Below are 57,671 nucleotides of genomic sequence, written 5' to 3' on the forward strand. Positions count from 1 at the left end.
CACATAAAAAATGAGTCTCGTAGTCGTTAGGATCTGATCGCTTAATTTGAAGAAACTGGACTTTTACCTTAATAAGCTATTGTTATTTTATATAAATGCGGCAATAAATTTACATAATTTGAGTGTATGCTCTATTGATGATTAATTTATTTCATCTAATTGAAATTTAAACGTGTATTAGTGAGGCTGTAAGTCTCATAAATAGCGTTTACTTTACTTAGTCTCACTATTTAAGAAAAATCACCCTAAAGACTGTGTCACATAATTGTTCGGTTTATGTAGAGCTATTGGGGCATAAAATAAACAATATAGGTGAATGCAGAGCGCCCTCCTGTTTAGTATTTTCAAAAGCTGTCTTGGTTCTCCTCGCGCCCCTCGAACGCTATTCCTTCACCTTTTATTCAACCTCTTTAATGCCACAATTGGTCACTATGTATCGTTAAGTATCAATAATGTCGGCTGTTTTACTCCCTAATATCGACCTTAATGGAACGTAGGCTAACACTACCAACAATAAAAAATGGAAATGAGGATTATGAAAATAGGTGCAGCAGTGGTGGTGGCAATAGGCATGGTGAGTGCGCTTGGCGTATTGGGTCAACAGGTGTCTTCGGCCTTAAACGACATGCAAACCTGGGATAGGATAGTTACCGTTAAAGGATTATCAGAACGTGAATACGTGGCTGATCGCGTGATTTGGCCTATTCAATTTGTAGATGCAGGCAATGATTTACCCGCCCTCTACAACCACATTGAAACTAACAGCATGAAAGTCTCTACCTTCTTACAGAATAACGGTATTGCCAAAGAGGGAATTACCATCGGTAAGCCAGACATTACCGATAAGCTAGCTCAGCAATATGGAGGAACAGAAAAGGCGCCATTTCGTTATAGCGCAGTGCAAACCATTACCGTGTTTTCAAACGATGTAGAAAATGTGCGCTTAGTCATGAGCCAGATAGGTCGCTTATTAAAGTCTGGTGTGGTGCTAACGAATCAACACTATCAAGCGCAGCCCGACTATGTATTTACGCGTTTAAATGAAGTAAAGCCGGCAATGATAGAGGAAGCCACAGTCAACGCCAGAGAGGTTGCTGAGAAATTCGCGCAAGACTCAAACAGTACCTTAGGGAAAATAAAACGGGCTAATCAGGGACGGTTTTCTATCTCGAGTAGAGACCATCATCACCCACATATCAAGCAGGTGCGGGTAGTTTCGACTATTGACTATACACTGGTAGATTAATACTGGTGTATTATTACAGAGTTGCTATTTTGGTGAGTTTGCCCAAAATATAGTGGAGTAAAGTAAAAGTCATCTTAGTTTACGTGGCCAGTAATAAGGTGTTAGTGGCATTAAGAGAATGTTTTTAATTTAACGCAACGCGTTTTAGCAAACGCATACAGGTAAACATGACAGACCAAACGCCACCAGCACAGCAACTGGAGTTCTTTGAAATTCCAAGTCCCTGTATTGGTGTTTGTGAGTCTGGACCGCGAGGGTATTGCAAAGGATGTTACCGCAGCCGAGAAGAGCGATTGTATTGGCTCAAGATTGATGATGGAACTCGCCGAAAAGTCATAGTGGCATGTCAGCGCCGTAAAAAAGCGGCGTTAAGCAGAGCCCGCCGTCAAAACGAAGCAATAAAAGAAGTCCGAGAGCCTAGTCAAATTTCTATGTTTGATACGCCTCCCGAGAAAATTGATAAAGCATAAGTGGTGTAGTTTTTCTTTTATACACCGCTATGTAATAGTTAAAAGTGGAACCTTTGCATGTCCTTAGATAAATATGTGTCGTTTGCTACAAAGTCGTTTACCTTGCCAGATATATGTATACGTATCCGCTCGGTATTAGATAACCCCCGTTCAAGTGCAAGCGATCTTGGCGATTTGATCAGTTTAGATTCGTCATTAACAGCCAAGGTGTTGCGATTGGCAAACAGCTCACTGTTCCGGTTTCCATCTCAAGTAGAATCTGTTTCGAAAGCCATCAACATTATTGGTGGTGAAGCTTTGTATAATTTGGTAGTGGCAGAAACCGCTAACACTGCGTTTAAATATTTTGATACCCAGCTTATTAACCTTGATAAACATTGGTTCGACTCGGTTTATTGTGGAATGGTGGCGAAGCATCTGGCTAAGGCTAGCAATAAAAGAGGTAGTGAGCGCTTCTTCGTAATGGGCATTTTGCAAAACCTCAGTGAGTTGGTCATCGCTAAACGCTCGCCAGAGCTTTACAAAGGCTACATTGAGCAAGAAAGCGACATGCTGCTAGGGGCAAGACAAATTCAACATTTTGGTTTTACCTTTTCAAACTGTAGCGGTACCATATTAGAAAACTGGAAGCTTCCTCTTGTGCTTTATTATCCTGTTATGCATGCGAATGATATGTCTAGACAGGCTGCAGATAGCGATATTGCGCTACTGGCATTAGCATCAAAAGTCACTATTATGCAGCAAAATAAAAAAACTAACGGTGACGTTGAACTTTTTGCAGAAGACATAGCCAATAATATTGGCGTTAACCTAGATGATGTGGCAAATGCCATAGAGTTCGCCGATAGAGAAACAGCAAAAATTTCCATGCTTATACATTGATTTACTGGCAGTGAGGTAAAACAATGCTAGGCAGTTTTAAGCTTCATGTGGCGCAACGCAGCTTGATGGTTGTTGAATATGAATTCAGAGACCGTTCTACAAGCGCTCGATTGTAAAACTAAGCGGTAAAAAGACACATAGCTTACGTAATACCCACGGAAGGGCATAATAGGGTGTTAAATGGCTATGCCATAACAACACCGAACCTATAAAAATTTATTAAAAATTATGCTTAATCTAACAAAATTATTTTGTGCAGTATGCTGTCTACTCGGTATAAGTACTGCCGTCTTCGCAGCAGAACGTGATCTAATTCAAACGCTTTATCACGCCGATTTTACGCCAGACACCGACGACGAAGTACCTAGGTTTTCGCTGAACGGTGAGTTAGGTATTCTGTCAAATACTGGAAATACATCTGCAGCGAGTATTAAAGCGGGTATTAACGCCGATCATGAAACTGAAAGTTGGAGCAGTCTGTACTTTGCAGAAATGCTTTATCAAGAAAGTAACGCCGATGGCACTGGTCGCGAGGTATCGGCCAAACGCTTCTATGGCAGCGCTCAGTTCGATTATAAATTAAACCAGCCTGGTAGACGTTTATTCATGTACGGCGATTATGAAGATGACTCCTTTAGCGGGTATGACCATCGTGCTTCACTTGCAGCCGGTTGGTCACAGCGGGTGTGGCGAGACGAAGTCAGTGAGTTTCGTTACAGTGTTGGGCCGGGTTATGCCTTTGTCGAGCTTGAAGAGCCGTTAGATGAAGATATCAATGACGGTGTAATTGTAAGGGCATCTGCTGAATACAAATACCATTGGGCATCAGGTGCTAACCTTCGACAATTTGTTAGTACTGAAGCGGGTGATGAAAATACTAAATCTCGTTCTGAGACGTCTTTATCGGCCAATGTTTTCGGCTCTTTAGCCATGAAGCTGTCTTTTATTTTGAATCATGAAACCGACACTACCGAAGATGTAGATGGGTTAAGTACCGAGACGTCAGTTGCTTTGGTTTATCAATTCTTCTAATAAGTTCGCTTAAAGCTTATCAATAAGTGTAAATTTTACGTCTTATAGTCTAATTTCTATTCGACCCTCATTGACTCGCACTATTAGGTAGGTACTATTGGCGCAGATTTTTCAGGCTATGCTGGCTAGTGCTTACGCTAGGTATTCACAGCATGGCAAAGGATAAAACACTACTAGGATTGCTAATGAAAAAACAGCTTCTCGCTTCACTTTTGGCCTTGTCTTTCTCTTCTGTTACTTTTGCTCAAGACGACGTTAAACCTTTCACGATGGAAGGTGAACTCGGTATTATCGCAACAACAGGTAACACTGAAACGTCATCAATCAGTGCCGGTATTACTGCTCACCAAGAATTGCAGCAGTGGAGCAACGACTACATTCTTGAAGGTCTTTACAAGAAAGAAACGGTAGATAACGACGACGGTACCGAAGAAGAGTACACATCGGCACAAAAATTTTACGGTTCTGCGCAGGGTAACTACAAGTTAGAAAACCCGGATTACCGTTTGTTTGGTTTCGCATCATATGAAGATGACCGTTTAAGTAACTTCGACTATCAATCAACAGTTGCTGTAGGTTGGAACCAAAAAGTGCTGGAAAATAAACGTCACACTTTAGAGTACTCAATCGGTCCTGGTTACTCGTTTGCTGAAACGCAAGAAGGCGAAGAGCAGAACAGCATGATTGTTCGTGCTTCAAGTGCTTACTCTTGGAGAATTTCTGACACAGCTAAATTTACTCAAACAGTAAGTACGGAAGTGGGGTCTGACAACACAAAATCTCGTGCTGAGTCGGCGCTTACGGCTACCATTAGCGGTAACCTTTCTATGAAGGTGTCGTTCAAGTTAGACCATAACTCAAACGTATCTGACGACGTTGAAAAGCTTGATACTGAAACGGCAGTAACGCTAGTTTACAACTTCTTCTAAAATCGTATTAACGATTGTAGAAACAAAAAACGCTGCCATTGGCAGCGTTTTTTTATGTCTTCAACATTGATTAACGAATGACGGTAGCTCACTGCCGCCATTCATAGCATTAGTGAAGAATACGGGTCTTAATCGTACCGTCAATCTGCTGTAGCTGTGCAAGCGCGTCATAAGCTCTGTCTTGCTGAACATCTACCACTACATAACCAATTTCTGCGTTAGTTTGAAGGTACTGGGCTTCAATGTTGATGCCTTTCTCTGCAAACGCTTGGTTAATTTGAGTAAGAATACCCGGCTGGTTTTTGTGCACGTGAAGTAAACGAGAGCGGCTAATGTGCTCTGGCAATGATACTTCGGGGAAGTTAACTGCTGATAAGGTAGAACCATTATCACTGTACTTCGCCAATTTACCCGCCACTTCTATACCAATGTTTTCTTGCGCTTCTTGAGTGCTACCACCTACATGCGGCGTAAGAATAACGTTATCGAATTTACGTAGAGGCGATTGGAATTCTTCGTTATTCGATTTAGGCTCAACAGGGAATACATCAATAGCTGCGCCATTTAGCTGGCCGCTTTCAAGCGCATCGGCTAGAGCGTCAATATCTACAACCGTACCGCGAGAAGCATTAATAAAAATGCTGCCTTTCTTCATTTGCGCAAATTGCTCAGCTGCAAACATGTTTTGCGTTTGCTGAGTTTCAGGCACGTGAAGCGATACCACATCAGAGGTGTTTAATAGTTTCTCTAACGACTTAACTTGGGTTGAGTTACCTAATACCAACTTATCTTCAATATCGAAAAACTGCACGCGCATACCAAGGTGTTCAGCAAGAATGCTTAGTTGGGTACCTATATGCCCGTAACCAATAATACCCAGTGTTTTTCCACGGGCTTCATATGAACCATTTGCTGTTTTTTCCCACTCACCACGGTGCGCTTTAGCACTTTTGCTAGGCACTTGGCGAAGCAAAAGAATAAGCTGACCAAGCACAAGCTCTGCTACTGAACGAGTATTAGAAAATGGGGCATTAAATACCGGAATACCACGGCGCTGTGTTGCTTCTAAATTAACTTGGTTAGTACCAATACAGAAACAACCAATAGCCACCAATTTCTGAGCGGCGTCTACCACCTTCTCAGTAATTTGAGTGCGCGAACGAAGGCCAATAAAATGTGCATCTTTCACTTTCTCAACAAGCTCTTCTTCAGGAAGGGACGTTTTGAGATACTCAATATTGGTGTATCCATTATTCTTAAAGGTTTCTAGTGCACTTTGATGCACACCCTCTAACAACAATATCCGGATCTTATCCTTCTCTAGTGAAACTTTGCTCATGGATTTGCTATCTCTTAAAAAGTATTAGTATTTACAGAGCTCGAGGCTGGTGCAGGCGGGGTAGGTAAGACTGGAGCAAACCCTCCGCCGCATGGATGCGGCGGCGGAGCTCCCATGGATGGGTTCACAGCGTGTTTGCGGAAGTCTTACCTACCCCGACTAGTACTAGCCTCAAACTCTCGAAAGGCCATCTAGACGTCTAAACGGAAATCTAACAGAAATCAGTTTAACTTGAAAGCTATTATTTAAAGGTATCAACACCGGTTTCGGTGGCCGATAGTACGATGTCTGCGCCACGTAGGGCGAATATGCCGTTGGTGACCACACCAGGAATATTATTAATCGACTGTTCAAGCTCTCTTGGGTTTAAGATTTCAAGGTTATGTACGTCTAAAATAACGTTACCGTTATCGGTTACCACGCCTTGACGGTATTCAGGATCGCCGCCTAGTTTTACCAACTCGCGAGCCACAAACGATCGCGCCATTGGAATAACTTCAACAGGAAGAGGGAATTTGCCAAGCACGGGAACGCGCTTGCTATCGTCTACAATACACACGAATGTAGTTGATGCACCCGCCACAATTTTTTCCCGGGTAAGGGCTGCACCGCCGCCTTTAATCATGTGTTTGTGTTCGGTAACTTCATCAGCACCGTCGATATACACTGAAATATTGCTAACATCGTTTAGTGCGAATACTTCAATGCCTAGGGCTTCTAGCAACTTGGTAGAGGCATCAGAGCTTGATACTGCTCCTTCGATGTTGTTTTTAATTTTGCCGAGTTCTTCAATGAAAAAATTAACTGTGGAGCCAGTACCTACGCCAACAATACTGCCGTTTTCAACATATTCGATGGCTGCTTTAGCTACTGCTTGCTTCTTTGCATTCTGATCCATAGTGACTCTCCTAACTAAATTTTCATCAGTTTACCGGAAAACCGCTAGCTAACCCACCGTGATAGGGGAATTTACGGTGCGTTATGTACGATTAAAGCTCAATTGCTGTGTGGGGGTGACAATTGCGTTTACAGGAATATCCCAAGACTGAACCGGAAGTTTGTCTACTTGTTGGCAATCGTGGGCAATACCAATAAGTTTTGGCTCTATAGTTCGAGTTTGAATGCTGGCTAGCGTGCGGTCATAATAGCCTCCGCCCATGCCTAAGCGATTTCCATTGGCATCGAATCCCACCAACGGCATAAGTATTACCTGGTGCTGAAAGGTAGGGATAACATCAGGGCAGGCTAGTATTGGCTCTTCAATGTTGTATTTATTCACACGCATTGGCGTTTTATCTGTGTAACGAAGAAACAGCAGATGGCCCTTACAAACTGGATGCAATACGGGCAAAGAAGTATGACGTTCAGATGCTTGATTTAAGCCCCAGCATGCGTGCATAAAGGGGCGTAAGTCTACTTCTCCGTCGTTAGGCAGGTAACAGGCAACCGATGATGCATAGGTAATTTCGGGCAATGTTAAAAGGCTATCGCGTACTGCAAACGAGGCGTGCTGCTGCTGTGAATCAGATAATCCGTTGCGTAATGCTCTTAATGTCTTTCGTAGTGTCTTTCGAGATGTACTTTTTACCATACAGCGGGCTTCCAGTGGCTCCACGTTGTCTTACTTTCCTAAATAGCGATTAAGTACCCTAATAAGCTCTGCGTTTTCCACAGGCTTAGTGAGTAGGTCGTCTAAGCCATTTTTTAATAACAGGTCTCGTTGCGTGATAACATCTGCGGTTAAGGCAATAACAGGCAGTGTTGCACGCATGAGCTTAATTTGCCGAGTGGCTTCTGTTCCGTCAATACCCGGTAAGTTGATGTCCATCAGCACCAAATCTACAGGGTTCGATTTTACATGCTCTACGCCTTCTTCACCGCTACCTACAACCGATAATGGTAAACCAAATTTATCAAATATGGTTTTAATCACTATTTGATTAATATAATGATCTTCCACTACCAATACGTGAGAGTCAGCAGGAACATTTAGCTTTTGGGGCTGTAAAAGCGAGGGGGCGTGCTTAATGGTATCGGCGCTAACTTCTTCTGCCGGAATGGCTACGCTCACACGGGTGCCTTCGTTTAACTTACTGCTAAGCTTTATAACCCCCCCCATCAACTCTACTAGCTTCTTGGTAATATTTAAGCCTAAGCCTGTACCATCAAATTGATGCGCGTTCTCCATTCGCTCGAATGGTGCGAACAGCTTCTTTTGTTCCTCTTCACTAATGCCAATGCCTTCGTCTTTAATCGCCAGCAACAATTTCCCTTGCTTGTATTTTACCTGAATGGAAACGTGCTTGTTGGCATGAGTGTACTTAATGGCGTTCGATAATAAGTTTAAGGCTACTTGACCAAATTTAGTGTCGTCAAAATACAGAGAGTGGGGAACATTGTCATCAATCACAGAATTAAAAATAACATTCCCATCTTCAGCGCGAATTCGGGTTAGCGAGAATAAATGAGTGAAAAAGTCAGCTGTGCCTACCGGGCGCGGCATAACGCGCATTTTACCCGCTTCTATTTGCTTCATGTCTAACACAGAGTTCACTATTTCAAGTAAACGCTCACCGCTTTTGCTTATATGCCCGAGTGAGTCGGTAAAGTTAGCGGGAAGTGAATGTTGTCTCGCTTCTCCTTCAAGTAAATGACTGAACGTGTTTATCGCATTTAGCGGCGTTCTTATTTCGTGGCTAATGTAGGAAAGAAAGTCAGATTTAAACTGGCTGGTTCGCTCAAGCTCTCGGTTCTTGCGTTTTAATTCAAGATGCGCAACCACTGATTCACTCAGTGTTTTAAGTGCATGGCGTTGAAGACTGGTAAGGGTTTTTGGTTGATGGCCTATTGCGCATAGCGTGCCAATGGCATGCCCCGAGGGCGTAATTAAAGGCGCCCCTGCATAGAATCGAATATTCGGCTCGCCCGTTACAAGAGGATTGTCGTGAAAGCGAGGGTCTTCTTTTGCGTTGGGCACTTCAAATATTTCACGCTGTAAAATAGCATGAGAGCAAAAGGCGATATTGCGAGAAGTTTCTGTGGCTTCAATTCCCACGCGAGATTTGAACCACTGTCTGTTTGGGTCAACGAGGCTAATTAACGCAATGGGGGAATCGCAAATTTGCGAAGCAAGTTGAGTTAAATCGTCGAAGAGCTGCTCGGCGTCTGTATCAAGTACATCGTAGTTTAGTAGCTCTCTTAAACGCTGCTCTTCGTTTTCAGGAACTTTGGCAGGGATCATTCTTTCACATTACCTCAACTGAAATGTGAAAGTAGGAGGCCGACTACCGTAGAACGGCCTCCTTCCACATCTATAAAGCGTAGGTGTCTATGAACAATTGTTCCAATTTAGCGTGGTCTACTTTAGTAGCAACTTTAATGGTGTTCGCATCGTTCCACAGTGGGCTAGGGGTTGTCCCCTTAGGTGCCACTGCTGTTTGGCCACGATCTAGCTCGCCAGTACCAACACGCACATGACCTTCGGTGAGTTCAAATAACTCAGGGTGACGCAAGTGGGCAAGCGGGAATGCATCATGGAAGAAACAAACACGATCTTCACGATTGGCTGAATAGAAATCCATGTAGAACTGGGCAGTGTCTTTCACAAAACCACCAAGCTTCGCATTCTTTTCTTCTAATGTTTCAACAAAAGAAGGAGAAAACGGCGTGTCGTTAGTCACGTCTAAGCCGAACATAGTTAGGTCCCAATCTGCACCAAATACAATTTCGGCAGCGTAGGCATCGTTCCAAATGTTAGCTTCGGCAAGTGGTGTTACGTTACCACGTACAAATGCAGCACCACCCATAATGGTAACGCCTTTCACTAACTTAGGCAGTTCTGGCTCTAAACGTAGTGCTAGCGCTAAGTTACCTAAAGGGCCAATAGCCACAAGGGTAACTTCACCAGGGTATTTACGGGCCATATCCACAATAAACTGAGCAGAGCTACGAGGGTCTAACTCGGTTTTAGGGGCTTCAGGTTTAATGTGACCGAAACCATAGTCGCCATGTACAAAATGCGCGTAAGTTGATTCAGGGCCTACCCAAGGCATACCAACGCCTTTGGTGACCGGAATGTCTTTACCTGCCATTTCGCAAAGGGTAAGGGCATTTTGTGCCGCCATGGTTACCGGTACGTTACCGTAAACAGTGGTTAAACCAAGTACTTCGATATCTGGAGATTGAAACGCAAAAAATATTGCCATCGCATCATCGATGCCAGGATCCGTATCTAAAATTATCTTATGTGCCATTAATAATACTCTAGTGCGTTTTCTTATTTAGTGTGCTTTGCCAAAAAACGGTCAACTTCTTTCTGCGTAGGAATACTTTGCGCAGCGCCTTCACGTGTTACCGCAATAGCAGATGCTGCGCAGCCTCGAGTTAATGCGCGTTTGGCATCAGTGTGAGTACTGTAAGCAGACAAAAAGTAACCTATAAACGTATCGCCAGCGGCTGTGGTATCTACTGCATCAACAGAAAACGCTTCCACTTCAATGGTATCGTTTCCTCTTAACATCATCACACCCGCTTTACCGAGTGTAATAATAACTTCGCAATGAGACCATTGCTCTTTAAATACCGTAAGAATATCGTCTAATTCTTCTTTATCCGTTAATGCTGCTGCTTCCGTCTCGTTTACAATCAGTAAATCGATACAATCTAAAGGAAGGCCTTTAACCGACTCGCTCATAGGTGCAGGGTTAAACGCAACTTTAAGCTGACTTTCTTTTGCCAAGCGAAGTACGTCAGCAATACTGCTGGTTTCGTTTTGGGTTAAAACCCAATCGGAAGACGACGTATCTAACAACGCTTTGTTTACAGTATCGGCAGTAATGGTTTGGTTTGCGCCACCAAATAACACAATAGCATTTTCGCCACTGGGCGTTACTTGAATAATGGCATGACCTGAAGGGGTTTCAGAGCATCTAACGCCGCGACAATCTACGCCTTTTTTAATTAGCGTTTGTTTGAACGTTGCGTCATTTTCATGAATGCTGCCCACATGACGAACATCAGCACCCGCTTGCGCGAGGGCAATTGATTGGTTCGCACCTTTACCACCAAGCAGTTGTTGATAGTGAGTAGACGCAAGGGTTTCACCAGGTTGAACAAAGTGATCTACCTGATAAACATGATCGATATTTATAGAGCCAAAATTTATTATTGCCATTTCTTCTTCCGTCGAAAGAGGGCGTCTCCCGAAATGCCGCTGTTCATCGTTCGCCCGTGAACCGAAAGTTCAGGGCGGAAGCATCACTATGGCCGTAGGCTTCTCGATACGAGCCGAGCTTGCACAGTAGCCATGGTTTCAACTTCCTAGTTTAATAGCATCGGCCAGGGACAAGAGTGAACTGGCGAACATTCCAGGAAACATTGTTATTGTATAACGCAACAGGGTATATCAAACGCGGTGTGGGGTGAAGTAGATCACCAAAGCGCCAATGAATTATTTGCGTAGCTAATTTTACCATTACTGATGAGATTCGATAAATCTAATCTTGACCAGTTGGTCAGCAATTATACACGCTATTCACTTAAGCTCAAATTTGCTTCACTTAAGTGAGGTCGACCTTACTCATTTACCTTAATCTGCTGCAAAGGAAGTTCCTTATCCAATAACGACGATCATAGAGCAATTGATCCTAGGTTGCCAGTTAAAACCCATAAGACCAGTACTACTTGAATAACATCTGACCAAATCACCAATGGTGTGTTTTATAGCGCTATTTTGCTAATATTAAGTTTCAACGAAAAAGGAAACCTATTTGTGGAAAAACAGCTCGATTACGACAGCGTTAGCAACAAGTTATCGCAACACGGCATAGTAGTAGATGGTGCCGAAGTTCACGGTATTTTATGTGGCATGTTGTGTGGCGGTATGTCGCTAACCGATCAGAAGTGGCTTTCTGCATTAAGTGACACTATTCACCAAGGTGAAAACTTCAACGATGCGACCACTTATCTTTTAAACACATTGTTTAATCAAACGTGTCAGCAGTTACTTGAACCAGAGTTCGCCTTACAGTTAATGCTACCAGACGACCAAGCCCCTATAAATGATAGAGGCGAAGCGCTGATTAATTGGGTGCACGGCTTTATGTTAGGGTTTGGCTTACACCAGCAAGACCTAATGCAGTGCTCTGCCGATGTAAAAGAAGCATTAGAAGATTTTGCTGACATCGCTCGTATGGAAGAACCTATGGATGCTGATGAAGAGTCAGAACGCGCCTTATTTGAAGTGATGGAATATGTGAAGATTTCCGCTATTTTGTGCTTCAGCGAGTTAGGTCAGTCTTTACTTGATGATCAGCAAGATAAGCCATCTGTTCATTAAATAAATAATCTCAAGCTTGTCGGAACGCGTAAGCAATAAAACGTTGTTCTATAAGGCATGAGTGAAGTGACAAGCAATGGTAATGCTCAGAATAGCATGATCGTCATTAGATGCATGAGATTTAAAATATTGATGAAGAAAGGCGAATGAGATGATTAGTGCGCAAGAATTTATCGCTCGTCAAGATAGACTGTTAGCGCAATGTTTGCCTAATAGTGTCTGTGTTATCCCGGCAGCGGGTTTAGTGACCCGAAGCCGAGATACTGAATACCTGTTCAGACAAAACAGCGACTTTTGGTATTTAACCGGATTCGAAGAAGCCGACGCTTGGTTAATTTTATCGAATCATCCACGCTATGGTGAAAGCTATCGTGCCATGGTGTGTCTACCAAAAGATAAAGACGCTGAGATTTGGCAAGGCAGACGTTTAGGTGCAGAAGCGGCACTATCACGCTTCAGCCTAGATGAAGCGTTTGAACAGTCTGAGCTAGGCGATGCTTTGCTTGAGTCGCTTCAAGGCCAAGACCATCTTTATTTCGCCTTAGGTGAAAATGACGAAGCAGATGCACAGGTAAATAGCGCTCTTGCTACTTTGCGCAATGCACCTAAAGAAGCCTTAGCGCCTAAAACTATTACCGACGTTCGCCCCATTTTGCATGAAATGCGGGTGTTTAAGTCGGCCTGTGAAGTAGCCATGATGAAAGCCGCGGCTGAAATTACCGCCAGTGCGCACAAGCGGGCTATGCAATATGCCAAACCGGGCTGCTTTGAATATCAACTTGAAGCTGAGTTACATCACGAATTTGCTATGGCGGGTGCTCGCGCTCCGGCTTACAGCACGATTGTGGGTAGCGGTGAAAATGCCTGTATTTTGCACTACACCGAAAATTCATCGCAAACCCAAGACGGCGATTTAGTGCTAATAGACGCAGGCGCTGAATTTCAGGGTTATGCCGCTGACATTACCCGTACTTTCCCCGTAAATGGTAAATTTTCTAAGCCCCAGCGCGAAATATATGAGTTGGTGTTAAAAGCACAAGAAAGCGTATTGGCCATGCTTGGCCCAGGTATTACCTTAACCGACGCTATGACGCACAGCGCCGAAGTCATCACCGAAGGTTTGGTTGGCCTTGGCGTGTTAAAAGGTTCTGTAGCTGAAAATCTTGACGATAAAGCCTGGCAGCAATTTTACATGCACGGGTTAGGGCACTTTTTAGGCTTAGATGTGCACGATGTAGGAAATTATAAAATTAATGGTCAGGACCGCTTATTAAAACCTGGCATGGTACTTACCGTAGAGCCCGGTATTTATATTGCTACCGACAGCGATGTGCCAGAACAATATAAAGGCATTGGCGTGCGTATTGAAGATGATGTTGTCGTTACCGCAACAGGTGTAGATATTCTAACCGCGGATGTACCTAAAACCGTGAAAGACATCGAAGCCCTTATGCAGCCAGCGAATAAAGAAAGTACGAAAGAAGGTTCAATAACGTGAGCCAACAAGATGTCGTCATTGTAGGTGGTGGAATAGTTGGCTGCGTATTGGCTAAAGGCTTATCTGAACAAGCCGGCCTTTCGGTGACTTTGGTCGATGCCGCCAGTCCCTCGAATGCAGCTAGCTCCTCCAATGCAAGCCGCTCCTCCAAGCAAAGCAACACCTTTAACCCGTTAACCGATACTCGGGTAATCGCTCTTGCTAGGCGAACGGTAAATGAATTAAATACCATGGGCGTTGGGTTAGCCGAATTAGCAAAACAAAACCAAGGTAAAATTGAGCATATTGAAGTAAGCGATAAAGGCGGTATTGGCCTAACGAATTTATCATGCAGTGAGTTTGGTATTAATACCTTTGGGCAAGTGGTGTCGCTAAGTGCGCTTACCCATAATGTGATGTCGCAAAGCAAGCAGTATCAGCACATTGCGCCAGCCACCGTCACTCACTTAACTCGCGAAACTGATACTACTGCAGTCACCCTTAATAACGGCAGCACTATTACTGCAAAGCTGTTGGTGATTGCCGATGGCGGCCGCTCTTCACTTGCTCAGCAAGTAGGGCTTACCCGCCACACTGACGATTACCAGCAAGTGGCTATTATCTTCAATGCCCACACTAGCGAGCCGCATCACAACAAAGCCTACGAGCGTTTTACCGAAAATGGCCCCGTCGCGTTTTTGCCTTTCGACAGTGAAATAAGTGGGCATGTGGCGAAAGGGAAAGGGTTTTCCGTAGTGTGGACGGTTGCTCGCGAGCACGCGGAATCACTTATTCAACTTAGCCAAGAAGCCTTTATTCATCGGTTACAGCAAGAGTTTGGTTACCGGCAGGGGCATATAATGGCCATCAGTGAATTGGCTAGCTACCCACTAGAATTAAGTTACACCGATGCACTTACCAGTCATCGAGCGGTAGTGGTAGGTAATGCTGCCCAAGCATTGCACCCTATTGCGGGGCAAGGGTTTAACCTTGGTCTTCGCGATATTATTACTTTGGTAAACACGCTTAAAGGCGTGACCGATCCGGGGGAATTTAACGTACTCAACGAATACGCGGTTAAGCGCAGTAAAGACAGAGCCACCACTATTACGTTAACCGATACATTAGTACGTACGTTTTCAAATAGTCACTTTCCGTTGGTGGCAGCAAGAAACATGGCACTAACTGCATTAAATGTGATGCCAAGTGCGAAGCGCGCGTTTGTGCAACAAGCCACTGGATATGGGCGCAGCGTTTAATAGACAGCTTTAATATATGCGCTTTAGTGATAATTCAAAGTGATGTTCCTTAGTGATAGGTGAACCCGCTTTGGGCAGCGTGGATAGTTAGCATTATATTGCTAGTACGATGAATCTAGCCCGATAAAGCTAGCACCAAGAACAGAGAATAAGAGAGCCGATATGCAACATGCCGATATCGCCATTGTAGGCGGTGGAATAGTAGGGTTAACCCTGGCCGCAGTACTAAAAGGCGCGCCGTGCCGCATCGCCATTCTAAATAAAGGCTCTATAGACCAGCCCCTTGGCGACAAGCCAGGTGCACGAGTTAGCGCAATTAATCAGGCCAATATTAACGCATTAAAAAAAGCCGATGTTTGGCAGCATATCGATGAAAGTAGGGCAAACCCGTATAATGCAATGCATGTGTGGGATAAAGACAGCTTTGGTGATATTCACTTTGCTGGTAACGATACTCACTTTGTGGGTAACGATACTGGGGGTGACTTAGAAAGCGATACCTTGGGCGTTATTATTGAAAATCAGGCATTAGTTAATGGCTTGGCCCATTCGGTACTAAAGCAAGATAACGTTGTGGTGATAGATACCACCATAGAGCGCGTATTAAGTAGCCCACAGCAAAACATGCTAATGCTAGAAAATGGCGATGCGCTGTCGTGCCGATTATTAGTGGGTGCCGATGGTGCTAATTCCTTCGTACGCAAAAATGCGAACTTACCTATTACGTTTCGCGATTACGAACATACCGCCATTGTTGCCAACATTCGTACCCAGCAGCCTCATGAAAACGTGGCGCGCCAAGCATTTACGCCAACAGGGCCTTTAGCATTGTTACCCATGCGCGATCCTAATGTGTGTTCTATTGTGTGGTCGCAAACCCCAGACGCCGCTAAAACATTGCGAGGGTGTTCCGATAGCGCATTTTGTAATGCGCTAGTAGCGGCAAGCAACAACGCATTAGGGCCAGTCACGTTAGAGACCCCAAGAACCACATTTCCGCTGACTATGCGTTACGCCCGAGAATGGGCTAAAGAGGGCATAGTACTGGTGGGTGATGCTGCTCATACTATTCACCCGTTGGCGGGGCAAGGGGCCAACTTAGGCATGCAAGATGCGTTAGCTTTGGCTGCATTATTAGGCACCTTGCTAGAGGAACAAAAAGACATAGGCCAGCTTCGTTATTTGCGCCCTTACGAGCGAGCACGTAAAACCGAGGCGATGAAAATGATTGCCGCTATGGATGGGTTTAAGTTCCTATTCGATGGCAACGACCCCCTTAAAAAGCTAATTCGAGGTGTAGGCTTAGCCGCTACCGATAAGCTTAGCGCGGTTAAACAGGCTTTTGTCAGCCATGCAATGGGGCTCTAAATACATTGAGTCACATTCTCAGCCACATGTAAAAGCAACCAAATACGCCCAAATGCATACCAACGATTGAGCTAGGCGCTGTATAACGATACTCTTAAGGTATCTGTTTTATACAAGCGCCTAAATTAATGATAATTAGTCAATTTATCCAGAAAGTTTGTTTTACCTCTTCGTGTGCTGTTCGCACTTCTTCACTTTCCAGGTGTCAGTCTACGCTGACGGCTTTTGCCTTATTGGCGCTAGCCAGTATAGGCTCAGCCGGTGTAGCGCTACCCGCCTTAGCGCAGGCAGATGCGCTTTCAACGCTTACCATCACCGACAACGACCTAGACTTATACCGTACTCATGTTAGTACGTTAGCAAGCGACAAGTTTGAAGGCCGCGGGCCCTTGTCAGCAGGCGAAACCCTTACCGTAAATTACTTAGTGGAAGCCTACAAAGCCCTTGGTTTAAAACCGGCTTTTGGCGATAGCTACACTCAGCCTGTGCCCTTGGCAAAAATTACCCCTTCGAGTGATATGGCGTTAACCTTAGGCCAGCACACCTTTGCTGGTGGCAGTGCATTTACCGCCAGAACCCAACGAATTGTGAAAGACATCGCATTAAAAAATAGTGATGTCATTTTTGTGGGCTACGGCATTAATGCGCCTGAATATAATTGGAATGACTACGCCGGGTTAAATGTGAAAGGCAAAACAGTGGTTATGCTGGTGAACGACCCTGGCTTTGCGTCAAAAGACCCTAACTTATTCCAAGGCAATGCCATGACCTACTATGGCCGTTGGACATATAAATACGAAGAAGCCGCCCGCCAAGGCGCAGAAGCCGTATTTATTGTTCACGAAACCATGCCCGCTGGCTATGGCTGGGGCGTGGTTGAAAACTCTAACTCAAATACCAAATTCACCTTAGTAGATAACAATAAAAACTTATCTCAAGTTGGCGTAATGGGGTGGTTACATCTTAATACGGCACGTACGGTGTTCGAGCAAGCTGGGCTAGATTACGCCGCACTTAAAGAACAAGCATCAACGCCAGGGTTCAAACCTATTCCTATGAAAGTGAAAGCCTCGTTGACCTTTTCAAATACCATCACCCATGCTCAGTCGCTGAACGTAGCCGCCATATTGCCCGGCGCATCGGCCGCAGACGAGTGGGTAATGTTGCATGCCCATTGGGATCACTTAGGGAAAAGTGAGAAAAACGGTAAAACCGTGATTTATAATGGCGCGGTAGATAATGCCTCGGGCGTGGCCGGAGTGCTAACCCTAGCCAATAACTTGGTAGCACAAAGCGAGCAAACACCGTTTGAACGTACCCTAATGTTCAGTGCATTTACTGCCGAAGAAACCGGCTTACTGGGCGCCGATCACTTTGCCAAAAATCCGCCTATTCCAACCGCTAATATGGTGGCGTTTTTAAATATAGACGGCATGAACGTAAATAACGCGGTAGATTATATTTTGCAGTATGGCGAAGGGTACTCTTCACTTGAAGATGATTTAAGTGCTACTGCCGCAGCGCAAGGCCGCACGGTGAAGCTCGATCCGCGCCCACAAAATGGGTTGTTCTTTCGCTCTGATCATTTCGCGCTTGCTCGTCAAGGCGTGCCTTCATTATTGTTTATGAGCTTAGGCGATACCGATCCTAATTTTATAGCGAATCGCTATCACAAAGCCGACGACGATTACCTACCAAGCTGGACATTGGGCGGCGTACAGCAAGACCTAGCTTTAATTGGCACTATGATGTCCGGTTTAGCAAATAGCCAGCAATGGCCGGTTTGGAAACGTGATTCAGACTTTAAGAAAAAACGCTTGATAGACAGACCAGAGGCACCGGCCGCCGGCTTAGTTGAATCAGCGGCTGAAACAGCAGAGTCTGAAGCACCAAAACAGTAGTACGGCTGATATTTAACGGCCGTTCTAAAGCGGCGGTTTAAAACATCTAAACAATAAGCGAATCAACATCTATGAGCTGGGTATTTTTCACCCTTGGTGCGGTATTTATGCAAACCGTGCGCAATGCCCTGCAAAGCAAACTCAGCGTTCACGTCGATACCGTGGGCGTTACCCTTTCACGTTTTTTATTTGCTCCGCCCATAGCCCTAATTTATTTAATTATTCTGCACACGGCTTCACCTCAGCCACTCCCTTCTTTTGGAAGCTCTTTAGGAGAAGCATCAAGCGCTTCGTTTAGCCTCTCATTTATAGTAGTTGTACTGCTAGCCTCGGTACTGCAAATTGCCGCCACAGCCTTTATGGTGGTGTTATTCAAACAAAAGAACTTTGCCATAGGAGCAGGGCTGGCCAAAAGTGAAGCGTTGGTGGCTGGCGTGCTAGGCATGCTTTTTTTTGGCAGCTATTTAACGTTACTCGGTTGGATAGGCATTGGTATAGGTGGGGTAGCCGTATTTGTTTTAAGTAGTGGCAACAACGCGCAGGGCTTAAGCTTAAAAACCTTATTGATAGGCATAGCGTGTGGAACCTGCTTTGCACTGACCTCGTTGTTTGTTCGCGAAGCCAGCCATATGCTAGCCATGCCTTTTGTGCACAGTGCTGCTTGGGTATTGCTGTGGGTGTTATGTACTCAGGCTGTTGGTTTAAGCAGTTATATTTTGGTTACCAAACCTCAAGTGTTTAAACAGATTTTTGGGCGTTTACCCCACTGCATCACTATTAGTGCGGTGAGTTGCTTCGGCTCAATCTGTTGGTTTACTGCCATGGCGCTGCAACATGTGGCGTTAGTAAAAACCTTAGGGCAATTAGAAGTATTATTAACCTTGCTGCTCGCGCACTATTGGCTTAAAAATAAAGTAACCTTACAAGAAATAGTCGGGTTGTTACTGATTGCCGTGGCGGCGGTGCTAGTTATGTGGGCTTAAGCCTCAAAAATAGTCTTTCGGCAGATAAAAAATCTATAAAAAGGAATGATGATGAACAAACGCGATTTTCTAAAGCTTTCTGGCGCAGCAACACTCGCACCGCTTGCCCCCCTGGCCATGATGTCTACTGCGACTTTCGCTGGTGCTGGTGAAACTGCGAGTGTCAGTGCCAGCCCATCATCGTTGCAATCTATTACTTCTGGTGTTTCGCCCATTACCAATGCCGAGCGCGAAACGCGTATTAAAAAGGCGCAGGCGTTAATGGCGCAGCATAATATGGCCGCCATCATTATAGAGCCGGGTGCAGCCATGGATTACTTCTCGGGTATTCAGTGGTGGCGCAGCGAGCGCCTAACCGCCTTAATTATTCCGCAAAAAGGCGACGTAGCCGTAGTGACGCCCTTTTTCGAACAACCCAGTGTGCTAGAAAGTTTAAAAGTGGGCAACGACGTACGGGTATGGCAAGAACACGAAAGCCCGTTCGATGTTGTTGCTAACATTTTAAAATCTCGCGGTATCGAAAAAGGCAATATTGGCTTTGAAAGCAGCGTTCGCTATTTTGTGGTAACAGGCGTAACCAATGCACTGCCAAACATGAATATTGTGGCAGCCGAGCCAGTTACCCGCGGCTGTAGAATGTATAAAACGGCGGCTGAACTTACCCTTATGCATAAAGCCAACGAAGTCACCCTTCGTGCTTACGAGTATGTATTCAGCAAGCTTGAAATTGGTATGAGCCAAGCCCAAGTGAAAAGTTTAATGAATAGCGCACAGCAACAATTGGGCGGTAGCGGCGCATGGTGCTTAGCATTGTTCAACGACGCCAGTGCGTACCCGCACGGCACCAATGCCAAACAAACCATTAGTGAAGGCTCGGTAATATTGTTAGACAGCGGCTGTAGCGTACATGGGTATCAGTCGGACATTAGCCGTACATTGGTATTTGGTAAAGCATCACAGCAGGTGGTAGATGTTTGGAATACCGTGCGTGAAGGCCAAAACGTGGCGTTTGCTGCCGCTAAAATAGGTACGGCTGCTGGCAAAGTAGATGATGCGGTTCGCAAATATTATGTTACCCAAGGCTTCGACAAAGACTACGCGTTGCCCGGCTTAAGCCACCGTACCGGCCATGGTATTGGTATGGAAGGCCACGAAAGCGTGAACTTTGTGCGCGGCGAAACCACGCCACTTAACAAAGGCATGTGCTTTTCTAACGAACCCGGCTTGTACATACCTGGTGAATTTGGCGTACGGCTTGAGGACTGTTTATACATGACCGACAAAGCGCCCGTTTACTTTACCGAACCACCAGAAAGTACTGAAAAACCGTTGGGTAAATTGATACCACTAGTCGTCTAATCCGTTCGCGCAATGCAATAAAAACTCGCTACCATTCTTTGTGTGTAGCGAGTGCGAGTCTTTTCTTTTCTCACCCCTTCAGGCTTCTCTCCCACTATCGTAAAAGGTAGTCGGGCTGTCACATAAGTTTCATGCTGTTTATTGTCCCCAATATGCGCAAGTAAACGCTCTTCTTATTATCTCAATGAGCTATTTGAGATAAGCATGTACAACCAACAAATAACCTAAATAGAAAAGGGCACGAAATGAAACTACATTTCTATGTAAGCGTAATGTGCGTTGTTGCTGGGCTGGCAGGGCAGATTGAAAATACCTATGCAGATGACGTGAATGACTTCAAACCTGTTTACAAATTAAGAACTGATAATGAATGTTGGCCAACCAGCCCAGCTAATGGCGCAAATAGCGGAGAATGTGTTACTCGAAGTGAGTATCAAGCCACAAATGTTCCCGTTTTTTGGGAAACATACGAAGAAAACGTTAACGGTAAAACACACAAGTTGATTACTTACTGGAACTACTACGGTGACCAAAACGGATGTACTACCTGGGATAGTGGGCACGCAGATGATTGGGAGGCTATTACGGTACATGTAGTAGAGCACGAGCTTGAGCATGTGACTTATTGGCAGCACAATGGTCGTTATACTAAACCTGCTGACACAATAGAAAAAGATGGTGAGCACCCTATTGTTTATGTTGGTAAATATTCTCATGGTAACTATCATGACCAACGTTCACGGGCTAGTGCCGATAGCTGGACGTTTTTAACGGGGGGATATTGCTATTACTGGAAAGATCCTCGTGGGCCAGGCGAAACGTGGTCACCTGTAGCGCAAACCCTTGATTCAGTGGGTTTCGATGACGTTTTCCCAGGCTCAACGAACCCTAACCTGAGAAGCGAGCGACCTCATGAGCGCACCGTGTGCAGAGAAGATGGTGGGCAAGTGTTAGCGGGTATCATTGATGGCACCGAAAATACGTGCGAAAGAAACCCAAGTTACCTTCAAGATGAAACGATGACACTACAGTCTTTGTTTTATTTAGATATCTATTGAAAACGCCGTTCTAATTTGCGTTACGCAAAAACTCACTTTTGATGCAAACAACTAAGCCGCAATCGTGCTTATAGATTGCGGCTTAGTTTTATTGTGTAGTTTGTGAAATCGTGTCTAGCTCGCCTAGTTTAATCAATTATTGGTTAGCTGCACTACCCACGTAATCTACTTGTAATAAACTCTGCTAACGTTTTACTAATGACAGGATGTTGAGTGTCTTGGTTGAATAGACAAATATTCACTCTGCCTAGTTTGGGGAGCTTAGGGTGGTTAAGGGGGGATACATTTTGCGGCAAACTTGAGCGGGCGAGGGCGGTAATGCCTAGGCCTTGCTGAATAGCGGCGACCAGCCCGCTTAAATCGGCGTTAGTGTAAGTAATTTTCCACGCAAAAGTTTGTTGTTTTAGTTCTTCTATGACTCGGCTTCGGTACATGCATCCATCGGGGGCGAGTACTAACGGAATGCTGTCGCCTACTAACGGGTGGCTAGCATCGCCCACCCATACTACTTCATCTTCAAGTACCACTTCCCCTTCCGTATCTTCATTGGGGTTGACCAGCGCTAAAATTAAATCGAAATGTTCGCGCTGGCTAGGGTGCAGTAAATCGCGACTTAGCGATGAGGTAACCTCTAGAGATACATCTGGGTAGCGCTTCGAAAACTCTCCAATTAGCCCAGGTAACAAGGTGGACGCAAATTCGTTAGGAATACCCAAACGTAAGCGGCCACTTAGCGGGGCAGGAATTAGGCTCTTAAATATGTTGTCGTTAAGCTCTAGTAGCTCCTTGGCTTTAGGGTACAGCCAGTTGCCATCGGCGCTAGGTAAGTGGCGTTGACCTACTTTAGTGAACAGTTTTCGCTCTAACTGGGTTTCAAGTTTTTTAATTTGCAAACTAATAGCGGGCTGCGACCGACCCAAAAAGTCACCGGCTTTGGCATAGCCGCCAAGTTCAATAACACTCACAAAAGTGCGCAAATTATCTAGCGATAGCTGTTTCATGCAGTATAAGAGTGTCTAAATGGGAAAGTTAACGCAGTATAAAGGTAAACGCAAAAATAGAAAAATTAAGCCTACTCAAAAGTAGGCTTATAACGTGTGGTTACCACTGCTTTATTCGGCAGCCTTTTACTGCATAAAAAAGAATAAAGCCATAACATGGTATCGTCATCCAGTAGGCATTGAGCACACCGTAACTGTCGGCAATAAAGCCAAACGCCATGGGAAGAATTGCGCCTCCAGCAATGGCCATTATTAATAACGCCGAACCTCTTGCTGTAAACTTACCCAGCCCTTCTAGCGCCAGAGGCCATACAGCGGGCCATACAATCGCATTGGCTAAGCCTAATAGCGCAATACACGTAATAGGGTTGGGTAAGGTGGTAATGCCGGTCCAACCCCAGAGTAAGCTTGAAATGGAATGGCTATCAGCTGAAGTAAAAGGGATGGTCAGCGCTAATAGCATTCCAAGCGCAGAAGAGAGCATTAAAAGTTGGTGTTGATTGAGTAATCGGGGAATCAATACAAGTCCAAGCGTATATCCTATTACCATGAAAAACATAGTGTAAGAAGTAAGGCCAAGTGCGCCGGGAACGCCCAATTTCGAGCCTGCTAACCCTATGGTGTCTCCTGCAATAACCTCTACCCCTACGTAGAAAAATAGAGCCACTACACCAAGTATCAATTGGGGAAACTGTAATATTGAGCCTTTTGATTTACCGCTTTCGTCAAGCTGTGCATCTTCATTATTTAAATTAAGTTCGGGAAGCTTCGAAAAGCGTAAACCTATGGCTAAGAGAATAAGCGCAATTGCCATACCCATATAAGGTTTAATGAGGCTATCTGCCAATTGCTCTATTTGAATTGCGCGTTCCGCTGCTGGAAGTGCCGCAATACTTTGTTCACTAATGCCTGCGAACTCGCCAAGTACAAATGTGGTAAATACGATTGGGGCTAACCAGCCAGCCCCTTTGTTCAATAATCCCATAATAGAAATGCGCGCAGCGGCACTTTTAGCCGGGCCAATTTTTACTAAATAGGGGTTAGACGCGGTTTGTAAAATGGTCAGCCCTGAGCCCACCACGAACTGCGCAACAATAAATAGCAGAAAAGTTTGGTTTGTTGCCGCAGGAACAAACAAAACACACCCCGACGCAATCATGACTAAGCCAAGCGACATTGCATTTTTGTAGCCTATTTTATTGAGTACAAAAGACATGGGGAGTGCCATGACCACATACGCAATATAAAAGCTAAAGGCGATAAGCAATGCTTCGGTACTTGAGAGACTACAGACAATCTGCAAAAAAGGAATGAGGGCGCCATTTAGCCAAGTAATAAAACCAAAAACGAAAAACAGCGTGCCAATAATTACCATGGGGAGCAAGGTAGGTGGCGCTTTGGAGGTGGTTTGAGTTGTTATCATTATTATTCCTTTTATTAAGGGTATACGTTTAGCGCTTTTTAATATTCTTTTATTCCGTTTCGCCAACATTGCTGAACGGCTAAATTTTTATCAAGTGTGGTGAAGTTTGCTATTGCGCCAGGCGCCAATATTCCGATGTTAGACTGCAAACCTAAAAAGGAAGCCGGTGTAGAGGTAACCATTTTTAGTGTGCTTTGCAGCGCAACGTTTAAATCGAAATGCGTATTTTGTATGGCTTCTTCTAACGTGAGTATTGAGCCAGCCAGCGTGCCATCGTCGAGTTTCAACGCGTTGTCTTTTCTATAAATTTTCATACCATGATAGCTGAAATGGTCTGCCTCACTAGCAGCAGGCGCCATGGCATCGGTTACCAACATCAATCTATTGTCGCCTTTTAAGCGAATTGCCAATTCGGCACTGATTGGGTGAACATGCTGATGATCAACTATCAGCCCGCAATAAATGTTGTTACGGTGTAAAGCACTACCTACTAAACCCGGTGCGCGGCCAGTAAGCTGTGACATGGCATTATACAGGTGAGTTGCACCCGTCGCGCCCGCATCAAATGCCGCTAAGCATTCATCTGCGCTAGCGTTACTGTGACCCAGAGACACGATAACGCCTGCTTCGGTAAGTCTTTTTATATCGTTAATTGAAACCGTTTCAGGCGCCAAGGTAACCATCACTTTACCTACATCTTTTCGTGTGAAAAGAGCAAATTCATCCTCCCCCAAGGGGCGAATAACCTGCGCACTGTGCATTCCTTTCTTGGCAATACTTAAATGTGGGCCTTCGAAATGAACACCCACGATAGCGCCCGCATTCCACTGAAGAGCTTGTGCAATGGCATCGGCACCTTGCTGCATGGTGTTGATATTGTCGGTAATGAGTGTGGGCATTAAACTGCCAGTCCCCTTACTTAGGTATGCATTAGCCATTTGTTGTAGCGTGGCTAATGTGGGGGCTTCATTAAACTGCACGCCCCCACCACCATTCACTTGAACATCCACCATTGCCGGCATGACTAACCCTTCTAATGTAGTCGCATCTCCTGGCGTACTATTGGGGGTAAGCGACGTAATGAGGCTGTTCTTTACCTCAAAGCGAGTATTAGTATGAAATACGTACCCATCGAAAAGCTGTTCAGTAAAATATTCCGCCATGACTACACTGTCTCTGTAACTTTTTTAAGGCCAGTAGGGCTGTCGGGGTTCATTCCCAGCTCTCGAGCGGCCATTTCAATATCTAAATAGAAACGCTGCATAATAAGTAAGGGGGCGATAAGAGGATGAATATCGTTTGAAGTGTAAAGTAGCGGATAGACGCTTGCGCCTCTTCTTTCAACTTCAGCAATTTGTGCCATGTGGTGGTCGCTAGATGCGTCAGAAATATGCACGTTAACAATGGCCACATCACGATTGAGCAAAGAGATAGGGCCATGTAGAAATTCTGCACTACTAAATGCCTCAGCCTGAATACCACATACTTCTTTCATTTTAAGTGCAATTTCACGAGAAATAGCGTATCCAAAGGCGCGGCCAAGCACTACGCATCGGTCTAGCGGCGCGAGTTGTTTAGCACTTAAAATAGGGGGGCTTTCTATTATGGCGATAAGTGACGCAGGAAGCTCAATTAAGGCAGAAATTAAGGCGCTGTTTTTGGTATAAATTGCCACAATACTGAGCAGAGCAGAAAGTGTAGCCATATAGCTTTTCGTGGCGGCAACAGCAATTTCAGGCCCAGCACACAAAGGAATGAATACATCAGCAATGTCTTTTAGCGGTGATGTTTCATCATTTACCAGTGCTACGCACAGTGCGCCTTCACGCTTTGCCATTTCGGTTTGTGCGATAATATCGGGGCTACGGCCCGACTGAGAAATAACAAAAACAAGTGCACGTTTCAAGCGTAGCGATTTTCCATAAACACTGTTTACCGAAGGCGCGGCAGAAGCAACGGGTAACCCCATTTCTGTTTCAATAAGGTATTTTCCAAATACGCCAGCATGATCTGAGGTTCCGCGACCAATAATATAAACAAACTCTGGATCGTGAAGCTTTATGTTTTGCGCCAATGTATCGTATTCTTTTCTATTGCTCACAAACTGGCGGGCAATAACCAATGGCGTTTGCTTGGCCTCAGTGGCCATTTTAGTTACTTCTTTCATACTACAAGTCCTTCATGATTTGTTTAACTACCGCCACAGCGCCATATTCTGGCGAACACATTACTGGGCTTAAACGTTGTAGAGTTGCTTCTGGAAACCACTCGCACCAGTGTGATGCTAAACCGCCTATCATTGAGATCCGCTTTGCACCTAACGTATCAAGGCGAGAAATAACGCTCATTAGATAGTGTTTGCCTTCTTCTACTATCGATACCGCAGCAGGCTCTTTTTCTTTAGCAAGTTGAACCACAATGGGCGCTAACTTACCGTACTCATTCGAGGTGTAATGCAGTGCTTGGCCAACAATTTCTTGCGCCGAATTTGTATTTAAGGCTTCGCAAACAAGGTCGACAAGTGGTGTTTTAGGTTGCAAAGCATCTAGGGCTTCCAGTGTGTAACTTAGCGCCCGCCATCCCAACCAAGCGCCGCCCGCTTTATCTCCTAGCGGGAAACCATGTCCCCCAATACTGGAAAGCTCACCATTTACATTCGCCAATGCGGAACTTCCGGTGCCGCTAATTATAATAGCGCCTTCTTTACCTGCATGAGCGCCCATACAGGCAATATGGAGGTCGGTAGTAATATGGGTAGATAAAAAAGGAAGCGGCCAGTTTTCAACAAGATTACGATAAACAGGAATGTTCACACCCGCTAAGCCCAAGCACACGTCTAACTCACTTATTGTTGGTAACGGTAGGTTAGCCGACGTTAGCGCCTGGTTTGTTACATCAATAATTGAAGAAAGTGCCGTGTCGGCAGATTGAGCCGGATTACATGGGCCTGATAGTCCTTCTCCTAACAGCTCTCCATCAAACGATTCTAGTCGAGCCTTGCACTTAGTGCCGCCACCATCAATACCAAGAAAGAATTTTCGCTTCACAAGTGCCACCTTAGATTTTGATAAAGATTTGTTTGCGATATAAACCGAGTACAGGCAAGAAACAAATACCCACAAACAAGATGATCCATACGGTTGCGCTAAAAAAGCTGTTTAGCCCTATGCTTGCTGCCCAAGATTCGTAGGCATGATGGACTGATATGCCGCCGAATTGCCTATCGAGGCCCTTTTCAATAATCACATGTAACACATAGGCTGTAATTGCATTTGCACCAAAGATAACGGCTAGTGTTGTTCCTTTACGACAACCTTTAATATCGGTGTACCACATCATGGTAGCTAATAGCATGGCGCCTATTCCGCCGGTGGCCAGCACGAAAGAGCTGGTCCATGCTTGTTTGATAAACGGAAAACCTAAGCTCCAAATACAACCCAGACAAAAAGAAATAAAGCCAAACAAGAATAAGTTCATCACTGCTACTGTAAGGTCGCCCTTTGCGTGAATAATAATTCGACCAATTACCATACCCATAATGCCGGTAACTATGGCTGGAAACGTACTGAGTAACCCTTCAGGATCCCATTCGCCGCGCCACAACATGCCCGGAACAAAGCGATCTACCCAGTTAATAATATTTTCACCACGTTCTAAATGGCCCATTGGCAAACCCGGTGCCGGTACCAGTAAGATAAATACCCAGTAACCCACCAATATGCCAATGCCTACTTTTACCACCGTGCGAGGCTGACAATAGATAGCTAAATAACAACACACCAAATAAACAATACTAATGCGTTGTAGTACGCCTAAAATTCGTACCTGCTCAAAATGGGTGTAGAACAAATTTACAATAAGTCCTAAGCCAAAAAGTATGAGTGCGCGGCGCCATACTTTCTTTAACACGCTGGGAAGTTGCGGCGAGGCGGCGTTGGTATTTTTAAAACCAAGGCTAATGGCTACGCCAACAATTAAGATAAAAAACGGGAAAACAAGATCGGCAAAATGAATACCTATCCAGTGTGCATGTGAGAATTCACCGTACGTGTTGGGACTGTTTACTACTATCATCGCGATAATAGTTAAACCTCTAAATACATCCAGCGACAGCAAACGTTGTTTGGGGTTTGAGTTTGTCATGTTGAAGTGCTTTATAAATAACCAATTTATCTACGTTATCTTTTTGTTGTCAACGTTGTCAATAATAAATTGGATTTTCATTCAATTGTTCGTGTAAGTAGATATTGATAGTTACAGTTGCCTGTAACTACTAATATCTTTATGCTTTTAAAAGATAAGCACTTAACTTTAACGCGTAAGATTACCTTCATGAAAAAGCCAACGATCAAGGATGTCGCTAAACTAGCTGGCGTGTCATTCAAAACCGTGTCACGGGTGGTAAACCAAGAACAAAATGTAAGTGAAGAAGTAAAATTACGCGTTCAAGAGTGTATAAAACAGCTCAATTACCAGCCCAATCATACTGCCAGGGTTATGCGGAAATCTCCGTTTTCATTGGCTTTCGTTTACGATAACCCAAATAGCCACTATGTAATTGAAATGCAAAATGGCATTATTTCAGAGTGCCGTAAGCAAGGATTTGAGTTAGTTATTCACCCTACAGATTCTCGTTCTGAGGAGGTGGGTAAAGAGTTGGCCGCGATGATTAACTCAAGCCAAATAGGGGGTATTATTCTTACCCCACCATTGTCAGAAAACCGAGAGCTGGTGACGTTTTTGCTTAACCGTGATGCCAAAGTAGTACGTATTTTGTCGGGTGCATCTGCGCCTGATAACCTTGCGCCTGTTGTGCATGTCGACGACGTAGAGGCAGGACACAAGCTGACAAGTTACTTATTAGAGCTAGGGCATAAGCACTTAGCGTTTTTGGGCTATCATGCGTCGCATGAATCTAGCTTAGGTAGGCTGCAGGGCTTTAAAGATGCCCATGAAGAGGTTGGCGCAAGGGTTGATAAGAACCTAATAGTAGACGGCGAGTTTACGTTTGAATCTGGTATGGCGATGACAAAGCAAGTGCTCTCAATGTCGCCGAGACCCACGGCTATTTTTGCCTGTAACGATGAAATTGCCGCCGGTGCAGTGTTTATGGCAAGGCTAAAAGAGCTTCGAGTGCCAGAAGACATCTCTATTGTTGGATTTGAAAATAGCCCCTTTTCAACACAAACATGGCCACACTTAACTACGGTTAATCAACCCAACTTTGAAATAGCCGCTGCTGCTGCTGCAATGGTCATCAAAATGATGCAAAGCAAAGATGTACATTCGGTTGATTCTTCAGGTTTTACATTAGATGTGGTGTTGCGCGACTCTGCCAGTAAGCCGCAGAACGACAAATAAGGTCTCTGTAACCACTATTCCCACACTGAAATTTTGCTGTAAAAACTTATTGCTCACGTTTGACAACGTTGACATAAGTTGGTAGCGTCAAAATGGAGTGATGAAAAAGTCACCGAAAATAATAATAAATAAAATCTATTCAGCTGGTTGCCTGAAGCTGAAAACAACAACAGTGTGAATGAATGTGGGAACCACAAATGAACCAGTCACTTCCAAACAGAACCATACTTGCTACTGCCATAGTATGCGCCCTTGGTGCGCCCATACATGCCGTGGCACAAAACAGTCCATCAGGTGAAAACAACGATATTGAACGTATAGACGTTACCTATCGTTCAAGTCTGGTACAAGCAGCCGCAATGAAACGAGACGAGACCAAAGTTGCGGACATTATCACCTCAGAAGATATTGGTAAGTTTCCTACTGAAAATATCGCCGAGGCCATTCAGCGTATTCCGGGTGTGCAAATTTCGAATATTAATGGGCGAGGATCGACAATTAGTGTGCGTGGATTAGGCGCACAATATGCGCGTACCACTATTAACGGGCAAACCATGGCCAGTGCCGATTTCACGGGTGGTTTTCGGTACGACATTATTCAATCTGAATTAGCGTCAAGCATTTCTGTTATCAAATCGCCAAGTGCCGACATGGATACCGGCGGCTTATCTGGCACTATCAACATAGATACGACCAAGCCACTTTCATACAGCGAACGTAAAGTGGTGGCATCTTTGAAAGGGCAGTATTCAGAGTTTTCGCCCACTGACGATGTCACGCCAAAGGGTAACATTACTTATATCGACCAATTTGCTGATGACACGGTAGGTGTTTTCTTAAATGCGGGTTATCAGGAGCTTGACGATCGCGTTGATAACTTTTGGATGGGGCGCTGGTTCAGTGATGATGAAGGGAACGACATACCGCGAAGACCTCGTTATCGCAGGATAGACCGGGAAACCAAGCGTTACCTTATGAATGGCGCAATTCAATGGCGTCCAACAGATAATTTCGAAACCGTATTCACGGTGATTTATGCTGACGACGACACTCAGCAAGATTTAAATCAGCAGGTATTTTTGTTCGATCGTGAAGATATAACTTTATTGGGCGAACCAGAAAATGGCGTATATAACCGCGTTCGAATTGACGATTTCACCCTTGAAAACAACCGTCAAGAAGAAGACAAGCAAGCCACCAGTAAGGCGTTTACGTTAGCGTCTACCTACGAAACAGAAAACTGGACGCTGTCAGGCGTTGCCCATTATACCAAAGGTGACGCTGTGCACGCGGAAGAGGCTGTTATTCTGGCCACTACCGTGTCTGCTACCATGGATATTTCTGACCGCAATAATGTGGTGTTTAACGTAGATGAAGACTTAACAGACCCTGCGTTATACCCAGCAGATATGCCACGTAACGAATACCCAAATGGTGCCACTCGCTATATGGACGCGTCAGAGACAGCGCTTCAGTTTGACGCTGAACGTGCTTTACAAGGTGAAGTTTTTACTGGTTTTTCTTTCGGAGCCAAATACCGCAAAGAAGAGTTTAACCGTAATATATACCGTACAGACAGATTCGCGATAGGCGATGCTGACCCTGACGATTTACCGCTAATGTCTGATTATAACTTTATGGTAACCGACTTTCTCGATAACCAAATGTCGATTGGACATGGGTGGGTTGCACCTGATATTCAAGCTTATCGAGATGCGCTTGTTGCCGAAGGCGTTACTGTGCCTACGTTCTTTGCGGCGCAATCGTCTTATGGGATTACCCGCGATGTATTAGCGTTATATTCGCAGCTAGATTTCGAAACCTATTTGGGCGATTTAATTCTGCGCGGTAATGTAGGCGGGCGTTATGAAACCACCGATAGAACCGTGAACACCTATCTTACTGGTGACAGTCACCCAGACAACGGCGAAATTCGACTGATTGTGGGTGAGTACGCAGACGACTACGACTACAGCAACTTTTTACCCAGTGTAAACTTGGTGTTAGAGCTAACCGATGATGTGCAAGCTCGCTTTGCGGCGGCTAAAGTATTGGTGCGCCCCATTCTAACGTCAAATACGCAAATTGCCGCTTCTGAAACCTCGGCAAGCAATTCTTTCGGTACAACTACGTATACGGTTGACCTTGGGCAGCCTAACATGGAAGCGATGACGGCCGATCAAGCCGACGTAGGCCTTGAATGGTATTACGGTGAGGGTGATAGTGTAGCGTTAACCTTGTTCTGGAAAGAAATAAAGAACGGTTCTGTGTCTGAATTTGTTTGCCCTGACAATTACAACGATGTGGCGCTAAGTGGTACGCCTTCCGATTGTGTAGATACCAGCGGCAATATTTATGAAATTACCAGTACCTACAACGACGATTCAGGCACTAGTATAAAAGGCTACGAGTTAGGCTGGAATCAAGGGCTAGATCAGCTACTGCCAATAAAAGGCTTTGGTTTTTCTGCTAACTATACCTTTATTGATGCAGAAGATAGCGAAGACTTCGTGTTAACAAATTCTTCTGAAGAGACCTGGAATATTATTGGCTATTGGGAAAATGATACTTTTAGTGCTCGCATAGCATTAAACCACCGAAGCCCTTACATTCAAGACAATACCGATGCGTTTTTTGCAAGGGAAGGGCGTGTTGTTGATGGCAGAAACCAAATAGATATTTTGCTTAGCTACAACGTTACCGAAGCGCTTAATATGCGATTTGGTGCACTAAATATAAATGGTAATAACGAAGAAGCCTACTTTACCGATGAGAAGCCAGTGTGGCAGACCACCAGTATTATCGGTTCGAGTTATTACCTAAGTGCGGTTTACGCATTTTAATAAATGACACTGCCGCCATCACATGGGTGGTGGCAGTGTATAACACTTAAAATTTGTTTGGTGTCAGGAATTAACACAATGAAAAAAACGTGGTCATCTTCTTTTCGCATAGTGTGCTTTAGTGTTGCAACAGTGCTTTTAGGTTGTGAAACACAAGTGGAAAGCACCGCAGCTGTAGCAGGAGAAGAGCAATCAAGCGTGCAAGACGTGCTGAAGCGAGTATCTAACGGGCAGGTACCTAATATAACCACACGGAAAGTAACCGATGCCGGTAGCGACTGGTACGAAGTAGATGTTACCGATGGGAAGGCCGAAGTGGTGGCCAACAGTAACACCGCATTGGCGTACGGCGCATATCAGTATTTGCGTAGTCAAGGGGCGTTGTCGGTAAGCTGGGAAGGCAGCCGTGTTGAATTTCCTGATTTTTTTCCTGCATATGATGGTAAAAAAATAGAAACACCATTCCAGCAAAGAGCCTATTTAAACGTGTGCGCGTACGGTTATACCACTCCATGGTGGACATGGCAGCGATGGGAACAAGAGATTGATTGGATGGCGATACACGGGATAAATAACCCGGTTGCTATGGAAGGCCAAGAATATGTATGGCAAGCCTTATGGAAAGAATTTGGTATAAACGACGCACAACTGGCTGACTATTTTTCAGGGCCTGCTTTTACGCCGTGGCAACGCATGGGCAACATAGAAGGCCACGAAGGGCCGTTACCGCAACGTTGGATAGATAAAAAGCACGCGCTGCAAAAACGAATTTTAGCCCGAATGAGCGAATTAGATATGAAGCCCGTGGTGCCGGCATTCAGTGGTTATGTGCCTAAAGCCTTCGTAGATAAACACCCAGAGGCCAAAATATATGAAATGCCACGTTGGACAGGCTTTGAGAACGCAACCTATTGGCTAGACCCTGCCGACCCGCTATTCAATAAAGTCGCTAAGCGCTTCATCGACATTTATACCGCCGAATACGGCGAACAACAGTATTACCTTTCAGACGCCTTCAATGAAATGTTACCGCCTGTGTCGGAGGAAACCCGCTATGCCGATCTTGCTTCTTACGGTAAACGTATTTATGCGTCTATTCAGCAAGCAGCGCCCAATGCGGTGTGGGTAATGCAAGGGTGGATGTTTGGTGCCGACGAAGAGTTCTGGGATTTAGATTCTATAGAAGCCTTTCTAAAAGATGTGCCAGACAACAAAGCTATGATCCACGATATTGGCAACGACCGCTATCATGTGTGGCAACGAACAGAGGGCTTTAAAGGCAAGCCGTGGATATTCGGTTTTATACATAATTATGGGGGTTCCGACCCCGTATACGCCGATTTTGCCGACTATGTTGAACAGCTACGTGTTGTCACCCAGTCAGAAAATGCAGGCATGCTAACTGGTTTTGGGGTATTCCCAGAAGGAATTCACAATAATTCAGTAGCATACGAGTTTTTGTTCGACCTGCCATGGAACCCAGAACCGAACATGCAGGCGTGGTTGTCTACGTACACGCAGGCTAGATATGGCCAAAGCTCACCTGAGCTTATGGCGGCATGGGAACATGTAGTTGAAGGGGTATTCTCTGTTAACTATTGGCAAAGTCGCTGGTGGGAAGGGTCTGCCGGAGCTTACCTATTGTTTAAGCGCCCGAGTATTGCCATGACTCAATTTGAAGGGCACCCGGGAAATCTTGAACAATTAGATAAAGGCATTAACCAGTTACTTGCCATTGCACACGAATATAGTGATTCGCCGTTATTTACCTACGATCTTGTCGATTTAATTAAACAGTCTGTATCGCTACATATAGACAGCATGCTTCAGGAAGCCCTACGCGCATACCAGCAAAAGCAGTTCGAGAAAGGCAATACACAATTAAAAGCGGCAGAGTTAGCAGTGCAGAACCTAGACACCTTGCTAGGCGTGCATCAAGAAAATTTGCATTCATGGTTAAGTGACGCCAGTGCTTATGGCGAAACACAAGAAGAATCGGCCTATTACGTTAAAAACGCGCGGCTGCAAATAACCCAGTGGGGTGGGCCTAAGCTGAAAGACTATGCCTCTAAAGCTTGGCAGGGCATGTATGCAACCTACTACTTCCCGCGCTGGAAGCAATATTTAACAGCCTACCGTACGGCAAGGGAAGATGGCGTGGATTTTGATGATGCAGCGCAGCAGCAGGCCTTAATTGAGTGGGAAAGTGAGTGGATTAACGACCTTTCAATTCCGCCATTGATTGAACCAGAAGCACCCATCGCACTAGCAAAAAAAGCAATGAACGAAGTTACACAGAGCCAATAAAGTTGGCTTAGCATAAACCTGTTATAAGCAATATCGTCATACCCACCTGATACACAATTAGGTGGGTATTTTTTTATTTACCGCGCAAATCTTCATTTGAATTCCTGATGTAGTAAATTGTATACATTAACTTTATAAATGTATTGATAAGAATTTTCAATTTGTTGTGCCTTATTTCACTCACTATACTCGATGGTGTTTTCTACCCTTACCTAAGAGAAAGTGGAATGTCTAACACCACCGCCCTACATGCAAAGCACCTAGAATCTGGTGCCAAAATGGTTGATTTCTTTGGCTGGGATATGCCAATTAACTATGGTTCACAAATAGAAGAGCATCACGCAGTTCGCCAAGATGCAGGCATGTTCGACGTGTCGCACATGACCATTGTTGATGTAAAAGGCACACAAGCCAAAGCATACCTTCAACACCTTCTTGCCAACGACGTTGCTAAACTTCAAGTAAAAGGCAAAGCGCTATACAGCGGCATGCTGAATGAAGAAGGCGGCGTGGTAGACGATTTAATCGTGTATTACTTCGATGAAACTAACTATCGCCTAGTAGTAAATTCAGCCACACGCGAAAAAGACATGAACTGGCTTAATAGCAACGCTGAAGGTTTCGACGTATCTATTACCGAACGCCCAGAATTCGCCATGATTGCCGTGCAAGGCCCTAACGCCAAAGAAAAAGCCGCAACGCTTTTCAGCGCCGCGCAAAAAGAAGCGGTTGCAGGCATGAAGCCATTTTTCGGCGTACAAGCTGAAGATTTATTTATTGCTACCACTGGGTACACCGGTGAAGCAGGCTACGAAATTATGGTACCAACCGCGCAAGCCGCAGGCTTCTGGCAAGACTTGCTAGATGCAGGCGTGAAACCTTGTGGTTTAGGTGCACGTGACACACTTCGTTTAGAAGCAGGCATGAACTTGTACGGCCAAGATATGGATGAAACCGTATCGCCATTAGCCGCTAACATGGGCTGGACCATTACGTGGGAACCAAGCGATCGTAACTTTGTTGGCCGCAGCGCACTAGAAGCACAGCGTGAAGTCGGTACCGACAAGTTAGTAGGCTTAGTGATGACAGATAAAGGCGTGTTGCGCCACGGTCAAAAAATTAAAACCGAAAGCGGCGAAGGCATTATTACCTCGGGTACATTTTCACCGACATTAGGCCACTCTGTTGCATTAGCACGAGTACCTTCAGATGTTGGCGAAACTGTTGAGGTGGAAATGCGCAAAAAGTGGGTTACAGTAAAAGTGGTTAAGCCCTCCTTTGTTCGCAACGGAAAAAGTGTTTTATAAGTTAACAGAGAATAACAGGAACGATTATGAGCAACATTCCAACAGATTTACGTTACGCATCTACCCACGAATGGGTTCGCCCAGAAGGTGACGGGGTATTCACTGTAGGTATTTCTGAGCACGCTCAAGGCTTGCTTGGCGATATGGTATTTGTAGAACTGCCAGACGTTGGCGACACCGTAAGTACTGGCGACGATATCGCTGTTGCTGAATCGGTAAAAGCGGCTTCAGACGTTTACGCGCCTATTAGCGGCGAAGTAGTTGGCGTTAATGAAGACCTAGAAGATTCACCAGAGCTTGTAAACTCAGACCCTTACGGCGATGGCTGGTTATTCAAAATTAAAGCAGATGATGCCGAAGAAGTTGAAGGCTTGTTAGACGCTGACGGTTACGAAAACAGCATTGACGAAGAGTAATTCATTCGTTGCTTCTAAACCGGAGCGTAGTAACCAGTAATAATTAAAAAGGGGCTTCTAATTGGCCCCTTTTTATCTTTACGTTTTTATTTGTGTTTTATCCTGCCTTTCGGGGCAATACATTGCGAGTGCTTAACAACGTTATGTCGAATACTTCCCCTACATTAGCTCAACTAGAGCAAAAAGACGCATTCATTCGCCGCCACGTAGGCCCAGGCGAAGAAGAAATTCAACAAATGCTGTCGGCCATTGACGCAACATCGTTAGACGATTTAATTGCGCAAACCGTACCGGCTGGCATAGCGCTACCCGAGCCGCTAAAAGTAGGCGAAGGGGCAACCGAAGTAGATGCACTAGCCGCATTAAAATCAGTTGCTGGCAAAAACGTAGTGAACCGATCTTTCATTGGTATGGGCTATTACGACACCCACGTGCCTAACGTTATTTTGCGCAATGTATTGGAAAACCCAGGTTGGTACACCGCCTACACCCCGTATCAGCCAGAAATTGCCCAAGGCCGTTTAGAAGCTATTCTTAACTTCCAACAGTTAACCATTGATTTAACCGGTTTAGAGCTAGCGTCTGCTTCATTACTTGATGAAGGCACCGCCGCCGCTGAAGCCATGACATTGGCAAAGCGTGTATCAAAAAACAAAAAAGCCAGCAGTTACTTTATTGCTGACGACGTACACCCACAAACTCACGACGTAGTAGCCACACGCGCTGAAATGTTTGGTTTTGGTATTATTACCGGCCCAGCTAGCGAAGCTGCCGATCACGATGTATTTGGTGCATTACTGCAATACCCAAGCACTACCGGTGAAGTCACCGATATTTCAGACATTATTGCCGCGGTTCAAGCGAAAAAAGGAATAGTGGCAGTAGCCGCCGACCTAATGAGCTTGGTGTTATTAAAATCGCCCGGTGAACTAGGCGCAGACGTTGCCCTAGGTAGCGCACAACGCTTTGGTGTACCAATGGGTTACGGCGGCCCACATGCTGCCTTCTTCGCAACACGCGACAGCTACAAGCGTTCATTGCCTGGCCGTATTATTGGCGTAAGTAAAGACACCCGCGGCCGCCCAGCACTACGTATGGCATTGCAAACTCGCGAGCAACATATTCGCCGCGAAAAAGCCAACTCGAACATTTGTACCGCGCAAGTATTACTAGCTAACATGGCCAGCTTTTACGCCGTATACCACGGCCCTAAAGGCTTAAAAGCCATTGCTCAGCGCATACACCGCTTAACCAATATTTTAGCGGCAGGGCTTACAAACAAGGGTGTAGCCCTTAAGCACAGCACCTACTTCGATACCCTAACCGTATTGGTAGATAACAAAGACGCAGTACTAAACAAAGGCTACGAACACGGCCTAAACCTACGTGCCGATTTAGAAGGCGCAGTTGGGGTTTCACTTGATGAAACCACTACCCGTGAAGACATTGCTACCTTGTTTAACGTTATTCTAGGCAGCGACCACGGCTTAAGCGTAGAAGCACTAGATGCCGATGTAACTACGCAGCCTGCTAGCGCCATTCCAGAAAACCTACTACGCACCAGCGATATTCTTACTCACGAAGTGTTTAACCAGTACCATTCAGAAACTGAAATGCTGCGTTATATTAAAAGCCTAGAGAATAAAGATTTAGCGTTGAACCACTCAATGATTTCATTGGGTTCATGCACCATGAAATTAAACGCTACTGCGGAAATGATCCCCGTAACCTGGGCTGAATTCGGCCAAATTCACCCGTTTGCACCACTAAACCAAGCAGAAGGCTATCAAGAAATGATTGCCGAGCTAGCCGAGTGGTTAATTAACGTAACCGGGTACGACAACCTTTCTATGCAACCTAACTCAGGCGCACAGGGTGAATACGCAGGCTTGTTGGCCATTCAGCGTTACCACGAAAGCCGCGGTGAAGGGCACAGAAACGTATGCTTAATTCCAAGTTCAGCACACGGCACTAACCCAGCTTCGGCACAAATGGTTAGCCTAAACGTAGTGGTAGTGAAGTGTGACAACAACGGTAACGTAGATTTAGACGACCTTCGCAAGAAAGCCGAAGAAGTGGGCGATAACTTATCGTGCGCTATGATCACTTACCCATCTACCCACGGTGTGTACGAAGAAACTATTCGTGAAATGTGTGAAATTGTGCACCAGTACGGCGGCCAAGTGTATATGGATGGCGCGAACATGAACGCGCAGGTGGGCATTACGTCACCTGGTTATATAGGCTCAGACGTATCGCACTTAAACCTACACAAAACCTTCTGTATTCCACACGGGGGCGGCGGCCCAGGTATGGGGCCAATTGGTGTTAAGTCGCACCTTGCGCCTTTCTTACCAAACCACACGGTAGTGAATATTGAAACAGCAGGTAAAGACTGCGGTGCGGTTTCAGCGGCACCATGGGGCAGTGCGTCTATTCTGCCAATAAGCTACATGTACATTAAAATGATGGGCTCGGCTGGCCTACGTAAGGCAACCGAAGTAGCTATACTTAACGCCAACTACGTAGCCAAGGCGTTAGAAGGGCACTACAACGTATTGTACAAAGGCCGAAACGGCCGTGTAGCCCACGAATGTATTATTGACCTGCGCCCATTAAAAGAAGCCAGCGGGGTAACCGAAGTAGATATAGCAAAACGCTTAAACGACTACGGTTTCCACGCGCCAACTATGAGCTTCCCAGTAGCCGGCACGCTAATGATTGAGCCGACTGAATCGGAAGCAAAATACGAGCTAGACCGCTTCGTAAATGCCATGATAAGCATTCGCCAAGAAGTAGCGAAAGTAGAAAGCGGCGAGTGGGATGCCACTGACAACCCGTTACACAATGCACCACATACGCTAGCCGATATTTGTGACAGCGACTGGAACCGCAGCTACGACCGCAACCTAGCGGCGTACCCAGTACCAGAAGTACACAGAAATAAATTCTGGCCGTCGGTTAACCGCATTGATGATGTGTTTGGTGACCGTAATTTGATTTGTTCTTGCCCTAGTATAGAGAGTTATATTGAGGGGTAGGGGAGTAGGTTGTTTTTGAGCTAGCAGCGTTGCTGCTAGTGCTGAGTTATTTGAAAGGCGAGCCATTTGGCTCGCTTTTTTGTTCCAGTTTATGCCTTGCTAGTATTTAGTCGACTGCTGTGTACGTGAAGCGGACACTGGGGAACAACGGAGTTTGTAAGCAAAAATAGCATTATTGTTTAATCATAAACTTTGGATTACACTTGTAATCAGCTTCACCATCAGAGTTCATGGATGAAAATCTTAAACCATACTTTAGTTTTCTTAGTGCTTTTATTATCGGGGTGTGCGAGCAAAACTACCGTTCATGTTTATGCAAAATACCTAGATAGCACTCAAAGAGACGAAATTAGCAACGCTTTTGATTCGTCTCAAAAATTTCGCGTTCAATTGAATGAATTCGACTTTCCCGCGAGTGTTACCGAAAATACTCTTCTCTACTCATTAATTTTACTTGAACCTGAAGCTATTGATATAGCCTCTTACATATCAGCTACTGCCAGTTTCACAATACAGCGAATTGAAGGTTTGAGTAAAGGAAATCATTGGTATACAAAAAGTTCAATGGCTCTATTTCTATTGCCCAAAAACAAAGACAATAAACGAATGTTTTTCCGACAAGATTTAGTGAACGAATACGAGGCTAAAGACTGTAGTGAAGCTACTTCTTTATATCTTCATAAGGATGGCTCTTTCACTCTTGAAATGGCTACAAAAAGCACGGGCACTGATATGGTTATTGGTGTGTGGAAATATAGACAGTACCCTTTTTTAGAATTGAAAAAGAAAGGAGCTACTTATGCAGACTATTATTTTGAAATAAAGCGGTTTAGGGACGCTGACAAGGTAAGTGAAATAGATTTTGTGGAGCTGGTGTCTTTAAATGCGGGGAGCTTGCCCGAGAACTGCTCCTTTTTAATTGGAACAAGAATTTGACTGCTGACTGTTATCAAATTCTGCTGTTTGTCTTTTGATGCCCGTCAAGGCTCGCTGTTGGACAGCTGTGTACGTAGAGCAGCCCTCCAATTAAAAGCAGGTGAAATTCCTGCAATTCGCTTTAAGCAGTCTACAAGACTACCGACCCTATAGGTGAAATACTCAGATTAGATCTGAGCTTATACAAATTAAGGTGTTCTTCTCAGCCCAACCCGTTTTCCCAAAAATTAGCCTCTTATGTCGTCTGCTGAATCAAAGCTGCAGCATGTTTAATGGCTTTTCGAATCCTATGATAGGTACCACAGCGACAGATATTGTCGCTCATAGCTTCATCAATGTCATCCTCGTTGGGATTGGGATTAGACTCCAAGAGTTTGACGGCGGTTAAAATTTGTCCCGCCTGACAAAACCCACACTGAGCGACATCTTCGTTTATCCATGCTTCTTGCACCGGATGCAGAATGTCATCGACCGCAAGCCCTTCAATAGTGGTTAGCGATGCACCCTCCACTTCTTCCATCGGAACAATGCATGGGCGGACTAGCTCACCGTCTTTAAAGATAGTGCAAGCGCCACACACGCCAACACCGCAACCATATTTTGGGCCAGTAATACCAAGCCGATCACGCAAGAGATACAGGAGCTCATCGTCGTTTTCAGCGTCGATAGAAACCGGGTTATTGTTAACATTAAATGTAATTTGTGGCATGAATTAACCCTCTGGATAGAAGTCACGAAGTGGAAAACGACGTGGTGCAATACCCGTCGCCCTGGCAAATGCGTTGGCTATCGCCGCTGCCGCCGCAGGCACTACCAACTCGCCTGCACCTCCCGGTGTTTCTCCGTTAGGCGGCATAAAATGCACTTCAATATCCGGTGGCGTGTTGCGCATTCGAGCAATTTCAAAATCGCCGTAACTGCTCTCGCGTATTGCGCCATTGTCGAGGTGTAAACTGGTGCGAATCATGTAGGTAATGGCATCGGTTGCCGCACCGATAACTTGCGCCTCAAGGCCGGTGGGATTCAATACTCGGTTCACATCCAGCGCGACAACAATCTTGGTGACTTTACTTTCTTTCTCCGGATCTTTGAACGTTTGTAATTCAACAAGCACGGCAGCTCGAGACTTATACTCTTTATGCAACCCGAGGCCCTGGGCACGTCCTTTTTCCATACTCCTTCCCCAATTGCCCTCTTGAGAAACTTTCCGCAGAACAGCTTTGGAGCGATCATCATCCAGCATTTGTAACCTGAACTGGTATTCATCCTTGTTCATTGCGCGTGCCAATTCGTCAACAACTATCTCGTTTGCGACGGCAGCTGTGCCGGAGTAGATGCCGCGCCAAGAGGAGGTTGGCACAACGAATTTTTTTTCGTTTAGCAGCAAGGAAGTTACACCAAACTTATATTGCACTAGTTGCGTTGAGTGCCAGATTGTCTGGCTGAAAGCAGCGGGCGCTAATTCTCCTCCCAATGCAGTAATACCGTCGCCAAAGCCATGTTCGAGATCCAATTCAGCGGTCGCAGCGCGATGGTCAAACGACAACACTTTTTTGCCAATTAAAAAACCTCTAGTGTAAGTCGCTTTTACGTTATGCAAGCTGAGCGGTCGTGCGCGGCCAAACTTTGTGTCGTCCTGTCGAGTAAACATAAGTTTGATGGGTCGGTTTACAATTTGTGAAATACGAGCGCCTTCAACTGCTGCATCAAAAAATAAGCGACGGCCAAATGAGCCGCCGCTCTGAATTACATTCAACTCGACGTCAGTGGGTAAGACTCCAAGGTCACGCGCAATTTTGGCTTGTGCTGCAAGTGGCGTCTTGGCACCAGTCCATACCCTGACCTTTGAGCCGGTTGCATCGGCAACTGCTGTCATGGTTTCCATGGGGGCATGTGCCAAATAAGGAAAGATGAACTCGCCGCCAACCGAATCGGTAGCCAGAGGAATATTAGGTAAGGTTGGCAGGTTTATCGCACGTAACTGCTCAATGACCTCGGCGTCAGATAGATTTTCGGCAGCACCCACACTCCATGAAATATTAAGTGCATCACGCGCACGAAATGCTTCGCCAAAGGAACGCGCAACAACGGCCACGCCAGAGGAATTTGCATCAACATCCAGCGGAACTTCTTTGATGGCAAGGACGCCGGGCAGGCCTATTGCCTCAGAATCGTCAAACGTGATCACGCGACCACCTAAGCTGGGTGGCCTAGCGACCAAAGTGGGCATCGCATCTGGTACTACGTCGAGATCCATCGCGAAATCTAGTTTGCCGGTGACGATATCGCGCGCGTCAACCCGCTTTTGCTGCGTACCGATAATTTTGTATTGTGACGGATCTTTAGGCTGTGCCAGTCGAGCGGCATCGTTGCGTCCTTCAACACCTGCGGTGAGCTCAGAGTAAGCAATGCGGCTGCCATCGTTATCAATCGCAAAGCCATTTTCTGTGCTAATTTCGTTCACAGAAAGCCCGAAATGCACTGCGGCTGATAATTTTATCTTAAGTAACAGAGCTGCCGCGACCTTGCGCAGCGGATCCCAAAGAGAGGTTATGGCGTGAGAGCCTCCTGTAATTTGACCAGTCGCTCGTCTGATTTCTGCCGGAGATAAAGTCGCATCAATGGAGGACATTTCAACGTCCAGCTCTTCGGCAAGAATCATCATTGCAGCGGTTAATATACCTTGCCCCACTTCCATTCGTGGAAGCTCAAAACGGACACGGTTATCACTCGTTATCTTAATTAAATAATCGTAGTAGAAAGGGTCACCGGAGATGAGCAGCAGGTCTGTTAAATCCAGTTCATCTGCAAGCTCCGGTATTCCTAACAACTGGGCGTTGGCATCCTGAGGACGTAGAGCACCGCCGGTTATATGTAACGCAACGGCAAAACTCGAACCCTTGAGCATGTAACCAATAAACTTTCTTCGTCCGGTGTTTTCTGTCTCGACAATGTGTTCGTCATCACTATCGGATTGATCATGTTTCTGTGAGGAGGTAATCGTCTCTATTTGTTCTGCATGGTTGCTTTTTGTCATAAATTCTCCTTTTCAGTTCAAGACCTTCGATCGTTAACTTAAGCTTAAGAAAAGTCGTTTATTTAACGCAGGCATTTGCAGCTTGCTAAATATCTGTTAACCGGATGTTATCATAAAGTATAGTTTTTTAAACATTAATGGTAAGTAATACTAAAGTTGGGGGCTCCCCTAGTGTAAGGAGCATATTTTTTGTGAGTTGAGCTAATAAGACAGGCATAACACGTGGCACCCAAACTGTACCGCAGTACACTTTCTTTAATTTGGTTAGCTATTCACACTGTTAAAGGAGTAAACCAACGTTAGAAAATCCTGATGCCTAAAGCCAGAAAATCGCAAATTAGTTTATTGGATACGCCATATTATCACTGCGTTTCTCGCTGTGTACGCCGCACATTCTTATGTGGTGAACAAGACGGCAAAAGCTTTGAGCATCGTCGCCAATGGGGGGAAGACCGAATTCATACCCTAAGCGAAGTGTTTGCTATTTATGCCCACAATCAACACCAGCAACGGGTTTAGGGGCGGCAAAGTGCTAGGCAGTTACTGGGATAGTGTTGCGCCTGAATAGATAGATTTAGTGCCACTTCACACGAGCGAAATAATAAATACCGTTGAGTAAAAATTAGACTTACGCACATATCTACTTTTAAAGACAATCTCCAAAACAGGTAAATTTATCTGCATCAATAGCCTAGTGCTGAATCGTCGAGCTTGTCATTTTTGCATTTCTACTATTTCTAAAGATGATTGCCTTGCTTAATAGTTTAATATTCTTTTTTCGGGTGAGCGGGAGTTGAGGGACAAGTGGCTTAATATCTCGTTACCAATACTCGCAGGCGAACGCCCGCGAGATTATTTCTCAACGGACGAGCGAAGAACTCGTCTAAAAGAAGTTCTAGGGGGAATGAAGTTCGGATAGATTTCATAATTAGAAATCATTGCACCTGCATAAAAAGTCTATTAGCAGGTGCGTTAGTTCCTAAGTTTTCAGGTAAAGTCTAACACGCCTTCAGAAAGGATTTAAGCGTGTTAAATCCCTCCGATAAATCAACTTTATAAGCAACTGCCTGATGCTCATTAGAAGTCAACTGTGAAGAGTATCCTTTGCTGTTGAAGCCTCTGTAGTTTGAACTGGATATATAACGCGAGCCTTTGCCGGGGCTGATGCTCACGCCGTTCATTTCGCTCGTCATACTATCGAGTTTAGAACTCATGCTGGGATGGAATGTGACAACCAGTACCCCTTTTTTGAGTCCTGTTTTACGACTGATATAGGCGACGGTATTATCACCACGTAAAATAGCCAATTCTTTTGATGTTCTGGATTTGCTTGGTATTGCTTCAAGGCTTAACTCAGCAACGTGTTCACGTATTTTCCGTTCAATATCATCAAGCATAAAACCGTCGGCAGCTGACGCCATTGAGCCGAGGCTGGCAGCAGAAACTGACTGACTTTTTTTCTCAATACCTTTTTCGGATGGGCCACTCCTTTGCGCTGCCGTTGTTATTGTAGAGCGCTGTTGTGTGTCTCCGAAGCGTTTCAATGGCTCGCCACTCAAGTTCTGTCGATTTAGTTGAGTTAATAGCTGTCGCTTAGCATCGTCAATCGTGTCAGCGTTAGTTTTATCTGACAGCTTGTCCCGAGCTTTCTCTCCCAGAAAGTAAGCGACCCTTTCGGCGTTTGCACCCGACGGGTGTGGCAAACCGATGAGTAATTGATTTCTATTTAATAGCCCACGATCGCACAGAGCGAGTAAAATCTTATCTACGCCTTGACCCATAGGAAGATAAAACGCTGATTGAGGTAACTGACGAACTTCGTCAGCTAGACAATTGTCTACCATTTGCTTTAGTAGCGGGTCTGAAAGTCCTTTTTTGGCTGAACTGATAGGCTTACCTGCCTGCAATGTCGGATATCGAAAAACTGATGTACTGTGAAGCAAGTGATTGTTTTCGGTAAACAGCGTTCCACAGCTATCTATGTCAAGCTTACTGTTAATACCAATGTAGTCCAGCAGGCGAATAAGGTTATTTCTTATAGCGCCACTGAATGCACCGGTTTGCTTAGCCTTTTCCGATATGGTATCCATGCTCTCGCCAGTTTTAATTAGCGCAGAGGCCTTTAGGTTGGCTATGTTAGCCTGAGTCGCGCCCGGCGATATGCCGACCAACACAACTTTTGCCTGCTTGTTCACGTGTTCAAATGGCGAAAAGTACACATCGATGTCGCCACGAGACTCGATATGAAGTTCTTCGCAAAAAGGCGAGCCGTTGCTATAGGCGCTAAGTGCTTCTATATTTTCACTTAATTGATTGTTGTCCATAATGTCCTCAGTGGTTTCTTGTCAAACGACGTGCGGTGTAATGCCCGCAAGTGATCACTGTGTCTTCCTCGTCATAACTTACAAAATAGGGCTGGTTCTTAGCACTCAGTCTCTCAATAGTACGGGCAAGTACTTTGCGTACTCGTTTTTTTTCTTGCAGAGGTATGTTCGTAAGGCCACAAAGCATTGAGAGAGCCTCTTTTATTGCCCCTATCCATTTTGCTTTTTCAGCCTTTGGAACAATAGACAAAGATGTGCCACCTTTTTGTTCAACGACAACACCAATCGCAGCAAGAATTTTCAACTCCTCTTCATGAAAAGAGCGCTGTGCAAGGCGGAGCTCGGCGTGATTCGTTATTTTCACTTTTCATCCTCTAATATAATACCGAGAAGCATTAGGATAAATTCTGCGTCAGCAGAGATACGCTTTGTGGATACTGCTTTCTTATATTTAACTTGTGATTTCACGTGAGCCACACTCCCTTTGAATTAAACTTCCAAAACTTCATCTTTAGAAATAAACGTCCATTCGACGGCTGTAACAACGCCAAAATTCCCCTTATCGTTTGGTCGGCGCCACTTCGCCAGTGGCATATACAGTAGTTCATTTCTAGCATCTATAAACGACTCGATATAACGCTCGGCACCTTTTTCGCCAATTTGATATCCTCGAGTCATTCTGCATTTGCTAGAGAAGTAAGTACCGTCTTTTGCAACAGGCACGTAGAAAGTATTATCACGCTGCTCACGCTCATGCAGCTCATTGAAGTTTATTGTTGGCTTGAAAGAGTTTCGTTGTTTAAGCCAGCTCTTAGCTTCCTCTACAGAGGTATAGTGTTTTCCGCCTATAGGCTTAAACTTTATCGGCGTAGTGCTTTTTGAATTCTCATTTCTGACACTTTGGACTGACATATCAGCGATAGATGCAAGCTCTCGCAACTCTATCTGGCCACTAGTGTATTCAAAATCGTCATCCAACTCGTACAGCTCACGCATACTGACATCATCGTTTATGACTAGCTCGTGACGTGCCCTGGCTGCCAGCTTTATTGTCTCAATAACGGCTATAGAGTTATCATCGAATGCGTGAAACGGATAGTCTGCGTAGAGCTTTTCCAATAATGAAAATATCTCCATCATCGAAAAATCATCGGGTAACATTTCGCCTTCAAACAAGTGACCACATATTCCGTAGCGGAATTGACGCTCTATTGTGCACTGCAATTCGTCTGCATAAATGTCTCTTTCAATCTTTGGCATGAAAGAGGTCATGCATTTGCTTGCCTTGATATGAGCTTTAAGTAGTTGCTCTGATCGCTCTTCAATAAGCTTTTGGGTAATGAATTTGTGTTTTATCTGTTTCATGCCAGCCTGCATATTATAGGTTATGTTAATTTCTGGGCTGGTGATTTTACGGATTGTCCTTTATTTTACAAGTGAAAATATTATTTGCATTGATAATATTTTAGCAGATAGTCATAAGTTGTTGAAATGTATGTTTTTATATTTTTAGCTGACCAAGCATCTCTCCAATTTCCACTAAACAAGACAGTCATATTTTGTCGCTGGTTGACTATAAATCTTTGGTGTAGCTAGCTAATAAGACAGGCATAGCAAGTGGTATCTAAACTGCACCGCAGTACACTTTCTTTAAGTTGGTTAGCTATTCACACTGTTGAAGGAGTAAAGCAACGTTAGAAAGTCCTGATGTCTAAGGCCAGAAAGCCGCAAATTAGTTTATTAGATACACCATATAATCACTGCGTTTCTCGCTGTGTACGCCGCGCATTCTGATGTGTTGAGGAAGGCGGCAAAAGCTAGCATCGTCGCCAATGGGTGGAAGACCCTAAGTGAAGTGTTTGCAATTTAGCCCATAATCAACATCAGCAGGGGAGATAAAGCGCTAGGCGGTTACTGGGATAGCGTTGCGCCTAAATAGATAGATTTAGTGACACTTTACGCGAGTAAAAGAATAAATGCCTTTAAAATAAAATTAGACTTACGCACACATCCATATATCCAGCCAACATTCAAAATAGATAAAGTTCATCAAACTAACACGTCATAAAACACTCCCACAATTCGATATTTCAACAAACCAATCTAGTCAAAAAGGCACTTGTCACAGGGGGTAGCAAATAGATTTAATTCTTCTTATACTCAAATCAGTAGTATGTATTGCGGTTTTATGAGAAAGAGTACGCAAAACAGTTAAAAGAACGAAAATGCTCTTAAGGGAACTCACGCAGGGAATACTATGAATATCTTAAAGTTAATGCTGTGTTTAAGTTTAGTTAGCTTACTTTTTTCATGTAATGCAACTGGACTAACAAGCGAGAGTGAAGCTGGTGGTGATGTTAGTCCATCGACACCTCTTTCAATAAAGTTTGATGCATTATTAAGTAAACAATATCAGTCTGACCAACCAGGCGCTGCGGCGCTTGTAGCGATTGACGGTGAAGTAGTTTATGAAAAAGGGTTTGGGCTAGCAAACATCGAATTGAATGTGCCTATCAAGCCTGAAATGGTATTCGAAATAGGTTCCATTACTAAACAATTTACTGCCGTTGCAATTTTGATGTTAGTCGAAGAGGGGAAACTGAGTTTAGATGATGAGCTTACCAAGTTTTTACCTGATTACCCGACCAATGGTCATACAATTACACTCCATCATTTGCTCACTCATACCTCAGGTATCAAGAGTTACACGTCAATGGAAATCTGGAGTAAATTGTGGCGACAAGACCTTTCACCGCTAGAACTCATAAACATCTTTAAAGATGAGCCAATGGATTTTGAGCCTGGCGAGCAATTTTTATATAACAATTCCGCTTATTTTATTTTGGGTTATGTCATCGAAAAAGCTTCTGGCCTGCCGTATCAAGATTATATTCAGAAAGAAATATTTGAGCCTGTGGGCATGACTTCTTCTTACTATGGCAGCGCTCAGACAATTATTCCAAACCGAGCAAGTGGATATCAGCAAACCGATAAAATTATTAATGCGGAATATCTAAGCATGTCGCAGCCTTATGCTGCAGGTTCTTTAATGTCTACAGTACATGATTTGTTCAAGTGGAATCAGGCAATTAGAAGCAACCAGTTAATTAATCAAGCGTCTACTGAGAAAGCCTTCACTAATTATGAACTCAATAACGGTGAAAAGATTGGGTATGGTTATGGATGGTTTCTAAGTGAAATAAATGGCAGTTCTACGAAGGAGCATGGCGGTGGCATTTTTGGTTATGTCACAAATAGTATTTATTTGCCTGAAGAAAATGTATTCGTAGCGGTACTATCAAACACTGACTTTAATGGCCCGGGGTTTGTTTCAACGAAGATGGCGGCTATTACTATTGATAAGCCTTATCCTGAGTTTTCTGATGATGTATCTGTAGATACTGATGAGTTAGCGAGTTTAGTAGGCGTGTATCAGTTTGACGATGGTGCTACTAGGTTTATTACCATGGACGATGGCTCGCTATACTCACAACGAAAAGGCGGAGCGAATTTCTTATTGCATCCAACAGCAGACGGCACGTTTTATTTTGAAGGTAGCTTTTCAAATTTACGATTTACGCAAGAAGATGACAAAACAAAAGTATTATTCAAGAGTCGAGCTAGCGAATCTGTTGGTATAAAAACTGACAAGCCTGTTCCGGTAAAAACTGAAATTACGCTAGATAGTGCAACGCTTATGCAATTTGTTGGAGTATTTGAGTTACAACCTGGCTTTGATATCACTATCACGCTTGAAGACGATAAGTTAATGTCGCAAGCAACGGGACAACAAAAATTCCAAATCTACCCTATGACAGAAAGTCGATTTTTCTTGAAGGCAGTGGATGCAGAGCTTGAGTTCAATGCAAATGAAAATGGGGTATATACATCTATGATCTTGTATCAAGGTGGGCAAGAAATACCGGCGCAAAAGAAGACAGCAAACTAAACATCAATAGGGAAATCATGCCGTCTATTTCTTTAAATGCTTGTCGAGCGACTTTTGCAACTGGCCATTGAATTTGTCATAACTTCCCACAACCGTTACTTGAGGTCCAAAGTTTTGGGCCCTTCCAAAAAGCTAATAAGACAGGCATAACACGCGGTATCAAAACTGTACCGCAGTACGCTTTCTTTAATTTGGTTAGCTATTCACACTGTTAAAGGAGTAAACCAACGTTAGAAAGTCTTGATGCCTAAAGCCAGAAAGTAGCAAGCTAGTTTATTGGATACGTCATATTATCACTGCGTTTCTCGCTGACTATTCCTAGCTCCCCGAATATTCCCATCCATAACAAGCGTTTTAGCCAGCGCGCCTTCAGCATCGTCTTCAAAACGAACACTACTGCCATTCTTAGCAAAAAATCGTCCTTCACCCTCATGAAAATACCTTTCATTTTCAATATAAGGTAAAGCGTTAAGCACAAAGCCGTTTTTTGCTTCCTGCAATACAAATTCGACATCAACAGGGTCTGTTACCACGTAAGTACCAATATACTTACTCAGCTCTGTTTGGTTGATTGGCACTAACTTTTTAACTTCAGCTTGCGAATACCCCACATCCAATACTTCTTTTAGGCGAACTTCTAACTCGCTAATTAACTGACTACCGTTATCGCCGTTAGTCATAATGGCGTAGCCGTTGCCGGTATCTAACTCAAGATATAACTGCGACATAAAACCTTTATCTGCGCCACCATGGCCAAAGCCCAGAATTTCACCGTTTTCATCCATGTTGATAAAAAAGCCAATACCAACATTAGGAGCTTCATTGCTAGGCGTATTATTGGTTAATATTTCTTGAGCAGTGGCCTTAGTTACCCAATTAGCTTCTAACCCTAAATACGCGCTACGTACGCTGCTCGCCATTTTCAGCATATCCGAAGGCGTACTCCACATTCCAGCTGCAGCAAGCGTGGCATAAGTATGCGCGCCACCCTCTACTGGGGTACCGTCATCGTTGTAGGGCGTAGCCATATTGTTTGATAGGTCTGACGATATAGGCTGTTCGAAGTCAGAGCGCGTCATGCCTAACGGCGCAAACAAAAGCCGTTGTGCCATTGTCGGCAAGGGTTCGTTTGCTATGTCTTGTAAGGTAAGTTGAGCGAGCGTAGTGCCGCCACCTGAATAGCGCATTTGCTTGCCGGGTTGAAGGTCAACCACTACCGCGCTGGTATTAGCAGGCTCAACACCTTCTAACACTTGCTGCAAAGTAGGCACGGGTTCGCCAGTCGCGTAACCAGGAAAGCCATGTACTGTGGTGCCAGCCGTGTGGCTTAATAATCTGCGTAATGAAACAACTTCTTGCCCCGTCCATTCATGTTCGGGCAATTGCCAGCTGGTAAGCAAGTTATTTACGTCGGTATCTAAATCAATAGGGTTATCTTGGCGGTACTTCATTAATACCGCTGCAAATGCGGGTTTAGAAATACTACCGGCCTGAAATACAGTATCTTTATTCACAACTAGTCCAGAGGCTACATCTTTAACGCCATGTTCTAACGTCCAAGCGAGCTGCCCATTTTTCATATACGCGACAGAAACCCCTGGCACATTATAAAGGGCCTGCCGCTGGGCTAAAGATTGAAAATCAACCTCTTGCCCTTCAATTCGAATTCGTTCTGCAAGGCCGGTTAGTAAAATATTGGCTTCTTTTGACTCTTCAGCAGAGGAAGGGGAGGTTGGCAGGGTTTCAGGCTCTGCGCAGCCTAATAACGAAGCTAAGCAAAGTGAGAGTGTTAGCGCGGTTATTATTTTTGTTATTTTCATTTAAGTAATCCATTACGTTTAGAAATATCAGAGTACGTTCCTAAACTTACCTCGTCAACCAGCCGCCATTAGGAGTTGAAGCGGCAGTTTAAACAAGTTCTTTTTCACCACCTTTTGCCGCTGAACGATAAATTGCGTTAAGCAAGGCAATAGAGCGGCGACCTTCGAAACCATCTACCAATGGTTTAGTGCCGTTTTCAAGCACCGCTTTCATAGTACTCTTGAGTTCGCCACCATTTAATATAGGCATCAGCCATGGCATTGTTGCCAAATCTACCTTGCGCTAACGCCTTTTTAAGTAGCTGCGACGATGCATTGAAACGCCGGGGGAAAATGCCCGCTAACATCACATTATTTTCTGCGCATACGGCTATCATCTCATCCACTCGTTCGGCGGTCACTTCAAGAGGCTTTTCGCAAATAATGTGTTTACCCGCTTTGGCTGCTGCGGATATGGGCTCTAAATGAAACCCTGATGGGGTGCATACGGTAATAACATCAATATTGGGGGAATTGAATAAAAGAAGCATAATCGTCAAAAGGTGTGCAGTTATGTTTCTGTGCGAAGGCGTTCGCTTTTTCAATTGAACGTTAATAAATCCCTGTTAGCTCTGCATTAGGTATAGCGTTAATGGCCTGAGCATGAAAATCCGCGATCATGCCAGCGCCGACAATGCCAAATCGATACATTCCTTGTTCCTTTTTTAAACAGTTTGCAAAAAGTATAGGGAAAGTTAGCGCTGTAGACTAGCTTTCCCTCTTTGCCGACGCTATTTTCCGACTTTCTGGATTAGCGGGAACATCTGTCACCATTCATGTATAGACCGCACGCTAGCGGTTGTTGTCTTGTGAGTACATTCCCACGATAGCGCCGGTAAAGCCACCAGCTTCAAAGCTGGATAGCACTGATGAGTTCACAGACATGATTAAGGGTTGATAAGGTTGTTCTTCAATTCGATAGTAGAAATCCATATTCGCTTTATCTATATCTACTCTTAATTCAATTTGCTGTGCACGCTGCAACGTAATTCTCTGCTCTTTAATTGTTACCCCTTGAACAAGTTCTGGGGTATTGGCTTTTCGCCGCACCTGCAGTACTTTGTCGCCCTGTGAATTTTGGCTCAAACCAAAGGCAATATAGTTATCGTCATTTTGCATCGACATCATTCCAGCTTCCAGACCTGGCTGTAGTTCGGGAAACTGCAATTTTACCGAATACGTGGCCTTCATATGAGCCAGTCTGCGCCCAATAAAAGACGGTTGATTATTTTCACCTAGTCTATCTTTTCGAGCCGACATAAAAAGACGGCCATTTTCAATCTTCCACCATTGTGTTCGAGGGGTTCGGATAAATAGCCACTCGAGTGGCACTTGGTTCGATTCAAAATCATAAATTTGTGTGTAATTACCACGTTTGAATTCATTGTTTGATGGGATTTGAGGTAAAGCAGGGCGGTCAATTTGATAAGGAATGGGGGCGTGATCGGGTAATATTGTTGGCCAACCATCGTTCCAAGTCACTGGCAATAAGAAGGGTTCTCTTCCTGTGTGAAAGTGTCCAATGTCAGTTTTGTCTAGGTCATAAACGCGATTGGCTAAAAATACCACCCACCAGTCTCCATTTGGGTCGTCAAACAGATCGCCATGTCCAGCTGCCGTGATCGGGAATTCGCGGTCTTTGGGTAAACCAATTTGAGTAAGAACGGGATTCTCTTGATTCGCTTCATATGGACCCAAAATAGAATCGGCTCGGTAAAGCAAATAGCTATGAAAATACTCGGTTCCACCGCCCGATGCTGACAAATAATATTTGTTTTTCACTTTATAAATATGCGGCCCTTCCAAATACTCAGTGTGCCAAGGCGCGGGGTCGTCACCATTTACTAATTCAACATCTTTTGAAATAGGCTGAAAAGTGTTGGCGTCTACTTCCATTATTGCAATGGAGGTATGGGCTGGATACTTCTTATTGGCAGGATCTTTATGGTGGACAATATAAACTTTGCCGTCGTCGTCAAAAAACAATGATGGGTCAATGCCTGCGAGTTCTGGCAACCAAATCGGATCAGACCAAGGGCCTGCGGGGTCGGTTGCGGTGATGATAAAGTTGCCGCCACATCCAACGCAGGTGGTAATGATATAAAACGTGCCCTGTCTATATTCAATCGCCGGGGCGTAAATACCGTTGTAGCCTATGTGTAAACCATCAAAATTGAGCTGTTCCGGCCGATTTATTGCGTTACCTAACTGTTGCCAATGCGCTAAATCTTTGCTGTGAAAAATAGGTAAACCAGGAAACAAGCTAAACGTAGAATTCACCATGTAGTAGTCATGACCTACTCGCACTATGCTAGGATCTGGGTAGAAGCCGTTCAGTATAGGATTTTGAATTTTTGTTTTAGCCAGCGGTTGATTAAAGATAGTATCTTTACCTTGATAGTTAAAGTCGTCGAATATGGCATTTGGTGAAGCCTTCGGCGTTTGGTTTTGAGAGGGGGCGGGCATATTACACGCCGATAAAAATACAGCGATGGCTAGTAGCGCAAAATGGTATTTATGGGTATTGCAGGTCATTATTCCCTCGCTCATATTCGGGATTAAATTTAAGGTTTACGTTGCCTGATAACGTCTGACTGTATACCGGCAAGGCTATCACTGAGTTGAACCATCATCTGACCAAGCTGTTTTTTGACGGATAAAGGCGCTGAGTTTTTTCGCATTTTTTAGGTGTTGCTCTACCCTTGGATGCGCACCGTAGCCAGTATAATCAAATTCTATTTGGTCAATTTTTGCCCCTGCATCTTGCTGTTTTATTTGCTTTATAGCTTGGGTGACGTAGCCTGGCCATTGGTTGTCGCGTGTAATATCCATGCTGCCAAGGGCACATATAAAGTGAGCATCAGGGTGTTTACTGCGCAAGGTTTGAATAAATTCATAATAGGCCTGCGAGATTTCTGCAGGCGTGGCGTTCAGGCGTTTTTCGTTATCTATTAACCAACTGTCATTTTGTAGCAAATTCACCACAACGACGTGGGGCTGCCATTGACTAAAATCCCATTTTGAATCGTTATTGGATTCGGCACGCAGTTGGTCAAAATAGGCAGGCATGGTGAAATCAAACCAACTGACCAAAACACCAATGCCACTTTTAGCGATGGAGTGAAATTCTGCGTTCAGATCGCGAGCGGCAATGGCTGCATATGAGAGGTAGTGATTTTTCTCAGCAGGATTATTGTCTGGTGCATTGTGGGCGGCCTCATTACCCATCCCTACGGTGACTGAATCGCCATAAAAAGCAATACGCCGTTGAGGTAAAGGCGTTGGCGTCAGTAACTTGGCACGTGCCTGCAAAATTAACCCTCCAATATAGCTGCCGCCTTCTTCCCCTTCAGTACGCTTAAATAACGTGACTTCGGTTACTGGTTTTTCAATCATGTGGCTTAAATCGTATTCGTGGGTACCTTTTTGCGCGGCCAATACGTAGGGGTAAGCATCCTGATGATTGAAGATAACATTATAATAATTCAGTCCTTTATCGTCAGTAAGCCGAAGGACTAACTTGGCGCCAGTAAACTTGAAACTCACACTGCTGCCGGGCCACGAAAGGTAGGGGCGGTTGGTATCCGTAGTGTCGATCCGGCCTGAGTATAGTAGAGCAGGGTGGCTAGCCGGAATGAATTGAGTTAGCGCGTGTTGTGCCGGATGGCTTAGTGTAGTGTCTGCAAGTGCTACTTTACTGAAAGCCGATTGACTCAACAGCACGAAGAAAATGGATGAAGCTACTAAACGCAACGTCTTTCTCAACCCCGTCCGCAACCCTGTGATAAAAGCATCGTAAAAGTTATTAGCGTACATATTTGTCTACATATGGCGTTAGTTGTTGCGCCCAAATTTCGTAACCCTTAGCATTAGGGTGGAGTAAATCCGGCATGATGTCTTTGCTCAAAATCTTGTCTTTGGTTAAAAAACTAGCGTTAATATCGGCAAATAAAATGCCTTGATTTTTAGCCAGCTTTTTAAGCAATACGTTGGTTTTTTGATTGTTGATTCTTAGCTTGTCGTTGTCATCAGTGCCGCGAGGAAAAATAGCCAACAGCAATACCTTACTGGTTGGTATTTTTTGTGTGACTGTCTGAACGATCGCCTTTACACCATCATGAATAGACTCAGGCGAGTCCATACGGTGACCCGTATTATTGGTCCCTATCATAATTACCGTTAGCTTGGCGTTGAGGTTGTCGAGTAAGCCTTGTTCGGCCAACCACAACACATTTTCGGTGCGATTACCTCCAAAGCCTAGGTTGAGCGTACTGACGTCTGAAAAGTGTTTTTGCCAAACTGCTTGGCCGCTGTCTTGTTCCCAGCCATGGGTAATAGAGTCTCCCACTAGTAGTAATTTTTCATCACCAGATTGTGTTGTTTTTTTCTCTTCAACGCGGTTTGGCCACCATTCATCGGCCCAAAATGCACGTAGTGGTTGTGGGTGAGTGGTCAGCGTGTCTTGATTAGGGCAGTCAAAATTGGCGGTGCTTTCACGCGTTATGGTTATGTTGGAAAAAGAGAACTCGCCGGTGCCAGAGAATGTGATCGCAAAAGGTTTGGCTACGGCGCTGAAATCGGCCCTGCTAGATGCAAAACAAGACAGCGGAATAGCGATTTTTTGCCAGCCTTTACCTTCAAACTCCTTGGCATACGGCCACAGATCAATCACGTTATTGCAATTGTCACCACAATTTATGGAAGTTTGTAAATTGGCGCTCTTCATGTCAATACTATTGAAATCAAACGCTAATGTGCCTTTTTCTATGTACTGGGTTAGGTCAAGTGGGCGACCGTGCGACATGTAAACTTCGCCGTCCCACGCCTCTTCAAATTTAACCGTTAACGCGTCGTCTTTAAAAAGCTTGTCTGATGTTGTGATCGTAATGGTTTCGTCAGATAAGCGAGCGAAAGCGCCGTTCAGCAATTGGTTGTTGCCTTGGTTGTCTATAACTATGTGCCAAGGTTGCAAAGGACGCCCCTGATACAGCGCGATGTCTTTGTCGACAGGTTGGGCCGCATTGTCAACTTTTGTACTGCAGCCATGTAAGGCCAGTACCATGGATGCGGTCACTAATGAGAGTAATGCTATTTTAATCTTCATTGTTTGCTCCAATTTGTTTCCTTTTCGGATCGCTCGGATTGCCCCGGCGACTTTCTACAGCGCTTTAAAGCGTTTGAATCACCTATAGGTAACACGGTCACCAGCCCCTGTTCGCCCAGATTTGGCGTTGGTGGGCAAGCAGGGGGGGCAACACAGTCATCTACGGCGTTCTTGTGAGTGAGACAGTTTTACCTGAATAAGTGATTGTTGTCGCTGGCTTTGCGTCGAAGTTATCAGGCACAATCCCTTCTGAAATCCAACGAATGTGATAAGTACGGTTTTCTAACACACCTTCAAACGTGCCTCGCCTTTCACCAATAGTGAGGGTTTGCAGGCTTTCGTCGTAAGTCAGTGGAATATAGCTGTACTTACCGCTTTCATAGTCGTATGTTTTGCCGTCATCTTCGTAGATCTCGAACGAGCCGTCAGCGCCAGTGAATACATTGATGGTATAAGCGCCGGTTGGCTTGTCGTAAACGTACTGAATGTTTTCTCCGGTCGGGATTATAGCGCCGGCCTTTACATACAAGGGCATTTTGACGAGCGGTGCATCCGCTTTGATAGTTTGACCTCCGGTGTATTTCTCGCCGCTATAAAAATCATACCAGTCGGTGCCAGCAGGTAAATAAACGTCTCTAGTACGCGCTTCGTATTCGTATACTGGGTTGATGAGCAACGCTTTACCAAACATGTAAGCGTCGTTTAGGTTTATGGCAATTTTGTCTTCTGGGAAGTCCATGACTAAGCCGCGCATCATCGTGCCATCTTTGTGGTATATGTCACCCGCAATAGAGTAGATGTAAGGCATTAAGCGATAACGTAGCTTGAGGTAATACACCATACTGGCATAGGCCTCAGAATCTTCGTCGGCGATATTAAAGATTTCGCGATACGGATTTTGACCATGGGAGCGGAACAGTGGAACAAATGCACCAAATTGAAACCAGCGGGTTTGCATTTCTTGCCATTGTGCTTGGTATTCTTTAGCCATCTCTGAATAGTGTCCAACAAAACCATTCGGACCTGTCCTGTAGTGATCTTCTGGTGTAAAGCCACCAATGTCCATGGTCCAGTTAGGTACACCCGCTAAACTCACCCCGACACCTGCGGCAATTTGTTCTTT

At 44.7% G+C, this 57,671-nt stretch carries 46 protein-coding genes, 1 other RNA gene and 2 pseudogenes (2 of these 49 running past the window's edge); 23 read left to right on the forward strand and 26 right to left on the reverse strand.

The genetic code is table 11. The features are described 5' to 3' along the window. Window positions 1–5: the beginning of a DMT family transporter gene (locus tag JKP82_RS13480; RefSeq protein WP_218397401.1), read on the reverse strand. The gene continues 865 nt to the left of window position 1, outside the view; only the first 5 of its 870 coding nucleotides appear in the window; its start codon is at window positions 3–5; its stop codon lies beyond the left edge, outside the window. Window positions 6–535: 530 nt separating this feature from the next. Between JKP82_RS13480 and JKP82_RS13485 the strand changes: the two genes are divergently transcribed. The 5 genes from JKP82_RS13485 to JKP82_RS13505 all read left to right on the forward strand — a co-directional run bounded on the left by JKP82_RS13485 (window position 536) and on the right by JKP82_RS13505 (window position 4,559). Continuing rightward, window positions 536–1,246 carry an SIMPL domain-containing protein gene (locus JKP82_RS13485; RefSeq protein WP_218397403.1) on the forward strand — a complete coding sequence of 237 codons (711 nt, stop codon included), beginning with the start codon at window positions 536–538 and terminating at the stop codon, window positions 1,244–1,246. Window positions 1,247–1,413: 167 nt separating this feature from the next. Continuing rightward, window positions 1,414–1,716, forward strand: a complete 303-nt coding sequence (locus tag JKP82_RS13490; protein WP_159532680.1) for a DUF1289 domain-containing protein — start codon at window positions 1,414–1,416, stop codon at window positions 1,714–1,716. Between the two features lie 57 nt (window positions 1,717–1,773). Further along, complete coding sequence (locus tag JKP82_RS13495; protein WP_159532678.1) at window positions 1,774–2,598, forward strand: HDOD domain-containing protein; 825 nt, start codon at window positions 1,774–1,776, stop codon at window positions 2,596–2,598. Window positions 2,599–2,826: 228 nt separating this feature from the next. Next, window positions 2,827–3,630, forward strand: a complete 804-nt coding sequence (locus JKP82_RS13500; protein ID WP_159532676.1) for a DUF481 domain-containing protein — start codon at window positions 2,827–2,829, stop codon at window positions 3,628–3,630. 185 nt (window positions 3,631–3,815) lie between these two features. Continuing rightward, the gene (locus JKP82_RS13505; RefSeq protein ID WP_159532674.1) at window positions 3,816–4,559 is read left to right on the forward strand and encodes a DUF481 domain-containing protein; all 744 of its coding nucleotides are present in this window, start codon (window positions 3,816–3,818) and stop codon (window positions 4,557–4,559) included. A gap of 109 nt (window positions 4,560–4,668) precedes the next feature. On the opposite strand, the gene serA is transcribed toward JKP82_RS13505, so the two are convergent. The 7 genes from serA to ssrS all read right to left on the reverse strand — a co-directional run bounded on the left by serA (window position 4,669) and on the right by ssrS (window position 11,274). After that, on the reverse strand, window positions 4,669–5,898 hold the full coding sequence (gene serA / locus JKP82_RS13510; protein ID WP_159532672.1) for a phosphoglycerate dehydrogenase: 1,230 nt from the start codon (window positions 5,896–5,898) through the stop codon (window positions 4,669–4,671). A gap of 241 nt (window positions 5,899–6,139) precedes the next feature. Further along, window positions 6,140–6,796, reverse strand: a complete 657-nt coding sequence (gene rpiA / locus JKP82_RS13515) for a ribose-5-phosphate isomerase RpiA (RefSeq protein WP_013782974.1) — start codon at window positions 6,794–6,796, stop codon at window positions 6,140–6,142. An 81-nt stretch (window positions 6,797–6,877) separates the two neighbouring features. After that, on the reverse strand, window positions 6,878–7,489 hold the full coding sequence (locus JKP82_RS13520) for a 5-formyltetrahydrofolate cyclo-ligase (RefSeq protein ID WP_220099953.1): 612 nt from the start codon (window positions 7,487–7,489) through the stop codon (window positions 6,878–6,880). A gap of 30 nt (window positions 7,490–7,519) precedes the next feature. Continuing rightward, on the reverse strand, window positions 7,520–9,139 hold the full coding sequence (locus JKP82_RS13525; protein WP_218397406.1) for a hybrid sensor histidine kinase/response regulator: 1,620 nt from the start codon (window positions 9,137–9,139) through the stop codon (window positions 7,520–7,522). Window positions 9,140–9,209: 70 nt separating this feature from the next. Continuing rightward, window positions 9,210–10,151 (reverse strand): nucleoside hydrolase, encoded by a 942-nt coding sequence (locus JKP82_RS13530; RefSeq protein ID WP_218397407.1) that lies wholly within the window; start codon window positions 10,149–10,151, stop codon window positions 9,210–9,212. A 23-nt stretch (window positions 10,152–10,174) separates the two neighbouring features. Then, window positions 10,175–11,071, reverse strand: coding sequence for a ribokinase (locus tag JKP82_RS13535; protein ID WP_159532664.1), 897 nt, complete (start codon window positions 11,069–11,071; stop codon window positions 10,175–10,177). A 21-nt stretch (window positions 11,072–11,092) separates the two neighbouring features. After that, a non-coding RNA gene (ssrS, locus tag JKP82_RS13540) (6S RNA) lies at window positions 11,093–11,274 on the reverse strand. Between the two features lie 394 nt (window positions 11,275–11,668). Here ssrS and JKP82_RS13545 point away from each other — a divergent pair. The 8 genes from JKP82_RS13545 to JKP82_RS13580 all read left to right on the forward strand — a co-directional run bounded on the left by JKP82_RS13545 (window position 11,669) and on the right by JKP82_RS13580 (window position 21,640). Further along, window positions 11,669–12,235 (forward strand): UPF0149 family protein, encoded by a 567-nt coding sequence (locus tag JKP82_RS13545; protein ID WP_159532662.1) that lies wholly within the window; start codon window positions 11,669–11,671, stop codon window positions 12,233–12,235. 151 nt (window positions 12,236–12,386) lie between these two features. Further along, complete coding sequence (pepP, locus tag JKP82_RS13550) at window positions 12,387–13,733, forward strand: Xaa-Pro aminopeptidase (protein WP_159532660.1); 1,347 nt, start codon at window positions 12,387–12,389, stop codon at window positions 13,731–13,733. Next, window positions 13,730–14,971 (forward strand): FAD-dependent oxidoreductase, encoded by a 1,242-nt coding sequence (locus JKP82_RS13555; RefSeq protein WP_218397408.1) that lies wholly within the window; start codon window positions 13,730–13,732, stop codon window positions 14,969–14,971. Before pepP ends, JKP82_RS13555 begins: the two co-directional genes overlap by 4 nt. A 162-nt stretch (window positions 14,972–15,133) precedes the next feature. Continuing rightward, entirely contained in the window at window positions 15,134–16,339 is a 1,206-nt protein-coding gene (locus JKP82_RS13560) for an FAD-dependent monooxygenase (RefSeq protein WP_218397409.1), read from the forward strand. 128 nt (window positions 16,340–16,467) lie between these two features. Next, on the forward strand, window positions 16,468–18,240 hold the full coding sequence (locus JKP82_RS13565; RefSeq protein WP_218397410.1) for a M28 family metallopeptidase: 1,773 nt from the start codon (window positions 16,468–16,470) through the stop codon (window positions 18,238–18,240). Window positions 18,241–18,311: 71 nt separating this feature from the next. Then, window positions 18,312–19,223 (forward strand): EamA family transporter, encoded by a 912-nt coding sequence (locus JKP82_RS13570; protein WP_218397411.1) that lies wholly within the window; start codon window positions 18,312–18,314, stop codon window positions 19,221–19,223. A gap of 51 nt (window positions 19,224–19,274) precedes the next feature. Next, the gene (locus JKP82_RS13575) at window positions 19,275–20,582 is read left to right on the forward strand and encodes a M24 family metallopeptidase (protein WP_218397412.1); all 1,308 of its coding nucleotides are present in this window, start codon (window positions 19,275–19,277) and stop codon (window positions 20,580–20,582) included. 245 nt (window positions 20,583–20,827) lie between these two features. Further along, window positions 20,828–21,640, forward strand: a complete 813-nt coding sequence (locus JKP82_RS13580; protein WP_159532650.1) for an NPP1 family protein — start codon at window positions 20,828–20,830, stop codon at window positions 21,638–21,640. 152 nt (window positions 21,641–21,792) lie between these two features. Here the strand turns inward: JKP82_RS13580 and JKP82_RS13585 are convergent, their stop codons facing one another. The 6 genes from JKP82_RS13585 to JKP82_RS13610 all read right to left on the reverse strand — a co-directional run bounded on the left by JKP82_RS13585 (window position 21,793) and on the right by JKP82_RS13610 (window position 28,207). Continuing rightward, window positions 21,793–22,641 (reverse strand): LysR family transcriptional regulator, encoded by an 849-nt coding sequence (locus JKP82_RS13585; protein WP_159532648.1) that lies wholly within the window; start codon window positions 22,639–22,641, stop codon window positions 21,793–21,795. Window positions 22,642–22,741: 100 nt separating this feature from the next. Next, a complete protein-coding gene (locus tag JKP82_RS13590; protein ID WP_218397414.1) occupies window positions 22,742–24,064 on the reverse strand; it encodes a sugar MFS transporter in 1,323 nt (440 codons plus the stop codon). A gap of 38 nt (window positions 24,065–24,102) precedes the next feature. Beyond that, the gene (gene nagA / locus JKP82_RS13595) at window positions 24,103–25,227 is read right to left on the reverse strand and encodes an N-acetylglucosamine-6-phosphate deacetylase (RefSeq protein WP_218397416.1); all 1,125 of its coding nucleotides are present in this window, start codon (window positions 25,225–25,227) and stop codon (window positions 24,103–24,105) included. 2 nt (window positions 25,228–25,229) lie between these two features. Continuing rightward, window positions 25,230–26,231 (reverse strand): glucosamine-6-phosphate deaminase NagB-II, encoded by a 1,002-nt coding sequence (gene nagB-II / locus JKP82_RS13600; RefSeq protein ID WP_246604473.1) that lies wholly within the window; start codon window positions 26,229–26,231, stop codon window positions 25,230–25,232. A 1-nt stretch (window position 26,232) separates the two neighbouring features. Next, on the reverse strand, window positions 26,233–27,111 hold the full coding sequence (locus tag JKP82_RS13605; RefSeq protein WP_159532640.1) for a glucosamine kinase nucleotide-binding domain-containing protein: 879 nt from the start codon (window positions 27,109–27,111) through the stop codon (window positions 26,233–26,235). Between the two features lie 10 nt (window positions 27,112–27,121). Further along, window positions 27,122–28,207, reverse strand: coding sequence for an acyltransferase family protein (locus tag JKP82_RS13610; RefSeq protein WP_159532638.1), 1,086 nt, complete (start codon window positions 28,205–28,207; stop codon window positions 27,122–27,124). A 189-nt stretch (window positions 28,208–28,396) separates the two neighbouring features. On the opposite strand from JKP82_RS13610, the gene JKP82_RS13615 reads away from it, so the two are divergent. From JKP82_RS13615 to JKP82_RS13645, 7 genes are all read left to right on the forward strand, one after another. After that, window positions 28,397–29,425 carry a LacI family DNA-binding transcriptional regulator gene (locus tag JKP82_RS13615; protein ID WP_159532636.1) on the forward strand — a complete coding sequence of 343 codons (1,029 nt, stop codon included), beginning with the start codon at window positions 28,397–28,399 and terminating at the stop codon, window positions 29,423–29,425. 197 nt (window positions 29,426–29,622) lie between these two features. Next, window positions 29,623–32,268, forward strand: a complete 2,646-nt coding sequence (locus JKP82_RS13620; protein ID WP_218397418.1) for a TonB-dependent receptor — start codon at window positions 29,623–29,625, stop codon at window positions 32,266–32,268. A gap of 78 nt (window positions 32,269–32,346) precedes the next feature. Continuing rightward, entirely contained in the window at window positions 32,347–34,575 is a 2,229-nt protein-coding gene (locus tag JKP82_RS13625) for an alpha-N-acetylglucosaminidase (protein WP_218397421.1), read from the forward strand. 227 nt (window positions 34,576–34,802) lie between these two features. Further along, window positions 34,803–35,882, forward strand: coding sequence for a glycine cleavage system aminomethyltransferase GcvT (gcvT, locus tag JKP82_RS13630; protein ID WP_218397423.1), 1,080 nt, complete (start codon window positions 34,803–34,805; stop codon window positions 35,880–35,882). A gap of 26 nt (window positions 35,883–35,908) precedes the next feature. After that, a complete protein-coding gene (gcvH, locus tag JKP82_RS13635) occupies window positions 35,909–36,298 on the forward strand; it encodes a glycine cleavage system protein GcvH (RefSeq protein WP_129739833.1) in 390 nt (129 codons plus the stop codon). Between the two features lie 143 nt (window positions 36,299–36,441). Continuing rightward, window positions 36,442–39,339 (forward strand): aminomethyl-transferring glycine dehydrogenase, encoded by a 2,898-nt coding sequence (gene gcvP, locus JKP82_RS13640; RefSeq protein ID WP_218397425.1) that lies wholly within the window; start codon window positions 36,442–36,444, stop codon window positions 39,337–39,339. 234 nt (window positions 39,340–39,573) lie between these two features. After that, complete coding sequence (locus JKP82_RS13645; RefSeq protein ID WP_218397427.1) at window positions 39,574–40,275, forward strand: hypothetical protein; 702 nt, start codon at window positions 39,574–39,576, stop codon at window positions 40,273–40,275. A 235-nt stretch (window positions 40,276–40,510) separates the two neighbouring features. On the opposite strand, the gene JKP82_RS13650 is transcribed toward JKP82_RS13645, so the two are convergent. Together JKP82_RS13650 and JKP82_RS13655 are read right to left on the reverse strand one after the other, a co-directional pair. Next, window positions 40,511–40,984, reverse strand: a complete 474-nt coding sequence (locus JKP82_RS13650; RefSeq protein WP_159532624.1) for a (2Fe-2S)-binding protein — start codon at window positions 40,982–40,984, stop codon at window positions 40,511–40,513. A 3-nt stretch (window positions 40,985–40,987) separates the two neighbouring features. Then, on the reverse strand, window positions 40,988–43,312 hold the full coding sequence (locus JKP82_RS13655; RefSeq protein ID WP_159532622.1) for a molybdopterin cofactor-binding domain-containing protein: 2,325 nt from the start codon (window positions 43,310–43,312) through the stop codon (window positions 40,988–40,990). 312 nt (window positions 43,313–43,624) lie between these two features. On the opposite strand from JKP82_RS13655, the pseudogene JKP82_RS13660 reads away from it, so the two are divergent. Then, window positions 43,625–43,798: pseudogene (locus JKP82_RS13660) on the forward strand (Type I secretion system protein TolC); the annotation flags it as partial. Window positions 43,799–44,310: 512 nt separating this feature from the next. On the opposite strand, the gene JKP82_RS13670 reads toward JKP82_RS13660, so the two are convergent. The 3 genes from JKP82_RS13670 to JKP82_RS13680 form a co-directional block, all read right to left on the reverse strand. Then, window positions 44,311–45,636 carry a uracil-DNA glycosylase family protein gene (locus JKP82_RS13670; RefSeq protein ID WP_218397433.1) on the reverse strand — a complete coding sequence of 442 codons (1,326 nt, stop codon included), beginning with the start codon at window positions 45,634–45,636 and terminating at the stop codon, window positions 44,311–44,313. A gap of 7 nt (window positions 45,637–45,643) precedes the next feature. Beyond that, window positions 45,644–46,000 (reverse strand): hypothetical protein, encoded by a 357-nt coding sequence (locus JKP82_RS13675; RefSeq protein ID WP_218397435.1) that lies wholly within the window; start codon window positions 45,998–46,000, stop codon window positions 45,644–45,646. Window positions 46,001–46,125: 125 nt separating this feature from the next. Continuing rightward, on the reverse strand, window positions 46,126–47,001 hold the full coding sequence (locus tag JKP82_RS13680; RefSeq protein ID WP_218397437.1) for a hypothetical protein: 876 nt from the start codon (window positions 46,999–47,001) through the stop codon (window positions 46,126–46,128). 342 nt (window positions 47,002–47,343) lie between these two features. Between JKP82_RS13680 and JKP82_RS20895 the strand changes: the two are divergent. Together JKP82_RS20895 and JKP82_RS13685 are read left to right on the forward strand one after the other, a co-directional pair. Next, window positions 47,344–47,427, forward strand: a pseudogene (locus tag JKP82_RS20895) (Type I secretion system protein TolC); the annotation flags it as partial. 466 nt (window positions 47,428–47,893) lie between these two features. Continuing rightward, window positions 47,894–49,585: a serine hydrolase gene (locus tag JKP82_RS13685; RefSeq protein WP_218397439.1), complete on the forward strand. Its 1,692-nt coding sequence runs from the start codon at window positions 47,894–47,896 to the stop codon at window positions 49,583–49,585. Between the two features lie 293 nt (window positions 49,586–49,878). On the opposite strand, the gene JKP82_RS13690 is transcribed toward JKP82_RS13685, so the two are convergent. The 7 genes from JKP82_RS13690 to JKP82_RS13720 form a co-directional block, all read right to left on the reverse strand. Then, window positions 49,879–51,405 carry a serine hydrolase domain-containing protein gene (locus JKP82_RS13690; RefSeq protein WP_218397441.1) on the reverse strand — a complete coding sequence of 509 codons (1,527 nt, stop codon included), beginning with the start codon at window positions 51,403–51,405 and terminating at the stop codon, window positions 49,879–49,881. A gap of 88 nt (window positions 51,406–51,493) precedes the next feature. Then, on the reverse strand, window positions 51,494–51,619 hold the full coding sequence (locus JKP82_RS20900; RefSeq protein WP_258544398.1) for a hypothetical protein: 126 nt from the start codon (window positions 51,617–51,619) through the stop codon (window positions 51,494–51,496). Next, the gene (locus JKP82_RS13695; RefSeq protein WP_218397443.1) at window positions 51,603–51,935 is read right to left on the reverse strand and encodes a Gfo/Idh/MocA family protein; all 333 of its coding nucleotides are present in this window, start codon (window positions 51,933–51,935) and stop codon (window positions 51,603–51,605) included. Before JKP82_RS13695 ends, JKP82_RS20900 begins: the two co-directional genes overlap by 17 nt. Window positions 51,936–52,236: 301 nt before the next feature. Beyond that, complete coding sequence (locus JKP82_RS13705) at window positions 52,237–53,979, reverse strand: glycoside hydrolase family 43 protein (protein ID WP_218397447.1); 1,743 nt, start codon at window positions 53,977–53,979, stop codon at window positions 52,237–52,239. 78 nt (window positions 53,980–54,057) lie between these two features. After that, complete coding sequence (locus JKP82_RS13710) at window positions 54,058–55,260, reverse strand: SGNH/GDSL hydrolase family protein (RefSeq protein ID WP_218397449.1); 1,203 nt, start codon at window positions 55,258–55,260, stop codon at window positions 54,058–54,060. Then, on the reverse strand, window positions 55,250–56,548 hold the full coding sequence (locus JKP82_RS13715) for a putative glycoside hydrolase (RefSeq protein WP_218397451.1): 1,299 nt from the start codon (window positions 56,546–56,548) through the stop codon (window positions 55,250–55,252). Before JKP82_RS13715 ends, JKP82_RS13710 begins: the two co-directional genes overlap by 11 nt. 160 nt (window positions 56,549–56,708) lie before the next feature. Then, window positions 56,709–57,671 carry the end of a glycoside hydrolase family 31 protein gene (locus JKP82_RS13720; protein WP_258544399.1) on the reverse strand. Its footprint extends 1,968 nt past the window's final position, so only the last 963 of its 2,931 coding nucleotides appear in the window; its start codon lies beyond the right edge, outside the window — the gene reads right to left on this strand; the stop codon is at window positions 56,709–56,711.

It is taken from the genome of Alteromonas lipotrueae, from assembly GCF_019249215.1.
In the GTDB taxonomy this organism is placed as follows: domain Bacteria; phylum Pseudomonadota; class Gammaproteobacteria; order Enterobacterales; family Alteromonadaceae; genus Alteromonas; species Alteromonas lipotrueae.

Excerpts from the sequence above, each read along its gene's own strand:
- JKP82_RS13485 (WP_218397403.1), top strand. The coding sequence starts at position 536 with ATGAAAATAGGTGCAGCAGTGGTGGTGGCAATAGGCATGGTGAGTGCG.
- JKP82_RS13490 (WP_159532680.1), top strand. The coding sequence starts at position 1,414 with ATGACAGACCAAACGCCACCAGCACAGCAACTGGAGTTCTTTGAAATT.
- JKP82_RS13495 (WP_159532678.1), top strand. The coding sequence starts at position 1,774 with ATGTCCTTAGATAAATATGTGTCGTTTGCTACAAAGTCGTTTACCTTG.
- JKP82_RS13500 (WP_159532676.1), top strand. The coding sequence starts at position 2,827 with ATGCTTAATCTAACAAAATTATTTTGTGCAGTATGCTGTCTACTCGGT.
- JKP82_RS13505 (WP_159532674.1), top strand. The coding sequence starts at position 3,816 with ATGAAAAAACAGCTTCTCGCTTCACTTTTGGCCTTGTCTTTCTCTTCT.
- serA (WP_159532672.1), bottom strand. The coding sequence starts at position 5,898 with ATGAGCAAAGTTTCACTAGAGAAGGATAAGATCCGGATATTGTTGTTA.
- rpiA (WP_013782974.1), bottom strand. The coding sequence starts at position 6,796 with ATGGATCAGAATGCAAAGAAGCAAGCAGTAGCTAAAGCAGCCATCGAA.
- JKP82_RS13520 (WP_220099953.1), bottom strand. The coding sequence starts at position 7,489 with ATGGTAAAAAGTACATCTCGAAAGACACTACGAAAGACATTAAGAGCA.
- JKP82_RS13525 (WP_218397406.1), bottom strand. The coding sequence starts at position 9,139 with ATGATCCCTGCCAAAGTTCCTGAAAACGAAGAGCAGCGTTTAAGAGAG.
- JKP82_RS13530 (WP_218397407.1), bottom strand. The coding sequence starts at position 10,151 with ATGGCACATAAGATAATTTTAGATACGGATCCTGGCATCGATGATGCG.
- JKP82_RS13535 (WP_159532664.1), bottom strand. The coding sequence starts at position 11,071 with ATGGCAATAATAAATTTTGGCTCTATAAATATCGATCATGTTTATCAG.
- pepP (WP_159532660.1), top strand. The coding sequence starts at position 12,387 with ATGATTAGTGCGCAAGAATTTATCGCTCGTCAAGATAGACTGTTAGCG.
- JKP82_RS13560 (WP_218397409.1), top strand. The coding sequence starts at position 15,134 with ATGCAACATGCCGATATCGCCATTGTAGGCGGTGGAATAGTAGGGTTA.
- JKP82_RS13565 (WP_218397410.1), top strand. The coding sequence starts at position 16,468 with ATGATAATTAGTCAATTTATCCAGAAAGTTTGTTTTACCTCTTCGTGT.
- JKP82_RS13570 (WP_218397411.1), top strand. The coding sequence starts at position 18,312 with ATGAGCTGGGTATTTTTCACCCTTGGTGCGGTATTTATGCAAACCGTG.
- JKP82_RS13575 (WP_218397412.1), top strand. The coding sequence starts at position 19,275 with ATGAACAAACGCGATTTTCTAAAGCTTTCTGGCGCAGCAACACTCGCA.
- JKP82_RS13580 (WP_159532650.1), top strand. The coding sequence starts at position 20,828 with ATGAAACTACATTTCTATGTAAGCGTAATGTGCGTTGTTGCTGGGCTG.
- JKP82_RS13585 (WP_159532648.1), bottom strand. The coding sequence starts at position 22,641 with ATGAAACAGCTATCGCTAGATAATTTGCGCACTTTTGTGAGTGTTATT.
- JKP82_RS13590 (WP_218397414.1), bottom strand. The coding sequence starts at position 24,064 with ATGATAACAACTCAAACCACCTCCAAAGCGCCACCTACCTTGCTCCCC.
- nagA (WP_218397416.1), bottom strand. The coding sequence starts at position 25,227 with ATGGCGGAATATTTTACTGAACAGCTTTTCGATGGGTACGTATTTCAT.
- nagB-II (WP_246604473.1), bottom strand. The coding sequence starts at position 26,231 with ATGAAAGAAGTAACTAAAATGGCCACTGAGGCCAAGCAAACGCCATTG.
- JKP82_RS13610 (WP_159532638.1), bottom strand. The coding sequence starts at position 28,207 with ATGACAAACTCAAACCCCAAACAACGTTTGCTGTCGCTGGATGTATTT.
- JKP82_RS13615 (WP_159532636.1), top strand. The coding sequence starts at position 28,397 with ATGAAAAAGCCAACGATCAAGGATGTCGCTAAACTAGCTGGCGTGTCA.
- JKP82_RS13620 (WP_218397418.1), top strand. The coding sequence starts at position 29,623 with ATGAACCAGTCACTTCCAAACAGAACCATACTTGCTACTGCCATAGTA.
- JKP82_RS13625 (WP_218397421.1), top strand. The coding sequence starts at position 32,347 with ATGAAAAAAACGTGGTCATCTTCTTTTCGCATAGTGTGCTTTAGTGTT.
- gcvT (WP_218397423.1), top strand. The coding sequence starts at position 34,803 with ATGTCTAACACCACCGCCCTACATGCAAAGCACCTAGAATCTGGTGCC.
- gcvH (WP_129739833.1), top strand. The coding sequence starts at position 35,909 with ATGAGCAACATTCCAACAGATTTACGTTACGCATCTACCCACGAATGG.
- gcvP (WP_218397425.1), top strand. The coding sequence starts at position 36,442 with ATGTCGAATACTTCCCCTACATTAGCTCAACTAGAGCAAAAAGACGCA.
- JKP82_RS13645 (WP_218397427.1), top strand. The coding sequence starts at position 39,574 with ATGAAAATCTTAAACCATACTTTAGTTTTCTTAGTGCTTTTATTATCG.
- JKP82_RS13650 (WP_159532624.1), bottom strand. The coding sequence starts at position 40,984 with ATGCCACAAATTACATTTAATGTTAACAATAACCCGGTTTCTATCGAC.
- JKP82_RS13655 (WP_159532622.1), bottom strand. The coding sequence starts at position 43,312 with ATGACAAAAAGCAACCATGCAGAACAAATAGAGACGATTACCTCCTCA.
- JKP82_RS13670 (WP_218397433.1), bottom strand. The coding sequence starts at position 45,636 with ATGGACAACAATCAATTAAGTGAAAATATAGAAGCACTTAGCGCCTAT.
- JKP82_RS13680 (WP_218397437.1), bottom strand. The coding sequence starts at position 47,001 with ATGAAACAGATAAAACACAAATTCATTACCCAAAAGCTTATTGAAGAG.
- JKP82_RS13685 (WP_218397439.1), top strand. The coding sequence starts at position 47,894 with ATGAATATCTTAAAGTTAATGCTGTGTTTAAGTTTAGTTAGCTTACTT.
- JKP82_RS13690 (WP_218397441.1), bottom strand. The coding sequence starts at position 51,405 with ATGAAAATAACAAAAATAATAACCGCGCTAACACTCTCACTTTGCTTA.
- JKP82_RS20900 (WP_258544398.1), bottom strand. The coding sequence starts at position 51,619 with ATGAAAGCGGTGCTTGAAAACGGCACTAAACCATTGGTAGATGGTTTC.
- JKP82_RS13695 (WP_218397443.1), bottom strand. The coding sequence starts at position 51,935 with ATGCTTCTTTTATTCAATTCCCCCAATATTGATGTTATTACCGTATGC.
- JKP82_RS13705 (WP_218397447.1), bottom strand. The coding sequence starts at position 53,979 with ATGACCTGCAATACCCATAAATACCATTTTGCGCTACTAGCCATCGCT.
- JKP82_RS13710 (WP_218397449.1), bottom strand. The coding sequence starts at position 55,260 with ATGTACGCTAATAACTTTTACGATGCTTTTATCACAGGGTTGCGGACG.
- JKP82_RS13715 (WP_218397451.1), bottom strand. The coding sequence starts at position 56,548 with ATGAAGATTAAAATAGCATTACTCTCATTAGTGACCGCATCCATGGTA.